Below are 57,671 nucleotides of genomic sequence, written 5' to 3' on the forward strand. Positions count from 1 at the left end.
AGAACCCAGTATATGATACTGGGTTCTTTGCTTTATACCTCACTAAAGCAGCCGAAAGGCTGCTTTAGTTATGGCTACTGCTACAGTGTGGCTTTTAGAGCAAACTTCTAAATCCCTGCTGTCGCAATATTATTCTCATGTCCTCTACAAACCCCTTTAAAAAATTTTAAATTCAAAATTTTAGCTGAACATTTGCTCAGATAGGCAGTATTAGTCAGGTATCGCTAAAGTCGGTATCGCTTTTACAGCCGGCAATTAGTTTCTATACAGATAAACATTCTCAACCTTATTTGTTGCCACTGGGGATGGAGGTAACTACCTTTGTTCTGTGAATGTGTGGTTTGGTCAATCAATTTCATGGGTTGCTGGTGGCTGCTGCTTTTTAGGTGGGCTCTTCAACTTTTCGTTCTGAGGCATCTCGGGTAGTGCGTAATACTAGAAGAGGGCGGTTTGCTTGGGCGCAATCAGCATTTTAAGTTGGCGGTAATTTAGGTTCGTCATGGGGATCATTGCTGATCAGTCTGATGGTACTGAAATATAGCCGGCAAAATCATATTCTTTGGTTTGTCGCGGTAGGTGTGCTGGCAATCATCCTTCTCAGCCGGATCAGTGCTGGGCGTGCCGATCATTTACGTGCCAATGCATATAAAATCAGCGCAGAGTCGTGCGCTGCTTTACGATAAGCGCAAGCCGGTGTGTGCGTTGTTGATATTGGCTGTGCTGAATTTATGTGGGTGGAATTTCCAAAAAGAAGAGATTTAATTCAAGATGATGGTTATTTTTGTTAGTTGTTGCGTTTGGCTATAAGAATGAATGGTTTAATAAGTTGATCGGCGGAAAGCTAGGTAAAATTCAAGTTAAGGTTGTAGATGATTTTTCTCTTTATTTAGGCTAGTTATGCTCAGACGTAGCTGATTTGATGGTTTTCTACTTCCTACAGCGTGTTAAGTATGATAAGTTTTGTTTATATATGCAGGTTTGGTGTTCTGATCAGTTGAATTTAAACTGGTCATGAGGGGCGCAATTATTTCTCTTTAGACGAAATTATTGAGTATACTTGATGCTGTAATAGTAATAGGTAATACAATGATTGGTTTGATGATTGTGACTCATGAAACGGTGGGTCAGGCAAATTTGCAATTAATTCAGCATATTTTTGGATCGATACCGGAAAAGATTGCGGTGGTGGGTGTCAGAAGTGATGATTCGGTTGAGCAGATTCATGCTGAAGTTGTTAAGAATTTAAGTTCGCTCAATTACGGTAACGGGGTATTGATTCTAACGGATATTTTCGGTGCTACTCCTTGTAATTTAGTACGCCAGTTGCTCAAGCAGGACAATATTATTTTATTGACAGGGTTAAATGCACCCATGTTGATCAAGGCATTGCAGAATTTTGCTAAGTTTGACGATGTGCGTGAGTTTGCTGAAGTAGTCAAACAAGCTGCCATTGCCGGTATTATGACTATTTCTAATCAGGATGAGCTGTGACATGTTAAAAAAAGAAATTAAAATAATCAATAAGCTGGGTTTGCATGCACGAGCTTCTAATAAGTTTACTCAGGTTGCTAGTCACTTTCAGTGTGAAGTATGGGTGACGCGCAAAGATAGAAGGGTAAATGGTAAAAGTATTATGGGATTGATGATGCTGGCTGCTGCTCAGGGAAGTGTCATTGAATTAGAAACGGATGGTGTAGACGAAACTCAGGCCATGCAAGCTCTTGAAGAGTTGATCAACAATTATTTTGGCGAAGAAGAATAATGTGTATTGTTCTACATGGAGTGGCAGTAGGAGCAGGTGTAGCGATAGGACGTGCCCATTTGGTAGTACGTGGCATGGACGATGTACCACATCGTGAATTATCTCTGGAAGAGTTGCCGGTTGAAGCTGACCGCTATGAGCAGGCAATAAAAACGACTCGTCGCCAACTGGAACAATTAAGATCAGAAATTCCGGAAAATGCGCCGTCTGAACTGGGGGCTTTTATTTCCTTACATCTGATGTTGCTGGGCGATGTTAGTCTATCGCGTGAACCCATTGATATTATTAAAGATAAGTGTATCAATGCCGAATGGGCATTAAAGCTGCAAACTGATAAGTTATCAGATCAGTTTGATTCGATTGAAGATAATTACTTACGTGCGCGTAAACAGGATATGTTGCAGGTAGTTGAACGAATCTTCAAAAATTTGATCGGATTGTCCACTGAAGTGGTTTCTGAAGCGGAAGATTTTGAAGAGGACACTATTTTGGTGGCTTATGATCTTTCCCCTGCAGATACCGTTTTTTTCAAGGACAGCCGCATTGCAGCTTTTGTGACTGATGCCGGGGGACCAACTAGTCATACTGCGATTCTTGGTCGTAGTCTAAACATTCCTTCAGTCATTGCTCTGGGTCATGCCAGGGAGTTGATTAATGAAGATGAGTTAATCATTGTTGACGGTAGTATGGGTGTGGTGATTATCGCGCCAGATAATGTGATTTTGAAAGAATATCGGCGTCGGTTACGTGAATTTCGCAGTTTGAAGCGACAGTTAAGTAAGCTTAAAAATACGATGGCAATAACTCAAGATGGGATTAATATTGAGTTGTTGGGCAATATCGAACGGGAAGAAGACATTAAACCTTTGCATCATTTAGGCGCGGATGGTGTTGGTTTATTACGAAGTGAATATTTTTATTTGAATCGTCATGTTTTACCGACTGAAGATGAGTTATATGATCATTATGTTGCGATAGTTAAGAAAATGAAGGGCAAGCAGATAACTATTCGCACTGTCGACTTGGGTGTAGATAAAAATCCGCGCTGGTTTGGACCAAGTCATAGTATGAATCCTGCTTTGGGACTCACAGGAGTTCGCTTGTGTTTGGCTGAGCCTGTCATGTTTCGCACGCAAATGCGTGCCATTATGCGCGCTGCTGTATATGGATCTGTACGCATGATGTGGCCGATGATTTCTTCGGTGAGTGAAGTGCAACAATGTCTGACACATCTCAATACGGCTAAGCAACAATTACGTGATCGATTTGAGGAGTTTGATGAAGCTATTCAGATCGGAGCGATGATTGAAATTCCGTCAGCTGCTTTGACTATTAATGCTATTTTGAAATGTATTGATTTTGTTTCTATTGGTAGTAATGATCTGATTCAGTATACATTAGCTGCTGACCGTGGCGATGAAAGTGTTAGTTATCTTTATCAACCCAGTCACCCTTCTGTATTGAAATTATTATTGCATATTATCCGTACGGCCAATCGGATGAATAAGCCTGTATGTGTTTGTGGTGAGATGGCTGGAGATGAGCAGTATACACGTCTGTTGCTCGGTATGGGATTACGTTGTTTCTCTATGAATGCGAATAATATTTTGCCTGTTAAAAATCAAATTATTCAAAGTGATGTTTTGATACTTGAAACGGAAGTGCAAAAAATATTGCGTAATGAGGATCCAGATAAAGCATTAAAATTACTAAGAAAATTGAATGCAACAAATGAATCATCGGAAATGGTAGATTAGTTGCAGTGACTATTTGTCGCATTGATGGTTACTGATGTATTTCGTCTATTATTCTATCTGATGTTTTTCTCTACTTTTTTGGCGCTGATCACTGTTGTTAAAGTGGGATTTCAGTATGCAATCAAATCTGTATGCTTTAAGGTTGTAGGGAACGATGTTAAGTCTATTGATGAAGTATTAAGGTGATTAGGTCGCTAATATATATTTCTAATAAACGATTTAAGCATTCTGGGGGAAATGTTGTGGCGAATTTGATCTAATGCTTTGAACTTAAAAAATTTTATAAGTGTTGAATAAAATGTCAATCCTGATCAAACGATAAAATTACTTTGGTTTATTATTGGTATTGGGTTGCGGATATTTAACTTATATATAGTGGTTAGAGTAAGCTGTTATAATACTGATCTATTTTTAAAGAAATTTGACTATTCATGATGCAAGAACATTATCATCCAGAAAAAATTGAACCTGCTGCGCAAGCCCGTTGGCAGGAATATCGTTTATTTAACGCTCAGGATTTCAGTAAGAAGCCTAAGTATTATTGTTTGTCTATGTTTCCGTATCCATCCGGAAAGCTACATATGGGACATGTGCGCAATTATACGATTGGTGATGTTCTAAGCCGCTATCGCTTACTCAATGGTTATAATGTGATGCAACCTATGGGCTGGGATGCGTTTGGTTTACCAGCTGAAAATGCAGCCATGAAAAATAAGGTTGCACCCGCGCAATGGACTTATGACAATATTGCTTATATGAAGAAGCAATTGCAAAGTTTGGGTTTTGCAATTGATTGGGATCGAGAAATTGCTACCTGTACGCCAGAATATTACCGCTGGGAACAATGGCTTTTTGTGCGACTGTTTCAAAAGGGAATTATTTATAAAAAGAATGGTACGGTAAATTGGGATCCAGTAGATCAAACTGTATTAGCCAATGAGCAAGTGGTTGATGGACGTGGCTGGCGTTCTGGCGCTATTGTAGAAAAACGCGAAATTCCGATGTATTACTTCAAGATCACGGATTATGCAGAGGAGTTGCTCAGTGGTTTGGATACGCTGGAACATTGGCCGGAACAGGTTAAGACGATGCAGCGTAACTGGATCGGCAAATCGCGCGGTATGCAGGTACGTTTTGCGTTGGCGGATGACAGTAAAGCGGGTTTGAGTGGTGAGTATGCAGATTATGTGCAGGTTTACACGACACGTCCTGATACGCTGATGGGTGCCACTTATGTGGCGGTAGCGGCGGAACACCCTTTAGCCACTGCTGCAGCCATGGATAATCCAAAGTTACAGCAGTTTATTGCTGAATGTAAGGCTGGTTCGGTGGCAGAAGCTGACATGGCTACGATGGAAAAGAAAGGGATGCCGACCGGACGCTATGCGGTTAATCCTCTGAACGGCGATGTTCTGCCGGTGTGGGTAGCCAATTATGTGCTGTGGGGTTACGGTGATGGTGCTGTAATGGCGGTTCCTGCTCATGATGAGCGTGACTTTGAATTTGCCACTAAGTATCAGTTGCCGATCAAGCAAGTTATTGCTTCTACTCAGGCCTCAGATGAGTTCAGTACGCAAGCGTGGCAGGAGTGGTATGGCAGTAAGGAGCAGACCCAGTGTATTAACAGTGGTGAGTTGGATGGTTTGGACTTTCAGGCAGCGTTTGACCGTATTGGTGAGATTTTGCAGGCAAAAAATGCCGGAGCACCGAAAACGCAATATCGTTTACGCGACTGGGGTATTTCTCGCCAGCGTTACTGGGGTTGTCCAATTCCGATCATTCATTGTGATGATTGTGGTGATGTCACTGTGCCGGAAGAGCAGTTACCGGTAGTATTGCCTGAAAATGTGGTACCGGACGGTGCAGGTTCGCCGTTAGCCAAAATGCCGGAATTCTATGAAACCAGCTGTCCATGCTGTGGAAAGCCAGCTCGGCGTGAGACGGATACAATGGATACGTTTGTCGAATCCAGCTGGTATGCGGTGCGTTATGCTTCACCGCATTGCGATACCGCTATGGTTGATAAAGAAGCAGCCAATTATTGGATGAATGCCGACCAATATATTGGCGGGATTGAACATGCGATTTTACATCTGTTATATGCGCGTTTCTTTACTAAGCTGATGCGGGATGAAGGTTTACTCAATGTGGATGAACCGTTTGCGCGTCTGCTGACGCAAGGTATGGTGGTATGTGAAACCTATTATCGTGAAGGTGCAAATGGTAGTAAGGAGTGGATTGCACCCCAGGATGTGGATTTGCAGCGTGATGACAAAGGCAGACCACTGACAGCCACTTTGAAAGCTGATGGACAGCCGGTATGTATTGGCGGCATCGAAAAGATGTCTAAATCGAAAAATAATGGTGTTGATCCGCAGGAATTGATTGATCGCTACGGAGCGGATACAGCGCGTTTGTTTATGATGTTTGCTGCTCCACCAGAACAATCTTTGGAATGGTCGGATGCGGGCGTAGATGGGGCACACCGTTTCTTGCGTCGTCTATGGCGTACGGTTTATGAGTTCTTACAGAAGGGAGACCGTGTTAGGGCATTTGCTGGTAGTCAGGATGGGTTATCTGCTGAACTTAAAGCGCTTCGCCTGAAGTTGCACGCTGCGATTGCCAAGGTAACTGATGATTATGCGCGTCGCCAGCAATTCAATACCGCGATTGCTGCAATGATGGAACTCTTAAATCAATACGATCGTACTGATTGCACTTCAGAGCAGGGACGAGCGGTGGCTCAGGAAGTGTTGGAAGCTGTATTGCGTTTGTTATGGCCAATCGTTCCACATATTTGTGAGGTTTTGTGGAATGAGTTGTCTGCACAGCAAACTTTATGGGATGCGGCCTGGCCTAAGGTTGATGAAGCTGCATTGGTGCAGGATGAGATCACGTTGATGGTTCAGGTTAATGGTAAGCTGCGTGGTCAAATTACGGTTGCAGCAGAGATCACTAATGAGGAAGTTGAGGTGATTGCATTGGCAGAACCTTCTGTGCAACGATTTGTTGAAGGCAAAGCGCCGAAAAAGGTGATTGTGGTCCCTAAACGGTTGGTTAACATTGTTGTCTGAAGATTGCAGACCGATTACAAAAGACATGTTATTAACATGTCTTTTTTTTATATTTCTCCAACGATATTTGTCTATTAATAATTTATATTGAATCGATTTTTTTATCGAAGCCATTCAATTGAACTTTCAATCTATTTTTTATCAGCTAGCCTTTTTTAATATTGGCTATTACTCATAAATTTAGATTTTTCCCAATGATGAATCCAGTTATCTGCAACCAGATGCAATAGTGAATCATTAGAGTTATTTTTTTAAAATTTCTCATGCTTCTGCCACATTTTCTGGTAACCACCCTCTACTATTTAATGTAAGCCAAGCTTCTTTTAACTTATTTTTTGACTTAAATTGCGCAAATAATTCTTTTTTAATATGGCGACTTTCTAACCATATAGGTAATTCTTGAATATTTGCTCATAATTTATGATCACTCATTTCAAATTCACAAGCATCATTAATGTCTGCTTGGTTTAACATGGTATGAGAGGAAGGAAAGTCTTCTTCATACAGTGAGATATCCTTGTTATAGTCAAGTGGCGTATGTTTATGATAGTAGATCAGATCATTAAAATGCTGGGGATTGTCTCCATATTGTTTGGAAAATTCATCCACTTCTTGTCATTTGGGGAAATTGATCTCATGGCTAAAGTTGATAATTTCATTGGATAGATCGTCTTTGGTAACGATCATTTTTAAAATGAGCAAGGTAGATAATTGATTTTTCATTTCTTGCTATTTCTGACAGGTACCCATTTCCCAAATAATAATCTACAAAGGTATTTTTCTATTACAAAAAAAGTGATGTACGATTCCTTGGTAGGAAGCCCCATTGCCTTGAAATAAAGGTATTAAACAGGGTGGATGTGGATAGCAATATTCAGATATGCAATTATATTTATTTAAAATCGGAATATGGATTGTATTTAAAATGAGTTGTTATTCCTAATTTTGAAATGATATTTTCACATATATGCATAAATCTTAAATACTATTTTTATATTCAATGTCAAATATGTAATTGATAAATAGGGGTCAATTTTAAGGAAGTCAACTAATTAAATATTTTAATTTATAGTCCCTTTTTGGGGTTCGGATAGAGTTAAGGTTGTTGGCTGATGAATTTGCGTGGCTCATGGTCTATCTATAGGTTCAGTAAGTTGATCGAGGCTTATGTTTTAATGAAGATATCCATCTAGGATAATTCCGATGCTGGATATCTCCATAACTTAATCTTTTAGCAAAAGCTTAAGGCAGGGTATAAGCGATCAGATAGTCGCCCATTTTGGTACCAAATGAACCATGACCACCGGCCATTTGTACCACATATTGTTTGCCATCAACCGCATAGGTCATGGGCGTAGCCTGACCGCCCGCGGGTAAACGCTCTTGCCATAATAGCTTCCCGTTGCTGGTGTCGTAGGCGCGCAAGTAGTTATCTTGGGTGGCACTGACAAACATGATGTTACCTGCTGTGGATATGGTACCGCCCAAGCCGGGAACGCCGATTTTTAATGGTGGCAACTGGAATAATTGCGGCAAGCTGTCACGGATGGTTCCGATGCGTTTTTTCCAGACAATTTGATTAGTCTGTAAATCTACACCAGCAACAAATCCCCATGCCGGTTGTTTACAGGGCAGACCTAAAGGCGACAAAAATGGTTTGATTTGCACGCTATAGGGGACGCCATACATGGGTTGCACGCCAGTTTCACCACCGGCACCGGGTTGTTGCTGGTTTCGGTTTGGGTCGGCCGGTATCAGGCGTGAAATGAAGGGCAGACCGATCGGGTTCATCAAAGCTATTTGCCTATCTTGGTTCACTGACATTCCACCCCATTCAAATACGCCAAGGTTGCCCGGAAAAACCAGCGTACCGTTTTCAGAAGGTGGGGTGTATATACCATCGTAATTAAGACGTTTAAATTGGATACGACATAAAAGCTGATCAAACATGGTGGCGCCCCACATGTCTTTATCGGTCAGTTTATGCTCAGGCATGAGACTTAAAGCAGAAAATGGCTGGGTAGCCGAGTAGTGTTCTCCCTGAGTAGGATGACCGTATTTGAAGGTTTGGGGGACGGGGTTTTCGCTGATGGGTACGATAGGTGCGCCAGTTTGCCGGTTCAGCACGAATATATTGCCGGTTTTAGTTAAGACATAAATTGCGGGAACTTTAGTTTCTGCGGTTAGGTTAAGATCCATCAATGATGGTTGTGCCGGTACGTCCATATCCCATAAATCATGATGAGTGGTCTGGAAATGCCAGATCAGTTTACCGGTAGACGCATTCAATGCCACTATGGAGTTTGCATAGCGTTCCTGCAGTTGATTACGGTGGCCTCCCCAAATATCGGGGGTGGCAACACCGGTAGGAATGTAAACGATGTTCAGTTGCTGGTCATAGGCCAGTGGTGCCCAGGCATTGGGTGAATTATGTACAAAGGTGGTATTTTCTCCCGGCATGGCATTCGGATTCTCCGCACCGGTATCAAATATCCATTTTAGCTGACCATTGTTGGCATCATATCCACGAATGACGCCTGAAGGCTCTTTGGTGGAGAGGTTATCGGTTACCGAACCGCCGATGATTATGGTGCTGGGGGTGACGACTGGTGGCGAGGTTGGATTATATCCACCCAGAAATGCATAAGGCATTTTGGCTTGCAGATTGATTTCTCCGTTCTGACCAAAATCGCTACATTTTTGTCCGTTATCAGCATTTACCGCAATCAACCGACCATCATTCACTGGTAACAGGATTTTTCGTGGGCATTCTGCCGAAGGGGTGGTTTCATTTTGGTTTGCTTTGGCGGCGTCGTAGTAACTGACTCCGCGACAAGTCAGGTGCTGAAAACTTTTATTGCTGCGCAACTGCGGATCAAAGCGCCATAGCCGTTGTCCACTTGTGGCATCAATGGCATCCAGAAATTGATGAGAGGTGCAGATATATAAGGTATGACCGATTTTAATTGGGGTGACTTCGTTCGTGGTTTCTGCCGAGTCATTGGCGGTTTTGAAATCCCCGGTGCGGTAGACCCAGGCTACTTTTAGTTGGTCAACATTGTGGTTATTGATCTGAGTTAGGGGTGAGTAACGTGTACCGCCTTGAGTACGACCATAAGCTGGCCAGTCTTCATTGGCAATACCATTAACATCTGCAGCAGGTGTAGGCTGGGCACGGGTGATGGTTCCATTGATTTGTTGTGGATCGTGGTTGATGCTGTAGAGCATGGTGGCCAGTATGACCAATAAGGCGATGCCAATGGCGATTTTACCGCGGCGAGGTGCTGCTATTTGGCGGGTTGCCCATGGTGTTAATAACCACAATCCCAGTAAGAACAATATGTCGAAACGTGGTGCCAATGCCCAGAAATCAGTACTGCACTCCCATAAGCCCCAAAACAGGGTACTGATCAATATGATTGCATACCACCATAAACTGATACTGTGACGTTGATAATAGAGGCAGGTAAAGATCGTTAATGCTACTGCAATGAAAGTATAAAACGCTGAGCCACCCAGCCAAATTAGCCAGATTCCACCTAAGAGCAGCACAAGGGCGCTAAGCCCAAATATGAGCAAAGTTGCTAATCTGGCCAAGGGGTTTGTTGATGTATGTGTTTTCATTTCGCCTCTATTAATTTGTTTTTAAATCTTTTTTACGCGTGTGGAGACAATTATAGTCAGCTATGTCGAATATGCAAAAAAGTGTGTCGATTCAATGATGAATTGATCTTTAGTGTTTGATGCTACTTTTGCTATTTTGCTGTTTTTTGTTATTTTTGGTTGCAAAGGTTAGGTTTTGTTGGTGATTTATTATGTGCAAGTTTTTCGTAGTTTGCGTGTGATCTGCTGGTTGCATATGAGTTGAGGCACAACCGCTCTGAGCTGAAATCAGAAAGTTTTTCAGATTGGTAAATTTGGTTTAGTTTATGTTTTCTTATATTAATGTGGCTATTTGGCAAATTGTGTTCTGATTTGGAGAATAAAAGTGATCTGTTTATCGAGGCACACGATAAATTTTTTGCAGATGAATGCTATTTCTGTTTTTCTGATTTTAAACGCGATGCAACAAGGATTTTATTGGCGTAGGCTCACTAATAAATCACGGAATACGTTGGGATCTTTGATAAAGGTGATTTCACCAACCTGTGGAAAGTGGTAATCAAGCAAGCGTGACACCCAGAAACGGATACAAGCTGCGCGTTGTGCAATCGGGAAATAGTCTTTTTCCTCTGTCGTCAATTCTCTTATGCTTGCATAACCGCGGATAAAAGCTTGAAGTAGGTTCTGGTCAAGAAGATTGTCTGCCCGTCTTGCCCAGTCGTTTACGGCTATAGCAAGGTCATACATAAAGTTACCATGACAGGCATAGTAGAAATCAATGAAACCGCTGACATGTTCGCCATCTAAGAGGACATTATCGCGGAATAAATCGGCATGGATGATACCAGCGGGTAGGTCGGTACGCTCATGTTGATCAAAATAGGCGATCTCTGCTTGCAATAGCTGCTGATCTTCGTTGTTTAAATAAGGTGACAATCGGCAACTGGCTTCATGCCACCAGCTGGTGTAGCGCGGGTTCGGCATGGTTTGTTCAAAACTGGTTCCAGCAAGATGCATTTTGGCCAGCATGGCACCGGTATGAAAGCATTGCTGTTCAGAAGGACTGCTGGTATCCCGACCAGACAGACAGGTGACCAGACATGCCGGTTTACCAGCCAAGGTGCTATCCAGTTGACCATCATTGCGACTGACTGGAGCAGGGCAGGCAACACCGTTTGCACTCAGATGCTGGGTCAATTTAAGAAAGAAAGGCAATTCTTGTTGGGTCATGGCTTCAAAAACGGTCAGCACATAACGCCCATGGGTGGTGGTCAAAAAGTAATTGCTGTTGGTGACGCCTTGTGCGATCCCCTGTAGTTTGATGAAACGACCCAATGGGTAATCGAGCAGGAAAGTGCGCATTTCATCGTCGCTGACGCTGGTGTAAACAGACATGTAAATTTACCCATATCGGAATTAAGGTTTGCTTATTATCTCATCAGTGCAGGCACTGTTTGATTGACCAGAGGCATGATAACAAAAAAGTGAAATAGGGATAAAATTTATCTTTAATATTCCTATTGCATATAACAAAAAGGAATAAAGGCATACTTAAGGGCTATTTCACAATAAGTGGTTTTTTGCGTATTCTTGTTGATGAGTTAAGAGGCAGACTTGGGTTTGCCAGAGCAGGAGCAGCAAATGAATTTACCGTTGATGATGAACCTGGTTGTGTTCGTTTTATTACTGTGGTTATTGGTTAGGGTACAGCGCAAACACTGGAGTTTATCCAAAAAAGTACTACTGGGTATGCTGTTGGGTATTGTATTTGGATTGGGATTACAGCTGATCTATGGTGTCGCTAATCCAGTGATGAAGGCATCGGTGCAGTGGTTTAATGTGGTGGGCAATGGCTATGTACAGTTATTGCAGATGGTGGTGATGCCGTTGGTATTTGCTTCTATTCTTAGTGCTGTGGCTAAGCTGCATGATGCTTCGCAGTTAGGTAAAATCAGTGTGATGACCATTGGGGTGCTGTTGTTGACCACGGCTATTGCAGCTTTGATCGGTACTTTATTAACCAGTGCTTTTGGGCTGACTGCCAGTGGATTGGTACAAGGTGTGGCGGAAACCGAGCGCTGGAATGCAATCCAGACAAATTATGTTGGCAAGGTGGCAGATCTGTCTGTACCGCAATTATTGTTATCGTTTATTCCGAAGAATCCCTTCGCTGATTTAACCGGGGCTAATCCCACCTCCATCATCAGTGTGGTTATTTTCGCTACTTTTTTGGGGATAGCTGCACTAAGGCTGTTGAAAGACGATGCACCTAAAGGTGAGCGCGTATTGCAGGCTATTGATACGCTGCAAAGCTGGGTAATGAAACTGGTACTGATTGTGATGCTGCTAACACCCTATGGGGTAATGGCTTTAATGACTAAGGTTGTGGCTGCGTCAGATGTGCAGAATGTTATTAAGTTAGGTAGTTTTGTATTGGTTTCGTATTTGGCACTGGCACTGATGTTTGTGGTGCATGGTTTGTTGTTGAGTCTATTTGGTATCAGTCCGATTAAATATTTTCACAAGGTTTGGCCGGTACTGACTTTTGCCTTCACCAGCCGCTCGAGTGCCGCTTCTATTCCGTTGAATGTGGAGGCGCAGACCCAACGGTTGGGTGTACCAAAATCGATTGCCAGTTTTGCTGCTTCTTTTGGTGCCACGATTGGTCAAAATGGATGTGCCGGACTTTATCCGGCGATGCTGGCGACGATGATCGCACCCACGGTAGGGATTAATCCTCTGGATCCATGGTGGATTGCGTCGTTGGTGGGCATGGTTACGGTGAGTTCCTTTGGTGTGGCAGGCGTGGGTGGCGGAGCAACTTTTGCGGCTTTGATTGTTTTGCCAGCAATGGGCTTGCCGGTGACTTTGGTGGCGTTGTTGATTTCAGTAGAGCCGTTGATTGATATGGGAAGAACCGCCTTAAATGTCAGTGGAGCAATGACAGCCGGCGTTTTGACCAGTCAGTGGCTGCGCCAAACGGATAAAACTATTCTGAATAGTGAAGAGAATTCGGAATTAGCGCACTAAAATTTGCAGTGAGAAAATTTTGGGAGGAAGGGTGTATATGATCGTTAATATACATCCTTTATTTGTTTAGCATTTAAGCAATTTCCCCGATTGTGTAACCAGACAGTAATACAAGAGTGTGGCGACAAAGATAAAAAAGGCGCAGCCACAGCTTTTGACCAAACCGGTCTTAAATAATCCTGCTATGGAAATAAATATAAAAAGATGATAAATGATGCCCAGAGTCAGGCTGATCGCTAAGGCACGATAGTTAGGATTGTCTCTAATAAAATTAATATAGTAGGTCCAGATGGAAATGGGCACCAATAGTAACAATGCTGTGAGCAAGCCGGGATTATATCGGCCGTAAAATAAAGCAGAATAGGTATGGGGAATAAAGTTAATCAACATGATGGCTACGGTGAAAGAAGCTAACATTTTGGAATGTTTTTTTTGACTGAAATAAGCAGCCAGGGGGCTAAGCATCCACAGTAGCGGGATGTTCACAGCAACATAGAGAATGTTTTCAGGTACAGATTGCCCTAGACCGGAAGAAATTGATTTGGGAAAACTGTAGCTGGTGCCTTTTAAATCAATACCATATTCTTCTACATTGTGGATAAGATAAGTGGCGGTACATAACCAAGCTAACCAGTATGGATCATACCAACGTTCTTTAAGCAAATTATCTCGTAGGAGGTTAGTGGTGAATAATAAACTTAAAATGATGATGGCGCCAATAAACCCGATCCATGGCCAAATTTGATAATACCAAGCAATATTATTGCTGAAAAACATTCTAAAACCCTTTAAACTGCTTTTTTGTGGTGGGTTTGGATTCTAGTGATGTTTGCATAATTGTATCAATAGACTTTACACCAAAAGTAAACTGAAATATATGTCATTGGGCTTTTATGACCATGCTGATGTCTGATTTGTAATGAAAAAATTATTTTTTTTGATTTTTATTTTTTTTGCTAGATTTCTAGATTTGGCTAAGTTATCGGCTAATTGCTTATCCATATGAAATGGATTATGGAAAAATGTTTTTTTGGCTAAGGGTTTTGATGGTTTCTGAGTAATAAAAAAGGTGGACTTAAATAAGTCCACCGCAATAGCTAAAATTAATAATTGAACGGCTGATTGACCGCTTTACAGTTGTTTTAACACAATTTGTAACATGCGACGAATCGGCTCAGCAGCACCCCACAGCAACTGATCTCCCACGGTAAAGGCACTGATGTATTCACCACCCATACCCATTTTACGGATACGACCGACAGGTACGGTTAGGGTACCGGTAACGGCAGCCGGCGTCAGTTCGTGCATCGAAGGTATTTTTTCATTGGGCACCACTTTTACCCAGTCGTTAGCAGCGGCAAGAATTTTTTCTATTTCTGCAACTGGTATATCCTGTTTCAATTTCAAGGTTAGTGCCTGACTGTGACAGCGCATGGCGCCAACGCGAACACACAAACCATCAATCACTATAGGTTGAGCACTGCGTCCTAAAATTTTATTGGTTTCAACGCCGCCTTTCCATTCTTCTTTAGACTGACCATTTCCGAGATCCGCATCAATCCATGGAATCAAGCTACCAGCCAGCGGGACGCCAAACTGTGCTTGTGGGTAGGCATCGCTGCGTAAGAAATTGGCTACTTTGCTATCAATGTCTAAAATGGCACTGGCTGGGTCAGAAAGTTCAGCAGTGACTTCTTGTTCAATCGCGCCCATGGCACTAATCAGCTCACGCATATTTTGCGCTCCAGCACCGGAGGCAGCCTGATAGGTCATACTGGTTGCCCATTCGACCAGATCCTGTTTGAACAATCCATCTAGCGCCATCAGCATTAAGGATACAGTGCAGTTGCCACCAATAAAATCTTTAATGCCATTGGTTAAAGCCTTATCGATCACGTCGCGGTTAACTGGATCGAGGACAATAACGGCTTGATCTTCCATCCGCAAGGTAGAGGCAGCATCAAGCCAATAACCATTCCAGCCTCGAGCCCGTAACGGCTGATGAACGGCTTTGGTATAGTCTCCGCCCTGACAAGTTACAATGACATCCATCTGTGCCAGCGCGTCTAAATCATGTGCATCCAACAAGGTTTTGGCAGATTGACCACAGTCGGGAGCTGGCTTACCTGCAGCCGAGGTTGAAAAAAAATGGGCATGATTAATGTGTTTGAAGTCTTGTTCTGCTTTCATTCGCTGCATTAAGACAGAACCGACCATACCGCGCCAACCAACAAAACCGACTTTCACAGGATGCTCCTTAAAATGGTTACAATGATTAAAATTTTCTGCTGTCAGAATTTTACATTGTCTTTTTACCCATAACCAAGGTCATTTGTAAACCCCTATTTTAGCTTTATGTGAAGATTTCTTTTTCAACGTGCTTTTAAACATGATGGGATAGGGCAGACAAAGATGAAATGCTCCTTCATCGTCAATTTTCCCTCTGCATAAAGGGTTAAAAATAAGCTATAACAGTCAGACACAGGATTAATGTTAAAAATCGCTCGGTATTATTTTGCTTCAGTCGACGATGAGATTTTTGAGAAGCCATAAATGAATTAAATAAGTTGTTGGCGAAAATGAATCTATTTTTTTTATGTAACATGGTGACTGCCCCCGAAAAGCTTCCAAGCAATTTGGCTATGGAGCAGCAAAGTAGGGCACGTATTGAGGAATTTTGAATAATATTGATAGATGTATTTGGTATCTATTCAGTTCTGAATATAGATGCTCAGTAGATATTTCAGTGTTGCAGGAGCTCATACCCGCAAAAATAAGCTGATGATGTATTTTAGATGAGATACAAAGTACGAATAACATGGAATAGAGCTGGTTCAAAAATGAAAAAAGTTACTTTGATGAAAATTATCCATTTATTTTACTTTGTCCACGAGTCAATAATTGGTTGAAGACTGGCGCAATAACTTCGTTGGCAAATGTGCTTGGCTAGTCTGAAATTTGGAATGGAACAATTAATTTTTGTAGGTGAGAGCCTAAAAAATTTTTAAGGGAATCAACTTATAAGAATTTTATAAAATGCCGAGTTGCACGAACAATTTCAATCTATATGTGGGCATTATAATAAAAATATAGTGCGGTGAATTAAACACAATTTATAAAAATAAAAGTATGAATTGCGGTTATATATCCATTCAGATGAGTCAAATGTTGAGATATTTTAAGCAGAAGAGTTGTACGAGATTGTTATATGGGTAATGTCAATGAGCACCAATACAGAGCTTTGTGTAATTGAGCAAACTTTTTTAGGTTGTGGATGGAGGTGATTTACTGAAAAAGGTTAGATTCTTTGAGGAGATAAACTATTTATCACAATTTGTAATTACCTGATCCGTTTCAATTTGCGCCTTGTCTGGATATAAAGAGCGGTTCGGGTGTACACTCGCGCCTTTGTTATTTGATTTGTTTAAGCGATGAATTTACTGCGCACTCTGGCTAAAGTCAGTAGCATGACCATGTTGTCACGCGTTCTTGGTTTTGTTCGTGACACGATTATTGCCCGCAGTTTTGGCGCGGGGATGGCAACCGATGCTTTTTTTGTGGCGTTTAAATTGCCAAATTTGTTACGACGTATTTTTGCAGAAGGGGCGTTTGCTCAGGCATTTGTACCCATTCTGGCTGAGTATAGAGAAACGAAGTCTCATGAAGCCACGAAGGCTTTTATTCAGCATATTGCAGGTCTGTTGTCGTTTGTACTGGTGATTGTGACGGCAATCGGCATATTGGCTGCTCCAGCCGTGATTTATATTTCGGCTCCAGGCTTTGAGAAAGATCCCGATAAGTTTGTTTTGTCAGTTCAATTGCTGCGCATTACTTTTCCGTATATTTTTCTGATTTCTTTATCTGCTCTGGTGGGCAGTATTTTAAATACGTTCCATAAATTCGTGATTCCGGCCTTTACGCCGACTTTTCTGAATTTGTCTTTTATTGTCTTTGCGTTGTGGCTGGCACCTTATTTTCATCCGCCAGTACTGGCTTTGGCGTGGGCTGTATTTGTTGGCGGTTTGTTGCAACTGGTATTTCAATTGCCATTTTTGTTCAAACTGGGCTTTCTTACATTGCCCAAAATAAAATTTAACGATAAAGCGGTGTTGCGTGTCTTGAAGCAGATGGCTCCGGCCATTTTGGGGGTATCAGTGGCGCAGATATCGTTGGTGATTAATACTATTTTTGCTTCTTATCTGCAATCAGGCTCAGTCTCATGGATGTATTATGCGGATCGGCTCATGGAGCTGCCTACCGGTGTGTTGGGCGTGGCATTGGGTACGATTCTGTTGCCTACCTTATCCAAGCATTCTGCCAATAATAATATTGACGGTTTTTCCGCTTTGTTGGATTGGGGATTGCGTCTGTGTATGTTGCTCACCCTACCGGCTGCAGTGGGCATGGCTGTTTTGTCTTTTCCATTGATTGCTACGTTGTTTATGTACCGACAGTTTAATGTTCACGATGCTGTGATGACGCAAGGCGCATTAATTGCTTATGCTGTCGGGCTGATTGGTTTGATTGTGATTAAGGTTCTTGCACCTGGGTTTTATGCCCGTCAGAATATCAAAACACCTGTCAAGATTGCTATTTTTACTTTGTGTATGACGCAGGTGATGAATTTGATGTTTATCTGGAAATTACAGCATGTTGGATTGGCGTTGGCGATTAGTTTAGGCGCCTGTCTGAATGCTTTGTTATTGTTTACGTTGTTGATGCGCCAAGGACTGTATCAACCTAAACCAGGCTGGCTAGGCTTTTTGTTGCGGCTGGTGATCGCTCTGCTGGTGATGGGCGGTGGTTTGTGGGTATTGCAACAATGCATTCCATTTAATTGGCATACCAGTGGTCTGCACAAAGTTGGTCAGTTAGCCGGTTTGATTGTTGCTGGTATGGTTTTGTATTTTGGTGCTCTTTATGCTCTTGGTTTCCGTTTGCGCGATTTTCGACGCTCTGAAGTATAGCAACAGAGACACATCTAAGGTGAGCATAGGCAGCTCAATGATTTGCAGGTGGTATATTGAGATGAGTCGGTTTTGGGTTTGAGGTTTATAGGATATCTTGCTAATTAGCTCAATTATGCCTAAATATGATGGTTAAACTAGGGTTTATAACGGTTTATTTCTCAGTTGCCAGGCTTAACCATGTAATCTGGTAATAAGTGGAATCGACAGCTGTCTACTGAAGAGGAACGCAAAAGGTTTTAATTTTTGCGTTCAAATTCTTTTTTTTCTTCTGAAATAAAATAGTTTACTAAATCTGCATACAGTTTTTTGATGACTTCGCCGTTCAAACCTTGCTCAAGCGCCCACTGCTCGCGCTGTTGAAGCATGCTATTCACCCGTTCTTTAGCCTGTATATCGGTAATATTGCTTTTGAATTGACTAGCAGCTTTGACGTAATCATATCGGCATGACAGTAATTGAATGACGGCGTAATCGATGTGATCAATTTCGCTGCGGATGTCATTCATGTCTCGGCAATCTTCCGGGCAATATTTTGGTTGATACATGCTTGTATCCTCGTGATTATCCAGTGGTTTACGTTGGATATTGTATAACAGAAAAATGTTTCAACATCAGCTAAAAATGGATTGCAGCTGAAATGATGGTAAACCAGGTTTATGGTGATTTTTTTATTAAATCTGTCATACCATGTCTGGCTCGCGATTGGTTGGTTTTACAGAAATCTTTAAAGCCATCAGCCGGAAGTTACGAATGGGGTAAATCTTTTAACGTTTTATCTCGTTTGAGGCACATAAAGAGCATAACAAAAGCGGTAATTTGTCAATCTTAATGATAATTATTATCATTATATTATTGAAAACATTATATTTTTATTAAATTACGTACTTTTAATAGTGATAAAAGTTAGTTACAATACAATAATTTTACCAATATTTGCATAAGGTTGGTGCAATGATGTTGGCGAATTATTTCCCCATCTTAATATTCATCCTTGTCGGCTTTGCTGCTGGTGTTCTCTTTATTTCTCTGGGGCTGTTATTGGGTCCCAATCGTCCGTACAAAATGAAACAGGAACCGTTTGAATGCGGTTTCGAGGCTTTTGAAAATGCGCGCATGAAATTTGATGTGCGCTACTACCTTATCGCTATTTTATTCATCCTGTTTGATCTAGAAGTGGCTTTTATGGTGCCGTGGGCCGTGGTATTTAAAGAGCTGGGTGCCTATGGTTTCTGGTCAATGATGGTGTTTTTGCTGATATTGATTATTGGCTTTGTTTATGAATGGAAAAAAGGCGCTCTGGAATGGGAATAGAAGGCGTTTTAAACAAGGGGTTTATTACCACCACGGCTGATACGGTATTGAATTATGTCCGCACGGGCTCTTTATGGCCAGCAACTTTTGGTTTGGCCTGTTGTGCGGTAGAGATGATGCAAGCTGGTGCCGCCCGTTACGACCTTGACCGCTTTGGAATTATTTTTCGCCCTTCACCGCGACAGGCCGATCTGATGATTGTGGCCGGTACTTTGTGCAATAAAATGGCACCGGCTTTGCGGCGGGTATACGATCAGATGGCCGAGCCACGTTGGGTATTGTCAATGGGTTCCTGTGCCAATGGCGGTGGTTACTATCATTATTCTTATTCAGTGGTGCGGGGTTGTGATCGCATTGTGCCGGTTGACGTATATGTACCCGGTTGCCCTCCCACCGCAGAAGCGCTGATTTATGGTTTGTTGCAGTTGCAGCTGAAAATTAAACGTACTTCCACTATTGCACGTGTTTAAGTGAGGGGAATATGGCTGATATAGCAAGACTCAAAGCTGTGTGCGAAACCACGTTTGGCGAACAAGTGCGTTACTGTAGTGATCGCGGTGAATTAACACTGGAATGTGCAGCGGCAGATTATCACCAGTTGATGCAGACTTTGCGTGATCATAGTGAACTGAAATTCGAAACCCTGATTGATTTGTGCGGTGTGGACTATCAGAGCTATAGAAATGAGCCATGGCAAGGCAAACGTTTTGCGGTAGTCAGTCATTTGCTGTCGGTAAGCAATAATTGGCGCATACGCGTGCGTGTGTGGGCTGATACTGAAGATTTTCCGACTATTGATTCGGTGGTGGATATTTACAATGGTGCCAACTGGTATGAACGCGAAGCGTTTGATATGTTCGGCATTTTGTTTAACAACCATCCTGATCTGCGCCGTATTTTGACTGACTATGGTTTTGTCGGTCATCCGTTTCGTAAAGATTTTCCTGTTTCCGGCTATGTCGAAATGCGCTATGACGAAGCGGAAGGGCGTGTGGTATATCAGCCGGTCACAATTGAACCGCGTGAAATAACACCGCGCGTGGTGAGAGAGGAGCAGTACGGTGGCTAAGTTACGCAATTACACCATCAATTTCGGACCGCAGCATCCGGCTGCACATGGCGTTTTACGCCTGATCCTGGAAATGGATGGGGAGAATATTGTTCGCGCCGATCCGCATATTGGCTTGTTACACCGTGGGACGGAAAAGCTAGCTGAATCGCGTACTTATCTGCAGGCGTTGCCATATATGGATCGTCTGGATTATGTATCCATGATGTGTAATGAACAAGCCTACTGCCTGTCTGTTGAACGTCTGTTGAATATTGATGTACCCATTCGCGCTCAGTATATCCGCGTGATGTTTGCTGAAATTACCCGTATTCTCAACCATCTGATGGGTATTGGCTCGCATGCGTTGGATATCGGTGCCATGACGGTGTTTTTGTATGCATTCCGCGAACGTGAAGACCTGATGGATATTTACGAAGCAGTATCTGGCGCGCGCATGCATGCAGCTTATTTCCGACCAGGTGGGGTTTACCGTGATTTGCCGGATTTCATGCCTAAGTATGAAGCCAGCAAATACCGTAATGCCAAAGTATTACAAAAACTCAACGCTAGCCGTGAAGGCACCTTGCTCGACTTCATTGAAGACTTTACTAATCGGTTCCCCGCCTGCGTGGATGAATATGAAAATCTGCTGACCGATAACCGTATTTGGAAACAGCGGACTGTTGGGATTGGTGTGGTTGCACCGGAGCGTGCTTTGCAAAAAGGTTTTACTGGCGTGATGCTCCGAGGTTCTGGCATAGAGTGGGATATTCGTAAGAAGCAGCCCTATGATGCTTATGCTGCCATGGATTTTGATATTCCAGTCGGCATCAATGGTGACTGCTATGACCGCTATCTGTGTCGCATTCAGGAAATGCGACAAGCTAACCGCATTATCCGCCAGTGCGTAGACTGGCTCAAAGCCAACCCTGGTGCGGTGATTACAGATGACCATACCGTGGCACCGCCACAGCGCACCGCCATGAAAGATGGCATGGAAGAACTGATTCACCATTTCAAGCTATTCACTGAAGGGATGCATGTACCAGAAGGTGAAGTCTATGTGCCGACTGAACACCCCAAAGGTGAATTCGGAGTCTACTTAATTTCAGATGGAGCCAATAAGCCTTACCGCATGAAAATACGGGCACCGGGCTTTGCCCATTTACAAGGGATGGATGAAATGGCGCGTGGTCATATGCTGGCCGATGTGGTCGCTATTATTGGTACACAGGATATTGTATTCGGGGAGGTGGATAGATAATGTTGTCCGCTGAGAGCTTAAAACAAATTGATGCAGAACTGGTCAAATATCCGGCCGACCAGCGGCGCAGTGCCATTATGTCGGCTCTGCGCATTGCTCAGACAGAGAAGGGCTGGCTGCAGCCTGAAACCATCGAGGAAGTAGCCAACTACATCGGCATCACGCCAGCACAAGCTTTGGAAGTGGCTACTTTTTACAATATGTACAATCTCCAGCCGGTAGGGAAATACAAGCTTACGGTGTGCACCAATCTACCCTGTGCTTTACGTGGCGGTGTTAATGCTGGCGAATATTTACAAAAACGCCTTGGCATTCGCTACGGTGAAACCACTGCTGACGGAATGTTTACTTTGCTAGAAGGTGAATGCATGGGTGCTTGTGGCGATGCGCCGGTGTTGTTAGTAAACAATCATAAAATGTGCAGCTTTATGAGCGAAGAAGCCATTGAAGCGAAACTGGCGGAGTTAAACTGATGGCAATGTATCAGAAGGGCGTGATTTTCAATCAGGTTGATACGACCGATCCGGATTGCTGGACGCTGGCAGCCTATGTCGCACGCGGTGGTTATCAGGCTCTGCAAAAAATCATTCATGACAAAATACCGCAGGACGATGTGATTGCCGAGCTGAAAACATCTGGCTTGCGTGGACGTGGCGGCGCCGGTTTTCCGACCGGACTAAAATGGAGCTTTATGCCACGTTCGTTTCCGGGCACAAAATATATCGTCTGCAATACCGATGAAGGTGAACCAGGTACGTTTAAAGACCGCGATATTGTTACTTACAATCCGCATGCGCTGATTGAAGGCATGATTATCGGTGGTTATGCCATGGGGGCGACTGCCGGATATAACTATATTCACGGCGAAATCTTCGAAAGCTATCTGCGCTTTGAAACTGCCTTGCAACAAGCGCGAGATGCCGGCTTTCTGGGGCAAAATATTCTCGGCAGTGAATTTAGTTTCGAGCTGCATGCTCATCACGGCTATGGTGCTTATGTCTGCGGGGAAGAAACGGCGCTATTGGAGTCGCTGGAGGGTAAAAAAGGGCAGCCACGCTTCAAGCCTCCCTTTCCGGCTTCCTATGGTTTATATGGTAAGCCTACAACTGTCAATAACACTGAAACTTTTTCGTCCGTACCGTTCATTCTGCGCGATGGCGGTCAACAGTTTGCGGATAAGGGCATTCCAAATAATGGCGGTACCAAACTATTTTCCGTTTCGGGTCATGTAGAACGCCCCGGTAACTATGAAATACCACTGGGCACACCGTTTAAAGATTTACTCAACATGTGCGGTGGTATGCGCCATGGCAAAAAGTTGAAGGCAGTGATCCCAGGAGGTTCTTCGGCGCCGGTGTTACCCGCCGACATCATGATGGAACTGACTATGGATTATGACGCCATCGCCAAAGCCGGTTCTATGCTCGGTTCTGGTGCGGTCATTGTCATGGATGAAGACGTGTGTATGGTCAAAGCACTGGAGCGACTAAGTTATTTTTATTATGAAGAGTCATGCGGTCAGTGTACTCCCTGTCGTGAAGGTACTGGATGGCTATACCGCATTATTCACCGTATTAGCTCGGGTAAAGGTCGACCGGAAGATCTGGATTTGCTGCAATCGATCGGTAGCAATATGTCAGGTCATACTATTTGTGCTCTGGCGGATGCAGCGGTGATGCCGGTTCAGGGTTTTTTAAAGCATTTCCGTTCCGAGTTTGAATATTACATTGAACACGGCAAACCCATGAAAGAACATCGCTGGTGCTAAGGCACTATCTGCTTAGTTAGGATTGCGAACCTATGCTACAAATTCAAATTGACGGTAAACAACTTTCGGTTGAGCAGGGCAGTACAGTGATGGAAGCTGCTCGTCAGGTTGGTACGTTCATTCCACACTTTTGTTATCACAAAAAATTGTCGATTGCCGCCAACTGTCGCATGTGTTTAGTAGAAGTGGAAAAATCACGTAAGCCTTTACCTGCCTGTGCCACACCGGTGACGGATGGTATGGTGGTGAAAACTGATTCTGCTCTGACCAAGAATGCCCAAAAAGGGGTAATGGAATTCTTGCTGATCAATCATCCGCTGGATTGCCCGATATGCGATCAGGGCGGAGAGTGCCTATTACAAGATTTATCCATGGGTTATGGTCAAGGTGCCAGCCGTTATACTGAAGCGAAACATGTTGTAGTCGGCAAAGAGATGGGGCCGCTGGTGTCGGCCGCCGAAATGAGCCGCTGTATTCATTGTACCCGCTGCATCCGTTTTACCGAAGAAATTGCCGGCAAACAGGAGCTGGCGATGAAGAATCGCGGTGAACATTCTGAAATTACTCCGTTCAACGGCAAAACACTGGAAACCGAACTTTCGGGCAATGTCATTGACTTATGCCCAGTTGGTGCTTTAACCAGCAAACCATTCCGTTATGACAGTCGTTCATGGGAGTTGAGCCGACGAAAATCCATTTCTGCGCATGATGCGCTGGGCAGTAATCTGATTGTACAGACTAAAGACCATACGGTACGTCGTGTATTGCCACTGGAAAACGAAGCGATCAACGAATGCTGGCTCAGTGACCGCGACCGCTTTGCCTATGCAGGTTTGTATCAGGAACGCTTAACCCAGCCGCAAATCAAACAAGATAATCAGTGGCATACCGTCGACTGGCAAACGGCGCTGGATTATGTGGCCAAAGGCTTACATGGCGTTAGCCATGATTTTGGCAGCGAAGCCATTGGTATGTGGGTCAATCCCGCCAATACCGTGGAAGAAATGCATCTGGCCGGCAAACTGGCTCAGGGTTTGGGTATCACCGCTGTTGACAGTCGTCTACGCGCGCTGGATGGTCGATTGGGCGCAGCTGCAAAAGGGGCGCAATGGCTGGGACAGTCCATTGAGCAACTGGCTGACAACGAGGTGATTTTGATCGTTGGAGCGCGTTTGCGGCAGGAACAACCATTGCTCACCGCCCGTATCCGGCAGGCCAGCCAAAACGGTGCACAGGTGGCGGTACTGGCGGCGGCGCAAGAAGAACTATTCATGCCTTTACTGGCTCAAATTAGCCTGCATCCTTATCAGTGGATAGACTGGCTGAACAATGCCCTGAAGAATGAAGTCGGGCAGGCGTTATTAAATGCAGAGAATACCAGCATTATTCTGGGCGCTGATGTCCTCCATCATCCTGATGCTGCCGCCGTTTATACCGCAGCTCAGGATCTGGCCGCGGCTACCGGCAGTATTCTCGGCGTCTTGCCGTCGGCAGCCAATAGTATTGGTGCCGAAGTAGTTGGCGTGGCCGCCAAAACAGCCGAACACAATATTGCTGCTCAGATTGCCCAGCCAAAACAAGCCGTGATGCTACTGAATGTAGAACCAGATATGGATGTGACCAATGGCGCCGCCGCTATTGCCGCACTGAAACAGGCTCAGACAGTGATGGCATTCACTGCCTATGATAGTGCCGTATTACGCGAAGTGGCCGATGTGATGCTGCCTATCACCCCATTTACCGAAACTTCCGGTAGCTTTATCAATATGGAAGGTCGGTTGCAATCGTTCCATGGTGTGGTACAGGCGTATGGTGAGGCCAGACCCTTGTGGAAAGTACTGCGGGTACTTGGCAACGTCCTTGAACTGGCGGGTTTTGAGTATGAAAACACGCAGCAGATTCTGGCTGATGCACTGGACAAAGACCAGTTACCCGCTTTGCTGAATAACCAGATTCAACCGGTTGCCAGCAGTGATCCTGCTATCAGTCTGGTAAGAGTAGGTGGTGTCAGCCTATATGCCACCGATGGCATGGTGCGTCGTTCCGCCCCTTTGCAAAACACGGTACACGCTGCTGTACCTATGGCGCAGGCACACAGCAATACGCTTAGTGCGCTGGGACTGGCCGATGGCGATGTTGCACGGGCGAAACAGAACAATGATGCGGTAGCGGTTAGCGTCTCTGTGGACGATACCCTGCCGGAAAACGTGTTGCTACTGCCATTACATCAAAGTAACTGGCATTTGGGTGCTTTATTGACCACTGTGGAATTGAGTAAAGGATAATCATGCAAGCGTGGTTTCAACAATTACTGGGCAACGACTTCGGTTTACTGGTGTCTGTAATCGTCAAGATTGTCATCATCATGTTGCCGCTGATTATTACCGTGGCCTACCTGACCTATTTTGAGCGTAAAGTTATCGGTTACATGCAGTTGCGCGTCGGTCCAAATGTGACCGGACCTTATGGTTTAATCCAGCCCTTTGCCGATGTATTAAAACTCTTATTTAAAGAAGTGACCCGCCCGTCACAGGCGAATAAAGCTTTGTTCTATATCGGCCCGATGATGTCGCTGATGCCGGCCTTTGCCGCTTGGGCAGTGATTCCGTTTAGTGAAACTTGGTTTCTGACCCGCATCAATGCCGGTCTGCTCTATATCCTGATGATTACTTCATTATCGGTATATGGTGTCATCATCGCTGGCTGGGCTTCTAACTCCAAATACGCCTTTCTCGGTGCCATGCGTGCTTCCGCGCAGACCATTTCCTATGAAATAGCCATGGGTTTTGCCCTGATTGGGGTGATTATGGTATCCGGCAGTATGGATTTTCACGATATTGTCATGGCACAAGCTAAAGGTATAGCTGGTGGTTCGATTTTCTCATGGAACTGGTTGCCGTTATTTCCGTTATTTGTGGTGTATCTAATTTCGGCCGTGGCCGAAACCAACCGCGCTCCGTTTGATGTGGCCGAAGGTGAATCTGAAATTGTTGCCGGTTTCCATGTTGAGTATTCCGGATTCGCTTTCGCCTTGTTCTTTCTGGCGGAATATATTTTCATGATTCTGGTGGCCGCGCTGACAGCCTTGCTGTTCTTTGGCGGCTGGTTATCACCCTTTCCGCAAAGCTGGGGCTGGATTGGTATACCGAGCGTACTGTGGATGTTCCTGAAAATGGCACTGGTATTGTATTTCTATCTGTGGATACGGGCTACATTTCCGCGTTATCGCTACGACCAAATAATGCGTCTGGGCTGGAAAGTACTGATTCCTGTCACCATCGTGACAGTGATTGTGTTGGGATTGTGGATGATTTCACCTCTGTCTTTATGGCATTAACGCAGAGGGAGGCACTGATATGGCAAATATTATTAAAACTTTTCTGATGACCGAGTTGCTTGCCGGCATGAAAGTGACTTTAAAGAACTTTTTTGCTCGTAAAGAAACCATCTATTTTCCGGAAGAAAAAACTCCGCAATCAGTTCGCTTTCGAGGGCTGCATGCACAACGACGCTATCCCAATGGAGAAGAACGCTGTATTGCTTGCAAGTTATGTGAAGCTGTCTGTCCAGCAATGGCAATTAATATTGAATCAGAAAAACGCGAGGATGGCACACGCCGTACCACCCGCTACGATATCGATCTGACCAAATGCATCTTCTGCGGTTTTTGTGAAGAAGCCTGTCCAGTAGACGCCATTGTTGAAACCAGAATATTTGAATATCACGGCGAAAACCGCGGTGATTTGTATTTGACTAAACCCATGTTGCTGGCCATTGGCGATCGCTATGAAGAAGACATCGCCAAATGCAAAGCCGCTGATGCACCCTATCGTTAAGAGGTGGTCATGAATTTACCGTTAATCCTGTTTTATGTCTTTGCAGCGGTCATACTGCTCGGCGCCATCAATACCGTGATTGCCAAAAATCCGGTGCATGCGGTTCTGTTTCTGGTGCTGACCTTCTGTGCCAGTGCCATGATGTGGATTCTGATGCAAGCCGAGTTTCTCGGTATCGTGCTGGTGGTGGTGTATGTAGGTGCGGTGATGGTGCTGTTCCTGTTTGTCATCATGATGCTCAACATCGATATCGAACAGATGCGCGCTGGCTTCTGGCGCCATGCACCGATTGCTGCGCTAGTTGGAATACTGACCGCCGCCTTACTCATTGTGATTTTGGTGAATCCGCAACTTGATTTGGCACATTTGGGTACGGACAATCCACTGCCTGCTGACTACAGCAATGTACGTGATTTGGGCATGCAGATATACACCACCTATCTGTTACCGTTTGAACTCGCCGCCGTATTGCTGGTGCTGGGCATGGTGGCTGCTATTGCTCTGGTGCACCGGCCAACCCACAACCCACGTCGTACCAATCCGGCCGAGCAGGTTAAGGTACAGGCCAAAGACCGCTTCCGGATGGTGAAAATGCAGCCTGAAATCACTGTATCCGCAGCCAATAACCAAGAAGAAGCCTCAGAAGGGGAGCAGAAAGCATGATTACCTTAACTCATTATTTGGTACTCAGCGCCATCTTATTTGCCATCTCGGCCATGGGCATTTTCATGAACCGCAAAAACACGCTGGTGCTGCTGATGTCCATCGAACTGATGCTGCTGGCGGTGAATTTTAACTTTGTCGCCTTTTCCCGTTATCTCGGCGATAGCGCCGGACAGATTTTCGTGTTTTTTATTCTGACTGTGGCCGCGGCTGAATCGGCTATCGGGCTGGCGATTATGGTGCTGATTTTCCGCAACCGCCAAAGCATTAACGTACAGGATCTGGACAGCCTCAAAGGATGAGGGTGGAGAGGAACGAGAGAAAATTATGTGTGTTTATCTAATTATTGCTTTGGCTCCGCTCATTGGTTCCCTACTGGCCGGATTGGGCGGTAAGCTGATAGGCCGAAAAGGGGCGCACAGTGTCACCATCGCCGGCGTTGCCCTATCTGCCGTATTGTCGGCGTGGGTACTCTATGGCTTTATGACTGGCAGTAGGCAGCCATTTGATGAAAATGTCTATACATGGTTGACCATGGGCGGGCTGGATTTCTCCGTGGGATTTCTCATTGATACCCTCACCGCTACCATGCTGGTCATCGTAACCAGTGTCTCCCTGATGGTGCATATTTATACCATCGGCTACATGAGTGACGACGATGGTTACCAGCGTTTCTTCAGCTATATTTCCCTGTTTACTTTCTCCATGCTGATGCTGGTGATGAGTAATAATTTCATCCAGTTATTTTTCGGCTGGGAAGCCGTAGGTCTGGTGTCTTATCTGCTGATTGGTTTTTATTACAAACGCGACAGTGCCATCTTTGCTAACCTGAAAGCCTTTCTGGTCAACCGTGTTGGTGACTTCGGCTTTGTGCTGGGTATTGGTCTGATTCTGGCTTATTTTGGCGGCAGTCTGCGCTATGCCGATGTATTCCAGCACATCGATCAAGTCAAAAACGCCACCATTGAACTGATTGCCGGCCATCCATGGTCACTGATTACCGTGACCTGTATTTTGCTGTTTGTCGGTGCCATGGGTAAATCAGCCCAGTTTCCATTACATGTATGGTTGCCGGACTCGATGGAAGGCCCGACACCAATTTCTGCTCTGATTCATGCCGCTACCATGGTGACCGCTGGTATCTTCATGGTAGCGCGCATGTCACCATTGTATGAATTATCTGATACTGCGCTTGGTGTCATCATGGTTTCCGGTACCATCACCGCACTATTTATGGGCTTTTTAGGCATGATTCAGCACGACATCAAACGTGTGATTGCTTATTCCACCCTGTCGCAGTTAGGCTATATGACCGTAGCACTGGGTGCCTCTGCCTACAATATTGCTGTCTTCCATGTGATGACCCATGCTTTCTTCAAAGCACTGTTATTTCTGGCAGCCGGTAGTGTGATTATGGGCATGCATCATGATCAAGATATGCGCCACATGGGTGGACTGCGTAAATACATGCCAGTAACGTGGATTTGCATGTTGATTGGTTCTTTGTCTCTGATTGGTACGCCATTCTTCTCCGGTTTTTATTCCAAAGATTCCATCATCGATGCGGTAAAAGCTTCAACACTGCCTTTTAGCAGCTTTGCTTATGTGGCACTGGTAGCCAGTGTATTTGTCACCGCTTTCTATTCCTTCCGCCTGTATTTTCTGGTGTTCCATGGTGAAGAAAAATGGCGTCAGGGCGGACAGGACGAACATCATCACGGTGAGGAGCACCATGGTCTGCGTCCACAGGATAATCCACATGAAAGCCCGCTGGTGGTGACTATTCCGCTGATTTTACTGGCGATCCCATCGGTGTTTGTCGGTATGTGGGCAATCAAACCGATGCTCTTCAGCGATTTTTACCATAATGTCATTTTCATCAACAGTGCTGCCCACCCTGCATTGGCCACCGTAACAGAAGAATACCACGGTATTTTTGCTATGGCTGTGCACAGCTTGACTACACCAGTGTTATGGCTGGTCATTGCCGGTGTGGTTCTGGCCTGGTTTTTCTACCTGAAAAAGCCACAGATTCCGGCGCGGATTGTGGCTTCCATCCGTCCGATATATACCTTGTTGGACAACAAATACTATTTGGATGCTCTTTACTACAACGTTTTTGCCAGAGGCAGCCGAGTGCTGGGAACGCTGTTCTGGAAAGTTGGTGATGTGCTCATCATCGATAAACTAATTGTTAACGGTGCTGCGCGTGTTGTGGCTACAGTGGCTGCACTGGTGCGGCGAATTCAAACCGGCTACCTCTATACCTATGCCACTGCCATGGTGCTGGGTGTATTTGTATTGGTGGCATGGACATTCTGGCCGTTGCTGAAATCCATGTTCGGCGGTTAATTCAAGGCATTCAACTTAGTATTTTTAGGCTATAGATATGTACGATTACTTACTCAGTTTAGCGATTTGGCTGCCTATAGTGGCAGGAATCGTAGTACTGGCTACCGGTTTAGACCGGCACGCTGGGATAGCCAGAGTGCTGGCCTTAATCGGTGCACTGGTGTCTTTCCTCATCACCATACCGCTGTTCTGTAATTTTGACCGCTCAAACGGGGGCTTTCAATTCACAGAATTTCATGTCTGGATCGATAGCCTCAACATCAACTATGCCTTGGGCGTGGATGGTCTGTCCGTACTGTTTGTGATACTGAATAGCTTCACCACCTTGTTGGTGGTGCTGGCTGGCTGGCAGGTGATTCAAAAACGACCGGCACAGTATATGGCGGCGTTCTTGATTATGTCTGGTCTAATCAATGGTGCGTTTGCAGCCATGGATGCCATTCTGTTTTATGTATTCTTCGAAGGCATGCTAATACCGATGTATCTGATTATCGGTATCTGGGGAGGTTCGCGACGCGTCTACGCTTCCATCAAATTCTTCCTCTATACCCTGATGGGTTCATTGCTCATGCTGGTGGGTTTTGTTTACCTGTCTAATCAGACTGGTGGCTTTGCTATCGAAAGCTGGCACAATATCAAACATCTGGCCATGACTGCACAGGTGCTGCTGTTTATCGGTTTTTTCCTGTCTTTTGCAGTGAAAGTACCCATGTGGCCGGTACATACATGGTTGCCGGATGCCCACGTCGAAGCACCAACTGGTGGTTCCATGGTGCTGGCGGCCATTACCCTAAAAATTGGTGGATATGGATTTCTGCGCTTTATGTTGCCGATTCTGCCGGATGCAGCACGCTATTTTGCCCCAGCAATTATTGTGCTGAGTCTGATTGCCGTGATTTATATTGGTATGGTGGCACTGGTACAAACCGATATGAAAAAACTGGTGGCATATTCTTCTATTAGCCACATGGGATTTGTAACCCTAGGTTTTTTCCTGTTTACCGGTGGTTATCTAAATGATTGGGCATTTAAAGGTGCCATCATGCAGATGCTGTCACATGGCTTTGTTTCAGCAGCCATGTTTATGAGCATTGGTGTCATGTATGACCGCATGCATACCCGTGATATCTCCGCTTATGGTGGCGTGGTTAACAGCATGCCAATATTTGCCTCCTTTATGCTGCTGTTTGCCATGGCCAATGCTGGTCTACCCGGTACTTCCGGCTTTGTGGGTGAATTCATGGTGATTGTCGGTGCGGTAAAAACCAATTTCTGGATTGGCGCACTAGCGGCACTGACCCTGATTTATGGTGCTGCCTATACTCTGTGGATGTTTAAACGGGTAATTTTTGGTGCCATCAAAAACCCTGAAGTGGCGCAATTAAAAGATGTGAATAAACGCGAACTGCTTATTCTGGTGATTTTGGCCGTAGCGGTACTTGGTTTTGGTCTATATCCCGAACCCTTCATCGCCGTCGTGCATCAGGCAGCTAATGATTTAATTGTCCAAGCGGCACAAAGCAAACTGTAAGGAAATGTGAATGAACTGGACAGATTTAACAATAATTCCCGCTGTACCGGAATTGGTGCTAACTGGCGTACTGTTTGCCGTACTGCTGGTAGATTTATGGCTGAACGACCGTCAACGCTGGATAACCTGTACCCTGTCTGTTATCGGCCTGATTTTGACCGCTGTAGTGCAGTGTCTGGTGTGGAAACAGCAGCCACAATATGCCTTCCACGACATGTTTGTGCTTGATGGCATGGCTCAATTGGCCAAATTATGTATGTATGGATTGGTGATAGCCGTTTTTATCTACAGTCAGGCTTATCTTCGTGCCAGAAATATTTATCAGGGTGAATTTTACACTTTGACCTTGTTTGCTCTGTTGGGCATGAACATCATGGTTTCTGCATGCCATTTCTTAACCTTGTATGTTGGGTTGGAATTATTGTCACTGGCGTTGTATGCCTTGATAGCTCTGCAACGCGATAGTGCTCAGGCGGCAGAAGCGGCGCTGAAATATTTTGTTCTCGGTGCATTGGCTTCCGGAATACTGCTGTATGGTATTTCTCTGGTCTATGGTGCAACGGGTACTTTGCAGTTGCAGCAAGTACTGGCTGCCAGTCAGGAAACCACCAATCCATGGTTACTAAAACTAGGCGTAGTATTTATTGTAGCCGGTATCGTATTTAAGCTGGGTGCTGTGCCTTTCCATATGTGGGTACCCGATGTGTATCAGGGCGCGCCAACTGCAGTGACTGCACTGGTCGGTACGGCGCCAAAAATCGCCGCCACCGTATTTGCATTCCGCATTCTGGTGTATGGTCTGCTGACGCAATGGGAAAGCTGGCGCGAATTGTTACTGCTGTTGGGTATAGCTTCATTGTTTATCGGTAATCTCGCCGCCATCATGCAAACCTGTATCAAGCGTATGCTCGGTTTCTCTACCGTGGCACATATGGGCTTTATCCTGCTGGCGCTGTTGGCTGGCGAAGTCGGCTGCACCGCTGCCATGTACTATGCCATTACCTACGCTTTAATGGCTTCTGTGGCCTTTGCCATTTTGATGCTGTTATCCACGAAAGATATCGAATGCCAGAACATCAGCGATCTGGCCGGTTTGAATCAGAAAAATGCCTGGTATGCGTTCTTAATGCTGTTGGCGATGTTCTCCATGGCCGGCATTCCACCCTTAATGGGCTTCTATGCCAAACTGGCGGTTATCAAAGCATTGCTTTCTAGTGGCTATGTATGGGTTTCAGTGTATGCAGTGGTGATGTCATTAATTGGTGCGTTTTACTATCTGCGTGTGGTGAAAACCATGTATTTCGACACCTCAGATAGCGTGGCTGCACCTAATTGCAACATGTCTTGGTTGGGAAAAGTGGTTTTATCCGTCAATGGTTTATTGCTGTTGATCTGGGGCATTGTACCGGATGGCGTGATGGCATGGTGTGTTCAGGCCTTAACCCAGAGTTAATGCCTGGCAGTACAAAAGTGATTAAGCTGCTAAGGCTAATTCAGTCTCGCTGCACAAATCGAACAGGTTGCATGGTAATATTAAAAAACAAAAATCATCTAAGCAGAGATTGTCAACTGCATGATTGTGATACTGCTTCAGTTTAATAAGATGACTTTTAGCCGCTAAAGTTTTGCTAAGTGAGTATGTTAAGCATTCCAGATAAAGAAAATCAAATACAAAAGCTATGCTAACAACTTAATTTTAAACGGCTTAATATCCTGATTGATTGTTGCAAAATAACGCTTACCAAATCTATACTTTGTAAACAGCTACAAATTAAAAAAGGAATTGAATATTACAATTGATTCAGATGAACAACAACAAATGGGCAAAGCACCATTTCACTAGTCATAAAAAAAGCTGTTGCTGTAAAAACTATGCCACATTGTTTATGAGCTGGTGCCACACCATCTGACTGCAGATAAATATAAATCAAATTTTAACCGCTTTTTTTCCATCGACATTGTGGGTTGAATCGTGACAAACTGAAGTCAAAATCATAAACTCGCTTTTGTTCATTAACTGGCTTATCAAACAAAATTGTAGCGAGTAAAATAACCAACTCAAAATAACACAGCAATGGCGTAACTACCGTGAAAACAGCAGAATATGATATTCGTCAGGCTAAAAGCGTGGTGATAAAAGTGGGTTCCAGTTTAGTGACCGATGGGGGACATGGAGTAGACCAAAAAGCGTTAGCCAATTGGGCTAAACAGATTGCTGAATTAAAAAAGCAGGGTATTAAAGTCGTTTTGGTTTCCAGTGGAGCCATCGCAGAAGGCATGAAACGACTTGGCTGGAAAGTACGTCCCAAAGCTTTAAATGAATTGCAAGCTGCGGCAGCTGTTGGACAAATGGGGTTGGCGCAAGCGTATGAAGTGGCTTTTGAAGCGCATCAGATCCAAACTGCACAGATTCTGCTAACCCATGATGATTTGAGCCATCGTACTCGCTATCTGAATTCTCGCAGCACCATTCGTACATTGCTAAATCAACATGTCGTTCCGATCATTAATGAAAATGATACTGTAACCATCGATGAAATCAAACTTGGCGATAACGATACCCTCGGCGCCTTAGTCACCAATCTGATTGAAGCTGATTTGCTCATCATACTGACAGATCAAAACGGATTGTATGACAGTGACCCACGTCATAATCCCAATGCGCAATTTATCGCGCAGATCGCGGCCAGTCATCCCGATTTAGAGTCCATGGCTGGCGGGGCTGGCAGCAGTGTGGGCACTGGTGGTATGTATACCAAAGTTTTGGCGGCTAGACGTGCTGCTTCAAGTGGTGCTGCTACCTATATAGCTAATGGACATGCAGAAAACGTGTTGTTGCGTTTACTGGCCGGAGAGCAACAAGGAACCCTATTCACTCCTGATGACAACAGATTGAGTGCCAGACAACAATGGTTGTCAGGGCAGTTACAACTTGCCGGAAAAGTGACTATTGATCAAGGAGCCGTACAAGCACTAATAGGGCAACATTCCAGTTTATTACCGGTTGGTTGTGTCGCTGTTAACGGGCATTTTGAACGCGGTGCTTTAGTCGCTGTGTGTGACTGCTCAGGTGCAGAAGTGGCCAGAGGTCTGATAAATTACAATGATCGTGAAATCACCAAATTATTACAGCAGCCATCGCAGGCAATTGAACAATTACTAGGATATGTGGCTGAAGAAGAGTTGATTCACCGTGACAATATGGTGCTGCAGCGCTAAAAGATCTTAGCAATTACGTTTCTGTTCACGAAGATGATTAGCAGATAGAATTCATATCGCCCAAACATGGGCGGTTTGCAAAAATTCCCCCTATCTAGGCAACAGAACTTGATCAAATTCATTGATGCTATTGTATTGTTGTAATTATTCGATAAATCTATCAAAATTAAAGTTAAGAAAATAACAATAGGTTGAATTGGTTAGTATAACAATTGGGTTGCTGAACGACAAAATTTCCATCCCCAAACCTACGCAAAGACTATTGAATTTCAGATCCATCATGATGATTGGTTTGATCACTGAAATACCAAAAAGTGAGATATAAAACCAATGATGCTAAAGGGATAATCAGTAAATCAACCCTTTTGAAGAAATTTTCGAGCGAAAAACATATCAATGTATTGGGAAACCAGCAGATCGTACCAATCACAATGATTATTTTCCACGAACGATCCGAAGGCAGATTGAATACCCATCCAATAATCATGACCAGAAAAATAATGGAGGAAAAAAACGCCATAACGCCTAAAGTAAAGGTGAAAATTTCATTAACAGTAATCCGTTCATGCAAAGTTAGAACGCGTAAAAACCGCAACAAAGGAAAATTTTCATTTTCTCCCACAATTCCATAAATAAAACAGGGTAAGCCCATAATGATGGCACTGATAGAACAGAGCAGTCGTCTTACCAGAATTTTACTAGAATATTCTTTTTCCATTTTTATTATTCTCGTTGCCACATGGTTTTGATTTAAAAACAATGAAAAAATCAAAAATTGACATCACTTTTAATATCACAGCAAATCAGATTTAACTACAAGATCAAAAGCATAATTACCAAATCATTCGATTGCTATATTCTAACTTACGTTAGCCTAAATTTACAATACTTTATTTTAAATCCCATCATAATATACAAAACCTTATCCGTTATATATTAAAATTGAATTTAAATATTTAATATTTAAAAGAAATATATTTTTATGGTATGTGCAAAAAAAAGACAAGTTTATTTTGAAACGTGTATCGTGTATTGATACTAAATTGCTCATATAGTAAAGATTCGATAAATATTTATGTAAAATTAATTCTATTATGTCAAATAAATTCTAATATTCGTGTTAATTCTGTATAAATCATGTTTCATGATCATAATGAGAAAAAAAAGATATCTTCCTTACGCAAATTTTATTCTTAAGCCAATTTAGTGTGGCCAATAAAGACCATGTCACTCTGAAATCAACTTAAATCCAACATAAGTTGAGTACAGAAACAGATAAAGAACTGAATTGATCGTTCGGCCTAACAAGCAACCAAATTGAGATAAATCCATGGGTAGTAGAGAAAAAGCACAGATATAGGTTTTAATAATACGTACCCATTCACTCTAGGTTTATCTAGAAGTAAAACCAAATAAAGTCATGGGTAATTTAATAAACAGAATAGAGGTATGAACTTTTGCTTGAGCAAACGTTGATCAATTGCATTAGATTTTAAGACGATTATCTATCGATAGACTTGAAACCAACATCCTTTTTGCCAGCCACCTCGAACTTATCTTGCCAAAACAAGAAAAGCCTAAATCTGGCAATTAACCCTATACTCTAAATCTTGTTTTGATTTTAGCCATTTAGATAAGGGTTAATCTGCTCGCTCAGATGACAACAATGGTAGATTTTTCCTTTTACTTACCCCTGTTGGTTAATTATCTACTACTCTCCGACGATTCTGGTAGAATAGGTCGATAATTTCGACGCGCGTAGCGAGAAGGCCAAATTTGTTCCGGTGGTACACCGATGACCTTAGCTATGATTTTTTCACCCTTTAAATAAGGCATTTGTAATGCCGTTTTTAAAGTGTTAGAACTTAGCCCAACCTCACGCGACAATGCAGCAATAGACCACCCCTTTTTTTTTAATGCTGCAACTATATCAGCACGATGCCAGTCTGCTGAATTTTTTTGCATCATGACTTACTCCATCGGTTAACATGATTTAATTAACTTTTGGATATATTACTAAACAAAAGTAAGCTGCACAACCTTTTGTTTAGTATTTTTTTTGTGTATCGATACAAATGTTTATAACTTTTTGTTTTGATTAAATTTAAATCTAACAAAAAAATAAACTTTTGTTAAGTTTTTTGTTTAGTCGCTTATTTCTAAACAAGAGGGTTTAGAATATGAATAATTCATTCAAGGACAGGCTTACTGTTTTATTTTCGAATGACACAATGACGACCATCGCGTCAAAAATTGGTATTTCACAAGTTGGATTGTTTAAAATTTTTAATAAAGGTACACTACCAAAAGCAGAAACATTATTAAAAATCAATGAAATAACTGGATGTGATTTAAATTGGCTAATGACCGGTGAAGGTTCGCCTTTCCTCAATGAAAATAACACTGACACATCAATCCAATCAAATAATATGCCCCATTCGGCGATATATGATGTTATTGGAAAACCTGTTGATATTGATGAATTTGTTTTTATACCTCGTTATAACATCGACGTTTCCGCAGGTCATGGAAGCATGCCTGACGATGAAGAATCTCACTTAGTAATAGCATTTAGAAAATACTGGATAATCAATTACCTCAACGCTAACCCTAAAGATTTGAGTGTTTTAAGAATTAAAGGTGATAGCATGCAGGGGGTGTTAAATAATGGCGATAACATACTGATTAATCGTAGAAAAAATAAACCCCAAGATGGCTTATATGTATTACGCATCGATGGTAGTTTATTTGCTAAACGCCTACAAATTTTGCCTGATAATAAACTACTGATCAAATCAGCCAATAAAGAGTATGAATCTTTTACCGTGGATCTGAAAACGCCGCCTGACGATTTCAAAATAATTGGATCGATTGAATGGTTTGGTCGTCAAATAAACAATTTTTAATTTTCATTTCAGCTTTTATATAAGCTTGGTGTACAACCAAATCTTAGAGTTGTACACCCATTCGTTTTTTATACCTAGTACAATGTATTGATCAGCATATTGACTACATGCCCAATATGTAGTTCTACAATTGGTTCCAAGATCTTAAAAATGCCCAATTTCTGTTTATTAGTACTTCTTGTTTTCTCCATTTTTATGCCTTGAAAAAGGCATAACATAATTTTTCCCCAATGCAAAAGACATCCATAATCATTTTATGGAAAATCACCGCGTTTAAAAATGCACCAATACATAGCCAGTTTGATTATTCATCAAACTATTCATAAACAAGAGTACAGATGTGTAATATTAATCTTCTTTGCTCTGGAAACTTTTTTATCAGAAACACTGCTGAAAAATGGGAATAAGTGTTGATTTGGTAACTGAATCTAATGAAGAGGATTGGCAATTCACGCAAAAATTTTTCCATACTGCGCAAAAGATTATTTATATGATTTGATCATCCTAACAATCGACATGGATAACCAAATCTTTTTCATGGTTAATAATCTGGTTGTCTTTAATACCAAAGTAATATTTGAATTTCAAAAATCCATACCAGTAGATCCTAGATATACTTGCCAATCTACACACCACAGGACATCAATTGGCAGCGAAATGGTTTCAATTCCGCAAACTCATAACAGAAATCTGTATTCATATTTAAAATGAACAAACTCCTATTCAAGCAAATTTCTACCTGCGCTTTTATCGCTATTCATTGGGTAGACATTAAAATTGGTACCTCTTCGGGAAGTCAGTAAGATTGAAAAAAATCTTAATTTACCGCTTAATTAAATGATTGTTAGAGCAAAGGTTGTCAATTCTGTTTTAATCCAGGTCAAAATATTTGATGTTAATCATGATTCTATTTATTCATGTAACTGGGTAATGATAGACAAATAAACGCTGTCATGATTTTGTTGGCAACGTGAGTGCTAGCTGTATCGAGCAGATAGGTGATGGTGATGATCCGAAATTTTGCTAGCGCTTGCCAACGTCAACCCAATACAGTTGAAACAGTGACCCTTCATTTCGTAATCCTTTTGTATTCAGTAACCATTCAATTTTCTATCTTATCATTTGTCATTCATCAAACCCATGAAGCGTTTGAACTGAAGCAGTCTTAACTCGATGATTTAGCACAATACCCAATAAAAAATACGGCACTTTTTTCGTCAAGGTGCCGTATCAATTAATAACCGGGTTTGCCAATAAATTTCAATTACCAGTTTATTTTTAAGCCAACCGAACCACTCACTGGTGCTTTCACTTTAGCCTTGCCGCTATTGGACCAGGTATGTCCGATTTCGCCATAAGCAGACACTTTATCACTGAGCCGATAGCTACCACCAATGGCCAATTCGGTACTGGTGTGTGTTGCACCAGCTGATAATGTAGTTGTCGCTGCCTCAGTCCTATAGGTGCTGCGATCAGCACCATTTGGTGAATAAAAAACATTCACACGTGCATAAGGATGCATGACTCCTTTACCTATGGCATAGGTACCTTGCATCCGCGCACCAAGGCGGAATAACCATTTATCATTATGGCTTTGTTTGACTGTTGTCTGTCCACTAATGTCTTGGTCATCCAGATTGAGCCACTGATGAACAATTTGTGCCTGTGGCTCTAATTGCCATTTACTGCTACCGAGAACAAATGGTTTACCTGCTTCAAGCGAGGCGGTTAAGCCATGTCCTTTGACCCGACTATCTGGGTTACCATTCGGTTTAATATCAACACGATGATGAGAACCTTGCAAAACAATATCAACGTAAGCTGCCTGATCATTGGTATAAGTACCATATAAACCAAGGAAATAGCTGTGAACGGTGTTTTTGCCTACATGGTCATTGACCCCGCTGGCAAAACCGTTGACTTTCACATCGCCATACACATAGCCAAGATAGCCACCTAAATGCCAGTTATGTTCATTCCATACATCACTACCCAATTGCAATCCGGTAAAATTGCCCTTACTGCGGATGCGAGCCTGACCATCTTGCTGAATGTCTGTTCGGGCTTCAATCACTCGTCCCCAACTCATTCGTTCAGTTACAGCAGGCGTAGCACCTATACGCTGATGCAAGTTAGAAAGTAACAGACTATCGGCCTGACGCAGCTGAGCAGCCACCGCACCGAATAATGGTACTTCTTTGCGATATAACGGTATTTTATTGGATGGATTAGTCGGGTTAGTTGGGTTAGTTGGGTTAGTTGGGTTAGTTGGGTTAGTTGGGTTAGTCGGGTTAGTCGGGTTAGTCGGGTTAGTCGGGTTAGTCGGGTTAGTCGGGTTAGTCGGGTTAGTCGGGTTAGTTGGGTTAGTTGGGTTAGTAGAATCTTTTTCAGAACGCAGATACCAATTGTTGCCTTGATTCTGTGCATCACCTTTAAATAAATGATATTCATATGCACCAGAATCAACATGTCCTTTAACCAGACTAAAAGCATTATCCGTACTTTGTCCTCCAACGTTGACCAGTTCGATGCCATTATCTTTCGTTGCGGCACCCAGTCCATTGATAGAAGAAAAATCTATAAATGTATGACCACTGGTGTTACCCGTCACAATCAACCTGTCAGCTATATCATTGCGATTATTGGTTTCCGTATTCAGGTTTAAATCTAATACTAATCTGCCATCCTGCCCTACGTAATGACCAATAATTTTCAAACTGTTATCAGGTTGATTATTACCTAAACTAATGCTTCCGGCATTATTAACATTACCGGTGATAGAGGCTTGATTGATGGTTGAAATAAGATTCACCATCGATCCTGCAGCGATAGAGAGTTGATTGGTATTGAGATCTCCACTCAAAGTGAGCGTACTTTGTTGATCGACATTGATATTTTCCCAATTGCGAATGGCAATGTCCCCAGCACGTCCATTATTGGGGGTATAATTATACGAAGTAGATCCAGTCAATGACTGATTAATATTTAGAGTATCGACCATGCCATCGTTAGGACTGGTATCGTCGCCACCATCTACCATCGTTAAAGCAGTAATATCCGCGCCGGGATTGATAGTCAGCGTATCACTGCCATTTCCAAGCAAAATCTGCCCACTTACCTTAGATCCATTATTCAAAACAACATTGGAATTATCATCATAATCCTGAATAGCCACATTTGAAGCCGCCGCTACATCCGAACCACGGTTTAAAATAATGTCGGAGTGAGCGCCATTTTTCCCATTGATCAAAATGCCGGCCTCACTACCACCATTCACCTTACCATTGACGGTGACATCAGTATTGCCTTGACCCTGATTAATGACGCTAATGCCGGTAATCGCGCCACTGATTGTCCCAGATGACTGCTTAATGATGGTATCTTTGCTCTGCTGACTACTTTCAGATCTGATGCCATAAGTATTTTTGCCCACAATATTGCCGGTGGTGGTAATAGAAGTTGAACCAGACCCATTATTAATGGCATAAATTCCATTTTGATTAGCGTTGATATGATGAGCACTAATCGTTAATCTTTCACTTTGCGTTAGATTTTGGGCGCTAATACCGCTGCCAGTATTTGCCGTTATATCGCCATCAACGTTAATGATGGTGTCTCCCAAACCGTTATTCGTACTGTAAATGCCATTGTTTTGACTATTAATCTGATGAGCATTCACAATGAGCCCGCTTGTACGACCCTCATTTTGCACATGAATCGCATCGCCATTAGTCGTTTCAACTAAACCAGTGGTTATAATCTTGGTCAGCCCCGATCCATTATTTAATGCATAAACGCCACTTGCAACACCATTGATATTTTGCGCTTGAATAGTGAGATTCGTGCCATGGTTAAACGCATAAATACCATTACCATTGTCCGCCACTGCATTTCCGGCAATGTGAATATCAGTGGCCCCACTGCCATTATTAATACTGTAAATGGCATTATTCTTACCCCGAACATCCTGAGTGTGTAAGTTCAAATCCGTGGTTGCTGCCTGATTTTCAGCATGAACTGCATCACCATTGATTGCCGTGATCTGTCCGTCTGCACTAATAGTTGTCGTGCCACTTCCATTATTTTGCGCATACACACCATTCTGACCCCCATTTACTTCTTTTGTGTGAATGGACAAACCAGTGGTCGTGCTTCCATTTTGCGCATAGATACCATTACCATTCTGTGCGGTTAATTGCTGTTGAGCGTCTATTTTAGTTAACCCATGACCATTGTTTTGGGCATAGATGGCATGTTGTTTAGCATTGATAGCTGCACTTTGAATGGTTAAGTCAGTCGTATCATTATTATTAACCGCGTAAATGCCTTCACCATTATAGGAAATAATTTCCCGATTAGCATTGATGACCGTTGCCCCGGATCCATTATTGACCGCATTTATGCCTTTACTATTACTGTGTATCGCTTGCGTGTTAATCTTCAGATTGGTGGCAGAATGATTATTGGTGATGGCGATACCAGTCCCGTCGGACGTGACCATATCCTCGTACAATTGAATATTGATGCCACCTTGACCTGAATTCGTAGCTGAAATATTTTTGATATTTTTATTTCTTACATTGAGCGTCAGATCCCCGGCATTAGCTTCATTGGTGACATTGAGCGTTCCATTGAGCTCATTTTCACTCGTTTGAATATCCACTGCATCGGTATTGCGGTTATCAACGTATCCATCCTGATTAATGGTGGTGCCACTGAAATGAGAAATATAAACTTGATTAATTCCGTCATCATGACATGCCGCATGAACAGATGCTGCTGTTGCGCACTGTGCTTGTACTCTGGCACTAGTGAAAACAGTGACGCCAATTAAACTAATCAGTTTAAATAAGATTTTTTTATTATGCCGCAATCTCGTACGAACAGGCATCAAGTCTGCTCGATAGCTAGCATGTTGCTGAAATTTATATTGTTTGTCCATTTATTTTACTTACAGATGTGAGTGTGAAGTGCCAAATTAAAACCTTGCTTAACGTAGTACCTGTATTAAAATGATTAATACATGTAGTTAGGCTTACATCTGCATTCGACTATAGTTGAAAGCGTATGTCAAAATATTAAATAATTGAATATATTAAATAATTTATAATTAATTTAATTTAAGTGTAGTCAGGTTTAAATTTGATACGTCTTTTTGGGCGTTATTAAAAAAACATGACCACAAACCTCGGTATGATCTTATTCGTACAAGCTAAGATATTGATTTATTCCAAAAAAATTGAAAAAAATTTGCTTGAAATTGCAATAAACAATAGACATTTTTGCAACTAAAAGAGTCGATTGTCTGCATAGATCTATGTATGCAATCATTCATTACCCTTTGTTGCACCTGTGATAGCTAAAAATTAATAGTTGTGTGTTTAATTTGCTGAGAAATGCAATCACTGTAGAGATTAAATCCAGATATTAATTCTAAAGTAAATAATCTTGTCGAATACCTATATGTGCAGGTACAAATCTATTTAGTATTTAGCGTAATTAGTAAACAAAGCCTCTTGACAACATTAAAGCTTATGTCTAAAATGCGCGCTCCTGTTGGGTCGTTAGCTCAGTCGGTAGAGCAGCGGACTTTTAATCCGTTGGTCGAGCGTTCGAATCGCTCACGACCCACCAGCATCACTCTATTTTCCTATTCAGTAATGCATTGCATTGACAAATCCCCAGCTTATATTTCTTTAGATTTTATATTATCTAGCACACATCAAAATTTTAATTGATCCATCATACAATAATGATCATTTAGCTGTAGATTTAGCTCATCTAAGCAAATACATCATTTTAGAATTTATACAACATCCGAGCTAAACGACAGAAAATATTTTTTTCAGTAGATTTAGCTTGAATGATACTCACGATCATTTTTGCGTTAATAACAATTTAAATAATATTTCATAACGGTTAATGAATAAAAAACTTTGTTAATCCTGCTATAAATGTTATTCTTATATCCACTGTTATTGTACAAATTTCTAACTTGGGAAAAATTATGGATTATCGTGAAGGCAATACCATTTCATTTAAGTTAACTGAAATATTAGAAAAAAAATTGAGGTTTATAGCGATCATGCAACAAATTTCCGGAGTGTTGCTGGTTATAGGTGGGGTATTATCCTGTATTGCCATATTCACTGCTATTTACGGGATTCCGATGGCTATTTCAGGATATAAAATGTTTCAAACAGGATCCTCTTTGAACATAGCTAGCAGAACCCAAAGTGGCGATGAATTGGTTGCAACGTTTGAGAATATGCATGGATATTGGAAATTCACATTAATCACATTTATCATGACTGTTTTATTTTACTTGGTTATCCTTATGTTTGGTATCTCTGCCGGTATCATGGCAGCAAAAGGTTTACATTAATAACTATTTTTACATTTACTCATCATAAACTGAAAAACCTCTACTCGATAGAGGTTTTTTTATTCAAAGTAAATAGATTATTAAAACCCGTTCAACTTTACAGCAAATTTTACACTATTGGGAAAATTATGGATTATCGTGAAGGTAATACCGTTTCAATTAAATTAACCGAAATATTACAAAAAAAGATGCGATTTATTGCCCTCATGCAACAAATCTACGGGGTTTTCATGATTATAGGTGGGGTATTAACTTGTTTGGGTATTATTACTGCCATTATCGGGGTGCCAGCGATCATTTCTGGAGTTAAATTGTTTCAATCAGGATCCTCTTTGAATATAGCTTGCCAAACTCAAAGTGGTGATGAAATGGTTGCTACGTTTGAGAATATGCATGAATATTGGAAATTCACATTAATCACAACTATTATTGTGCTGTGTTTATATGCGTTATTTTATGCGTTTATAATATTTGGATTAACTCTCGCTATTTTGGCCGCAAATGGTGGACAATGATCACCATATCCTTATTAATTGATGATAAGACTGAAAAAACCTTTATACGATAGAGTTTTTTTATTGAGATTAAATTGATTATTAAAACTCGTGTAACTTTAAAGCCAATCTTTCCACTATTAGAAAAATATGCATTAATATGCAGACAAGATCATTGCATTTACAATAACTGATACCTGCCAAAAAAGGTGAGATTTACTACGATTATGCAACAAATCTTCGGGCTTCTTATGGTTATCTGCGGGGTAATAACTTGTTTTGGCCTAATCACTGCGATTATCGGGGTAGCAGCGATCATGGCAGGAGTGAAGTTGTTTCAATTAGGATCTTGTTTAAATCTGGCATGCAGAAGCTAATGTGGTGACAACATGATTTCTACTTTTGTGAAAATGCATGAATTGTGGAAATTCACATTAATCACCGTTATTCTGTTAATTGGTTATTGTTCAATTGTCTTTAGGTTGCCAATAATTATGACGCTCTATTTCCTGATAATATTAGCAAGTTCGTTACGTTGATAAGCAGATTAATATTTATTAATGATTATAAAAACACGATAAATTAAACGTTTTTGTCTACGTAACCATTATCGGTGAGAAAAGTTATTGCTTTAGAGAATTTAGCGACAACAGAAGAGAGATGGTTTGATCAACTTAAAATATATCAATAAATAAAGATCTGATCATTGACTGGAAAGACGTCAGAGCGACAAGCATAGCCAATTACCAACCATTGATAACAACCTATCCTAATTACCTTTCTTGATAAATGAAACATTGTGTTATACTTTTTTAAGTTTAATGTATTCAACAGTATTTAATTTTTACAGATCTATATTATGGACATGGTAAAAATGAAGTTAGAGGAAATGCTATGAAAAAATTGATAAGTTTATTAACCACGCTGATGTTGATTTTTGTTATTACTGCCTGTAATAAGGGTTCCACTCCAGAATCAGTTGCAAAAGACTGGGTAGAAGCGATTTATTCAGGCAATGAAAAAACGGTAGTTTCATTAATTTATTTCAAAGAAGAGGAAAAAAAAGATAAAGAATTACAAAAAATATTTTCAGGTAAAATGAAAAAATTGGTTGAGCAAACGTCCAAGTTAGCCAAACAAAACGGCGGTATAAAAAAAATAGATGCTGAGAAAGCCAGGTTATCAAATGACAAACAATACGCAACTGTAAAAGTCAACGTGAGTTTTAACAATAGTCAGGAAATTGATAGCACGGATATAGAGTTAAAAAAGACCAAAACAGGATGGATGATTTATCTGGATAAGTGAACAATATTGATGTGCATAGCGAAAAAATGACAAAATAAAGTTATTGATCAATAATTCATTTTATTGGTCAATGATAGAAAATTAACCAGGGTTTATTTATTACAAGCTGTAAAAGTGCAGTATTGAATAATCAAAAGTGCTGATATGAAAGATTTGCTTTTTGGTTAATTCAAGCAGGTATGACGATAGCTAGGCGAGATGCAGCAAAAAGGTGCGGTAGCCGTGTTTTTGGCTGCTGAAGCGAAATACTCGGATGATTAACAATACGCTAAAGCGGTTGTTACAGTGAAATTCACAGATTCCGCCAACGCAAGTATGCGCAATAGACGATCAATTCAATCTAACGGTACTGGAAAATCCATGACATATCAACTTGTCAAGACTTGCTCATTGCAAGTTTTTTATTATGCGTAAACGTTTTTTAGTCTTGTTGTTGATTTCCTCCATGCTGCTGACAGGCGTGATTGTTACTGTATATGATCGCCATCAGCATTCTCAAATCAATGCATTATTACATTTACCTAAACTTGAGATTGGCGATTGGGTTGTTAGAATGGGGACAGTCAATGACAGTCGCTGGATCAGTTATTTGGGTAAAAGTGAATATTCCCATATTGGTATGATAATTGCCACTGAGCCTAATGTTAAAGTTATCCATGCTACCACCAATGATGAAGAAGAATATTCTGATCAAGTGATTATCTCTGATTTGGATCACTTTCTCAGCCCCCAACTGGCAACTAAAGGCGCGATTATTCGTCCGTTGTTTCTAACTTCACAGCAAAAACAGCAAATTGCTAATTTACTCTTAACTCAACGTGGTAAGCCATTTATTTTAGCTAGTCGGGACAAAAGTCACCTGTACTGCACCACTTTATTATTTGATTCTATCAGGCAAATTGAACCTTCATTCGATCCTAAATGGACGCTTATAAACTATCCTATCTTTGAAGGCGAATACCTGTTTCCGCAATCATTTATCAATTATCCGAATACACAGGTTATTTATGCAATCAAGCATGGATAATTGCAATTGAACGTTGCAAATAAATACAGATTAATCTTACTGAACTAAACAATAACACCCGGTTGCAGCTTAGTTGACACATTTTAGTTAAGACTTAAAAAATTGGATTTTTTCTTTTCTATAATTTTCAATGAATTTTAATACTAAATAGGCGTAATTGATCATCTAGCATATTTTGTGAAGTTTAATTCGTCATATTATGCTTATTAGATAATTGAATAATCAGTATAAAATAAAGTAATCAAGTTAGACCAAAAGCAGAATATTCCCAAAGAAAAATACGTAGGTTATTGATGCAAAGATTGAAGCTGGTAATTAAGCCAAGAAATTCGAATTTGAGCTAATAATGGTCGATATCGACATAAATTATGCCTAAAGCGAGCAAAATTATTTAACCTAAGCGATTGGGTCATTTTTATTCGGAAAAAGTAATAAGCCTGGTTGAAATAATTTGACGATCCAAAATTTCTGAAGAATTGGTCTTCAAATAAATCAGTAAATATATTGGCAATGCTTAGCAAATACAATCATGATCGTCTTAGTTGAGAAAAGGGGATAGATGTTAGATTTTTATCAGTATAGAAGCGAAAAGCTAACAATTCAATTATCTAATTAAGCCAGTAAATAGGGCCCCATCAAAAATTCAGCTGTTGCAAAGTCATCTTATTAACTTGTGTTACTAAACATACCAACCATGATGATTAAATTACCATGATCGTGCATATATGCCATTAAAATATTATTATTTATGCTTAAGTACCGGCACGATTAATGACGTAGTCACGTAATTAATTGATTGCTATCATACAAATATTAAAATAAATAAAATATATTTAACTAAAAATAACACATGTATTGTTAATTATGCTATTATTTTTTTATTATTATTTTAAATATTTGAAACTACGATGAAATCAAATTTTACTCAGACTAAAATTAACGCCATACTTTTAACACTATTTGGTTCTTTTTCTGCTTATAGCATGGCAAGTGGCGTATGTTCAAATCCTTCAGGGTGTCGGATTGGCAGTGGATCAAATTTGCATGGAACAGTTTTGATTTCTGGTCAAAACTATAAAAACTCAGTTCCTAATGTCAACGATTTCTTAAGTGGAGATCATTATAGCGTTGTTTTTGATACCGATGCTTATGGTGAAACTGAACCAATTCAGTTAATTTTTGATAAAAACGCCAATATTGTTTTAGACTCTTCATTTTTAAACGATCCTGCCTATGGTGATAAAAGAGACCACTTCCATCTTACCGGTGTAAATATTGAATCAGATAGCAGTTCGGCAATTATCCCCAAGGGTGTTCAATTTACTTTAAAAGGATATCCAAAACAATTTAATAATATTGGAATGACGGCTGTAGACGTGACTGCTGGTTACGTTGATTCGCAAGCGGATATGAATATTGATTCAGCTAATTCTGTAGCATATGAGGTGTACAGTAGTACGGGTAAAATAGATGCACACGATTCCACAATTAATTTAGGTGCAGATGCATATACTTCTTTCGCGGGTAGGAGTGAAGAAGATGGTCAGTTGAATTTTAAGCGCATCAAAATAAAAGGTAGTGGACAGTGGAATATGGGGGTGTCAGTTTTTGATAAAGGTAATGTTAATTTTATTGACAGTAGTATGAATTTTTCCAATCCTGAAAGTCTTGCATTTAATCTATCAAATGGTAGCAATGTTAATATTGAAAATAGTAGTATCGAAGCAGGTTATGGAATTTCTTTGCATACACGTCAATATACACCCAAGGAAAATAATTTTAATATTAAAAATAGTTCTTTTATGGCGAAAGATGCATTGCTAGGTATTAATGATCGTCGCTTATATTCAGAAGCAGATGAGGATGATGAAAAATTAGGAGATGAATCCATAGCTGCACAACAACCATTTACTTTAACGGCCGATCATTCAAAGTTGGCTGGACGAATTTTTATTGATTTGCGCCCATCGCCAAAAATAACTTTTAATCTTAAAAACGGATCCAGTTGGTTGATCACTGGCAATAGTGAAATGGATGAATTAAATATTCATGATTCAACGGTTTCATTTCGCCATGATGGTCATTCACGCGGTGTGAGTTCCAGAAGTAGCAATAATTTTAAAATATTGACAATTCACGGTGATCTCAACGGCAGTAATGGTGTATTCAATATGAATACAAATCTGGCTGATGGACAATCAGATAAGATCATTATTGAAGGACAGTTACATGGTCAGCATCAAATAAGTGTTGCTGATAGTCGTAAACGTCCGAAAACTGCCAATGGTCAGGTGACTTTAGTCGAGGTAAGAGGTGGAGGAGACGGTGCGTTTTCTATGATGCAAAATTATGTTGATGCCGGTCGCTATCGTTACTTTTTTCAACAAGATGGCAATCAATGGATTTTGAATAATGTTAATGGTGCATTGGCAACCGGAGGTGGTCAGCATGGTTCATATTATGAAATCAGTGATTATGCCAACTCTCTAATTGGCATGCGTCAGGCAGCCAATCAGTTTGTCTATCAATTACAGCAGCCACTCAATACGCGGTTCAATAATTTGAAAGATCATGCACGTACCAATAATTTGTGGTTGGACAGTAATTATGCCAATAATCATTTTGACAGTACACAGACCAGTTATGATTTGATGACCTCTGGATTCAAGCAAAAATCTTATAGTCTGCAATTGGGTTATGATCATATTTTACCTATTGGTAATGAAAATAATCAGCTTTATTTGGGTGCTTTTGTTGGTCGTGGTCATTCAAGTGTTGATTTTAACGGTGACTATAAAGACGGCAACATTAAGGTTTGGACGACTGGTATTTACGCTGGGTGGCAAAACATCAACGGTTGGTTTGGTGACGGATCTTATCGTTATAGTCATTTCAAAACTTCAGCGAATAAAATGGATGATACAAGCTGGAATGCACATAGTTTAGATGTGTTATTTGGTCGGGATATTCGCTTGGCCGATCAATGGGTGGTGACACCTAAGCTTGGTCTGACAGTCGGTCGTTTATCTGGGGATCAATATACGGAATCTACTCATTTTTATCGTAGTCAACTTGGCGGATCGATTAAAACCTCTGTTAATGTAAAACAAGTGAGTTTTACACCATATGTTGGTGCCTATTGGTTGCATGATAAAAATAGCTTAGGCAATGTTATTGTTGATGATGAATATTTGTCTATTAAGGGTGCGGGAAGTTCAGGTTTGTTTGAAGCTGGAGTCGGTGTGGATTTTGATCGCAATAATCATGCGGATTTCAAACTCAATTATGCAAACGGACAAAAAACGGAACAAAAATTCGGTGCCAGTCTGAATTACCGCTATTCATGGTAAAGATGATACAAATAATGGAAAAACGCCGCTTATAAGCGGCGTTTTCTTTATAGCGATTGATAAATTTCTAAATCTGGACGTTGCTGTAATACTGCCCGTATGGGCATATCGTTGCTATCGTTTCCATCTAAAGCTTGTTGAAAAACTTGATTTTGTTTTGCACCGGATAATTGTAAATACAAGTGTTGGCTAGCTACGATGACTGGTAATGTCAGTGAAATGCGATCGTGTGGTGCTGTAAGTGGTTTCATGTCTATAACCAGTTGGTTTGAATGCATATCTAACCCTTTGGCAAGATTAGCAGCATGCGGAAAAAGGGAAGCAGTGTGTCCATCGTTGCCCATGCCTAAGACCAGAACATCTATGGGCAGAGGGAGCTGTTGTTTCAGGCGTTGCCCAATTTCATCAACGCCGTCATAAGGATTTTCCGCTTCAGTAGTCATGCTGATAAAATGGGCTGATTTAGCCTGATTTTGCAGTAAATGTGTATGTATCAGTCTTTCATTGCTGTCTTCATGATGCCGATCAACCCAACGTTCATCAACCAATGTGATGTAGACTTGGCTCCAGGGTAATTGGGTATGACTTAGGATTTGAAATAGTTCAATGGTAATGGGGCCACCGGAAAGGGCAAGAGAAGCTTTACCACGCAGGTTGATGGCTTGCTGTAGATCTTCTCTAATGGCATTGGCCAAGGCTGAATTCATGGCGGTGTCGGTGTCATATTGATGAAGTTGATACATAGGCATCTCCTGTAGTTTGAGTTTGTCAGTTATGTTTGCTATATGGAAAAAAAATCAATTGTTTAGATGAAATCATTATTTGCGCAACTATGGTTAATGAGCTGATTTATATAGATAAATTATGTTAAATCAATTTGTTGATATTCATATTTATAAGCTTAATAAAATTTTGATTTGCTTCGCCGTCATTGACGGATATGCGCCGAAAATGAAAATAGGGTTTTGAAATGGGCGCGATTTGCTCAGGCATTGATTGAGTTGGTGATGGTTATCAATATCAGCCTACTGATTGATTAAACCTATGTAGGTTAATTTATCGCTGGTCAGGATATGCTGTTTGCAATGGCTTGATGTGATGTTGGCAACTAAAAATTAGGCTCTACGTAAGGGATAAATAGGCCATGAGTGGTGTAAATTACCCGTTTTGTTAGATTGTAGTGCAAGAAATGTGACAAAATCAGTTTTTTTATGTATGACACTGTATCGTGATGATAATCATTAAAAGATAAATGGGTGTTTTAGGTGTCAAAATGGCTGTTTTAGCTTAGAATAGACGGCTATTTTTGATTTCCAAAACTGGCATAATGTGCACATTGTGATTAGTTAAAGCGATCTGGTAACAACGGTTATCAGGTATGGTATAGGGATGCATATGAGTGAACAGCAAAATACGCCGGCAGCAGCCGAGCAGACAGAACAATTAGATGAAAATCAGATTATGGCACATCGTCGAGAAAAGCTGACAGCCATTCGTGCGAAAGGCATTGCTTTTCCAAATGATTTTAAACGTGATGCCTTTGCAAGTGATTTACACCAACAGTTTGAGCAGTTCGATAAGGATGCTTTAGCTGAAAAAGCCATACCTGTGAAGGTGGCTGGGCGGATTATGCTGAAGCGGCATATGGGTAAGGCTAGTTTTGCGACGATTCAAGATATGACTGGGCGCATCCAGTTGTATATCAATAATCAGGGTGTGGGTGAAGTTCTGCATGATGAATTCAAGCACTGGGATTTAGGCGATATTGTCGGTGCTGAAGGTGAGTTGATGAAAACCAATCATGGTGAATTGACCGTTCGAGTATCTGCATTACGTTTGCTGACTAAGTCTTTGCGTCCATTACCGGATAAATTTCATGGATTGGCCGATCAGGAACTCAAATATCGTCAACGTTATGTTGATCTGATTACGAATGAGCAGTCTCGTAAAACGTTTATTCAGCGTAGTCAGATTATTCAGGCAATTCGCAATGTGATGGTGGATGAACGTTATCTTGAAGTCGAAACACCAATGATGCATCCTATCCCTGGCGGAGCAACGGCAAAACCGTTTATCACCCATCATAATTCGCTTGATATGGATCTTTATTTGCGGGTAGCTCCAGAATTGTATTTAAAACGTTTGGTTGTGGGTGGTTTGGAACGGGTATTTGAGATCAATCGCAATTTCCGTAATGAAGGCATGAGTACGCGCCATAATCCTGAATTTACTATGATGGAATTTTATGAGGCTTATGCTAATTATCAGCGCATGATGGAGATGACGGAAAAGGTTATCCGTGCTGCGGCGATTGCTGCTACAGGTAGTGCAGTGGTTATGTACAATGGTAAGGAAGTGGATCTGAGTAAGCCTTTTGCTCGCATGACCATTGTAGAAGCTATACGCCATTTTAATCCGCATTATACTGAGGAACAATTGGGTGATGAAGCTTGGTTGCAAGCTGAAATCAAAAAATTGGGTGGCAGTATACCGATGGCACAGGGGCTAGGAAGTTTGCAGCTGGCTTTGTTTGAAGAATGTGCAGAAGGTCAGTTATGGCAACCTACCTTTATTGTCGACTATCCGGTAGAAGTTTCTCCATTAGCGCGGGGTTCGGACACTAAACCAGGTTTAACTGAACGATTTGAGCTGTTTGTGGTTGGTCGGGAGTTGGCAAACGGGTATTCAGAGTTGAATGATCCGGAAGATCAGGCTGCACGGTTTAAAGCGCAGGTGGCACAGTTGGATGCCGGTGATGATGAAGCTATGCATTATGACGCCGACTATATTCGGGCAATGGAATATGGTTTGCCACCTACAGGTGGTTGTGGTATTGGCATGGATAGGCTGGTGATGTTGTTGACTGATGCGCAAACTATTCGTGATGTGATTCTTTTCCCGCAAATGCGAATGGAATAGTCAGGCTTGAAATGGAAGCCGTCCAGATATTACTGGACGGTTTTTTATTTAGGCGGAAGCTGATCAGAGTGTTGCTGAGTTGAGGGTTCCTGATTGGATGAATCGACAGTAAATTCACCTTCGATAATATCATCGTTATTTGCCGAAAATTGGCTGTAAAAAGGGTTGCTGGAGTCCTTGGTCAGAGGTTTTCCTTTTATTGGTAAAAGTAAGATGGCAGCAATGAGGTCAGAAAAGAAACCAGGACTGATTAACAATAAAGCAGCAAAGATAAATCGGAAAGGCCACAATAGTTGATATAGGGAGATTTTGCTACCGGAATTGATGGTGGCTAGCGCGACGAATAATCCTGATATGCCCGTGTTACGCAACATGGACAGACCGAAAAATACGGAAACTACCATTAAGAACAATGTCCATCCGCCACCAATGTAATGGCTCACTATTATAATGGATATGACTTCTAATATTGCTACGATTAAAAATAGCCACCGGATATAACGCATTCTGTGTTTACCTGCTAAGTGTAATGTATTTTAAATGGATGCAGCCGCATATAATTCAATATGCTGGTTATGGAAACTGCTTATTTTCTTGGGTTGATTTTTTTCAGCATGATGTAACGCGGTTGCAAAATGTATCAATGATAGAAACAAAATTTTTGTTTTCAGTGATATAACGATTCTGTTATCCAAGCTATGTTAATATGGCTGCAATGATTGGTTGGTTTATTCTAACAGGGGATAAACGTTCAGGGGCAAAAATTTGATGAAGTTAATCTGGAAAACCGATTGTATGTCAATAAGATATGTTTTGGTGTGCTTCTTTGTCAGTTGCGCGTTCATGGTAGGTGGTTGCTCTAGCAGTCATTATGCTCCAAGCGCACCTGTCGCTAAGGGAAATGAGCATAACGGATATTATAGGGTGCAACGTGGTGATACCTTGTATCGTATTGGCTTACGCTTTAATCAAAGTGTGGGTACTTTGGTGCGTTGGAATAATTTACCGGATGCCAATTCGATTAAGGTTGGACAGTTAATTCGGGTGCGCAAACCGGCTTCTACTGCTTCTGTGCCATCTAAACCCAAAAATCCCCCAGCTAAGCCCCGTGATAGAAATGTGCCTAAGCAAAGTGGTGGCGGTGGTGGACAAACGCCAAATATTAAACTTCAGTGGCCTGTACGTGGAACGGTAATCAGTAGTTTTAACGGTCAAACCCAGAAAGGTATTGATATCGCCGGTGTGCGTGGTATGCCGGTCAAAGCTGCAGCAAGCGGTACTGTTCAATATGCCGGAGAAGAATTACGTGGCTATGGAAAGCTGATTTTGATTAAGCATAGCAATTCTACTATTACTGCTTATGCGCATAATGAAACGCTTAAAGTACGTAACGGTCAGACAGTGCAGGCTGGTCAGGTCATAGCGACGATGGGGGACAGTGGTACGACGGGAGTCAAGCTGCATTTTGAGGTACGGGTGAATAGTCAGGCAGTTAACCCAATGCGTTATTTGCCAAATTGATCGATCAGGCTGTCCGATCTTTCAATTGAATGTGTTTGAAGGTGCAAATCAATGGAAGAATATGATTGTTCGCGGCATGACTGTTTTATAATAGGGCATCTTTGAAGGAATGTATATGAAAGAACATCGCGCCCGTAAACGTTTTGGCCAAAATTTTTTACAAGATAAAGCAGTCATACAAGACATTGTGCGTGCAGTGCGCCCGCAATTTGAAGATACTGTGATTGAAATTGGTCCAGGATTAGCAGCGATTACAGAGCCCTTGGCTGCGTCGGTTAAGCAATTGCATGTGATAGAAATTGATCGTGATATTGTAGCGAGATTACGCCATCTCCCTTTTGCTAGTAAGTTGGTGATTCATGAAGGGGATGTATTGCAATTTGATTTTAATTCAATTGCTGGACGAAAAAAAATCGTCGGCAATTTACCTTATAATATTTCTACGCCTTTGCTTTTTCGCTTTGGTGAATATGTAGATGATATTATCGATATGCATTTTATGTTGCAAAAAGAGGTGGTGGAACGTATGGTTGCAGCAACGGGCACAAATGATTATGGACGCCTGAGTATCATGCTGCAATATTTTTTTGATATGGAATGTTTAATTGATGTCCCCCCTGAATCGTTTAAGCCGGCACCTAAGGTTGATTCTGCGGTGGTACGAATGATTCCACAAAAAGGTAGAATCGGTATTGCTCGTGATTTTGCTCATTTTGCTGCATTGGTAAAGCAGGCGTTTCAACAGCGTCGTAAAACGATTCATAATAATTTGAAGGATTGGGCAGATGATGCGGTTATGATTGAAGTCGGAATTGATCCGGGTGACAGACCAGAGCGGATCGCTCCTGAAATGTATGTGACTTTGAGTAATCATCTGTTAGATGTTGCAGCATCGGCCTAAGCTATTTGTGGCTGGTTGCTTTATGGTACTGAGGAATACATGATTGAATTTAAAAATGTGCATAAATGGTTTCGCGATTTACACGTCATAAATGGAGTAGATCTGAAAGTTGAACAGGGTGAAGTGGTGGTGGTATGCGGACCATCTGGTAGTGGCAAGTCAACGCTGATCCGCACTGTTAATCAGTTGGAAAAAATTCAGCAAGGTGAAATTTGGGTGGATGGAATAAATGTGGCCGCTCCGAATGCTGATCTCAATAAAATTCGAACTGAAGTTGGTTTTGTGTTTCAGCATTTTAATTTATATCCACACTTATCTGTTCTGGAAAATATTGTGCTTTCGCCGATGAAAGTGAAAAAACAAAGTCGTGCTGATGCTGAAAAAAAAGCGAGAGAATTATTAAATATTGTAGGTTTGGATCATAAAGCAGATGCTTTCCCACAGCAATTATCAGGTGGTCAACAACAACGGGTTGCCATTGCCCGCGGACTGGCTATGGAACCTCGGATAATGCTGTTTGATGAACCCACTTCTGCTCTCGATCCTGAAATGATTGGTGAAGTACTCAAAGTGATGAAGGATTTGGCTTTGAGTGGTATGACGATGATGGTGGTCACTCACGAGATGGGCTTTGCCAGAGAAGTTGCGGATAGAGTCGTTTTTGTGGATCACGGAAAAATCGTGGAAGAAGCGCCACCGGAAGAGTTTTTTGCTCATCCGAAACATGAGCGAGCGCAGCAATTTTTAAACCAGTTGCTAACACATTAAAGAGTATTATCTTTGCAATAAGATTTATTTAATATACGAAATCAGTGTCAACAAGGAATAGTTTATTTCGGTTGGCACTTTTTTTATATCTTCAAAAAAAGGTTTGGGCGGTTTTTAATTCTGACGAACTTCAAAAATAAGTGATTAGATTTATTCAAAAGCTTATTTTTACTCGCGACTAATTCATTATATAAACGATATTTAGTTTCAACGACCATCATCTGTAAACAGAAATTTTACCCGCTACATAATGTTGAAGAATAGATCCATTTTCGGTTGCCGAATAATCCAGTTTCAAACTGTTGGTTTTTTATGGCAAAAATAAAATGTATGATATTATTCAATGGGTTAAATGATCAATATGCCTGAAGTGGTAATATATGATTATGACATAGTCTAAATTTGAGGAGAATATGATGGATGATAAAGGTTTTACAATAAAAGATTTTTTCTTTTTTAAGAAGATGTATACCCCGGTTTTCATTACTTTATTTTATTGGTTGTGTTTGTTTTGTATCGTACTGGTTGGTATAGGGATTCTATTCTCCAGTTTTCAATCATTCGAAATGAGTTTTGGCGCTGGATTATTTGGTATTTTTTCAGGAATCATTTTTATTCTAACAAATATCATTTTAGCGCGTTTGGGATTTGAATTAATCAGTATTTTATTCAAAATAAATAGTAATCTGGAAAAGCTGGTATCAAGTCATTCAAGCATAAGTAGTTTAGATAATAAAACCGATCAAGATTCAGTATAGTTATTTGTATTTGATGATGTTTATAAAAAAATCGATATGGGTACTACTTTAATCTGTTTACCTGATCTAGTTTCAATTGCTAATTTTTAGGTGAACGGCATTTAATCATAGTTGGTTGTTAGACAGGTCAGAGCAATAACTGC

At 41.6% G+C, this 57,671-nt stretch carries 45 protein-coding genes and 1 tRNA gene; 35 read left to right on the forward strand and 11 right to left on the reverse strand.

Annotation, left to right across the window (positions count from 1 at the left end; all coding sequences use genetic code 11):
- Positions 1-524 precede the first annotated feature (524 nt).
- The 5 genes from J3U68_RS09285 to leuS all read left to right on the forward strand — a co-directional run bounded on the left by J3U68_RS09285 (position 525) and on the right by leuS (position 6,593).
- Positions 525-683 (forward strand): hypothetical protein, encoded by a 159-nt coding sequence (locus tag J3U68_RS09285; protein WP_267376358.1) that lies wholly within the window; start codon positions 525-527, stop codon positions 681-683.
- Between the two features lie 403 nt (positions 684-1,086).
- Positions 1,087-1,491, forward strand: coding sequence for a PTS sugar transporter subunit IIA (locus J3U68_RS09290; protein ID WP_267376359.1), 405 nt, complete (start codon positions 1,087-1,089; stop codon positions 1,489-1,491).
- Position 1,492: 1 nt separating this feature from the next.
- Positions 1,493-1,762 carry an HPr family phosphocarrier protein gene (locus tag J3U68_RS09295; protein ID WP_267376360.1) on the forward strand — a complete coding sequence of 90 codons (270 nt, stop codon included), beginning with the start codon at positions 1,493-1,495 and terminating at the stop codon, positions 1,760-1,762.
- On the forward strand, positions 1,762-3,519 hold the full coding sequence (gene ptsP / locus J3U68_RS09300; protein WP_267376361.1) for a phosphoenolpyruvate--protein phosphotransferase: 1,758 nt from the start codon (positions 1,762-1,764) through the stop codon (positions 3,517-3,519). Before J3U68_RS09295 ends, ptsP begins: the two co-directional genes overlap by 1 nt.
- A gap of 434 nt (positions 3,520-3,953) precedes the next feature.
- The gene (gene leuS, locus J3U68_RS09305; RefSeq protein ID WP_267376430.1) at positions 3,954-6,593 is read left to right on the forward strand and encodes a leucine--tRNA ligase; all 2,640 of its coding nucleotides are present in this window, start codon (positions 3,954-3,956) and stop codon (positions 6,591-6,593) included.
- A gap of 411 nt (positions 6,594-7,004) precedes the next feature.
- On the opposite strand, the gene J3U68_RS09310 is transcribed toward leuS, so the two are convergent.
- The 3 genes from J3U68_RS09310 to thrB form a co-directional block, all read right to left on the reverse strand.
- The gene (locus J3U68_RS09310) at positions 7,005-7,202 is read right to left on the reverse strand and encodes a hypothetical protein (RefSeq protein WP_267376363.1); all 198 of its coding nucleotides are present in this window, start codon (positions 7,200-7,202) and stop codon (positions 7,005-7,007) included.
- Positions 7,203-7,835: 633 nt separating this feature from the next.
- The gene (locus tag J3U68_RS09315) at positions 7,836-10,217 is read right to left on the reverse strand and encodes a glucose/quinate/shikimate family membrane-bound PQQ-dependent dehydrogenase (RefSeq protein ID WP_267376364.1); all 2,382 of its coding nucleotides are present in this window, start codon (positions 10,215-10,217) and stop codon (positions 7,836-7,838) included.
- 453 nt (positions 10,218-10,670) lie between these two features.
- The gene (thrB, locus tag J3U68_RS09320) at positions 10,671-11,591 is read right to left on the reverse strand and encodes a homoserine kinase (RefSeq protein ID WP_267376366.1); all 921 of its coding nucleotides are present in this window, start codon (positions 11,589-11,591) and stop codon (positions 10,671-10,673) included.
- A 246-nt stretch (positions 11,592-11,837) separates the two neighbouring features.
- Between thrB and J3U68_RS09325 the strand changes: the two genes are divergently transcribed.
- Positions 11,838-13,226: an L-cystine transporter gene (locus tag J3U68_RS09325; protein ID WP_267376368.1), complete on the forward strand. Its 1,389-nt coding sequence runs from the start codon at positions 11,838-11,840 to the stop codon at positions 13,224-13,226.
- A gap of 66 nt (positions 13,227-13,292) precedes the next feature.
- Here the strand turns inward: J3U68_RS09325 and J3U68_RS09330 are convergent, their stop codons facing one another.
- Positions 13,293-14,003 carry an HXXEE domain-containing protein gene (locus J3U68_RS09330; RefSeq protein ID WP_267376369.1) on the reverse strand — a complete coding sequence of 237 codons (711 nt, stop codon included), beginning with the start codon at positions 14,001-14,003 and terminating at the stop codon, positions 13,293-13,295.
- A 354-nt stretch (positions 14,004-14,357) separates the two neighbouring features.
- Positions 14,358-15,473, reverse strand: a complete 1,116-nt coding sequence (gene asd, locus J3U68_RS09335; RefSeq protein ID WP_267376370.1) for an aspartate-semialdehyde dehydrogenase — start codon at positions 15,471-15,473, stop codon at positions 14,358-14,360.
- 1,184 nt (positions 15,474-16,657) lie between these two features.
- On the opposite strand from asd, the gene murJ reads away from it, so the two are divergent.
- Positions 16,658-18,193, forward strand: a complete 1,536-nt coding sequence (gene murJ / locus J3U68_RS09340; protein WP_267376371.1) for a murein biosynthesis integral membrane protein MurJ — start codon at positions 16,658-16,660, stop codon at positions 18,191-18,193.
- A 239-nt stretch (positions 18,194-18,432) separates the two neighbouring features.
- Here murJ and J3U68_RS09345 read toward each other — a convergent pair whose 3' ends face one another.
- The gene (locus J3U68_RS09345) at positions 18,433-18,741 is read right to left on the reverse strand and encodes a chorismate mutase (RefSeq protein WP_267376372.1); all 309 of its coding nucleotides are present in this window, start codon (positions 18,739-18,741) and stop codon (positions 18,433-18,435) included.
- Positions 18,742-19,150: 409 nt separating this feature from the next.
- Here J3U68_RS09345 and J3U68_RS09350 point away from each other — a divergent pair, with 409 nt between their 5' ends.
- From J3U68_RS09350 to proB, 15 genes are all read left to right on the forward strand, one after another.
- Positions 19,151-19,507 carry an NADH-quinone oxidoreductase subunit A gene (locus J3U68_RS09350; RefSeq protein WP_267376431.1) on the forward strand — a complete coding sequence of 119 codons (357 nt, stop codon included), beginning with the start codon at positions 19,151-19,153 and terminating at the stop codon, positions 19,505-19,507.
- Positions 19,498-19,977, forward strand: coding sequence for a NuoB/complex I 20 kDa subunit family protein (locus tag J3U68_RS09355; RefSeq protein ID WP_267376432.1), 480 nt, complete (start codon positions 19,498-19,500; stop codon positions 19,975-19,977). The genes J3U68_RS09350 and J3U68_RS09355 overlap by 10 nt, the downstream gene beginning before the upstream one ends.
- Positions 19,978-19,988: 11 nt before the next feature.
- Complete coding sequence (locus J3U68_RS09360) at positions 19,989-20,576, forward strand: NADH-quinone oxidoreductase subunit C (protein ID WP_267376373.1); 588 nt, start codon at positions 19,989-19,991, stop codon at positions 20,574-20,576.
- Complete coding sequence (locus tag J3U68_RS09365; protein WP_267376374.1) at positions 20,569-21,822, forward strand: NADH-quinone oxidoreductase subunit D; 1,254 nt, start codon at positions 20,569-20,571, stop codon at positions 21,820-21,822. Before J3U68_RS09360 ends, J3U68_RS09365 begins: the two co-directional genes overlap by 8 nt.
- Positions 21,822-22,295, forward strand: a complete 474-nt coding sequence (gene nuoE / locus J3U68_RS09370) for an NADH-quinone oxidoreductase subunit NuoE (protein ID WP_267376375.1) — start codon at positions 21,822-21,824, stop codon at positions 22,293-22,295. The genes J3U68_RS09365 and nuoE overlap by 1 nt, the downstream gene beginning before the upstream one ends.
- Positions 22,295-23,590 (forward strand): NADH-quinone oxidoreductase subunit NuoF, encoded by a 1,296-nt coding sequence (gene nuoF / locus J3U68_RS09375; protein ID WP_267376376.1) that lies wholly within the window; start codon positions 22,295-22,297, stop codon positions 23,588-23,590. Before nuoE ends, nuoF begins: the two co-directional genes overlap by 1 nt.
- A 32-nt stretch (positions 23,591-23,622) precedes the next feature.
- Positions 23,623-25,875, forward strand: coding sequence for an NADH-quinone oxidoreductase subunit NuoG (gene nuoG, locus J3U68_RS09380; protein ID WP_267376377.1), 2,253 nt, complete (start codon positions 23,623-23,625; stop codon positions 25,873-25,875).
- Between the two features lie 2 nt (positions 25,876-25,877).
- A complete protein-coding gene (gene nuoH, locus J3U68_RS09385; RefSeq protein ID WP_267376378.1) occupies positions 25,878-26,927 on the forward strand; it encodes an NADH-quinone oxidoreductase subunit NuoH in 1,050 nt (349 codons plus the stop codon).
- A 19-nt stretch (positions 26,928-26,946) separates the two neighbouring features.
- A complete protein-coding gene (nuoI, locus tag J3U68_RS09390; protein ID WP_267376379.1) occupies positions 26,947-27,426 on the forward strand; it encodes an NADH-quinone oxidoreductase subunit NuoI in 480 nt (159 codons plus the stop codon).
- Positions 27,427-27,435: 9 nt separating this feature from the next.
- On the forward strand, positions 27,436-28,089 hold the full coding sequence (locus J3U68_RS09395) for an NADH-quinone oxidoreductase subunit J (RefSeq protein WP_267376380.1): 654 nt from the start codon (positions 27,436-27,438) through the stop codon (positions 28,087-28,089).
- Positions 28,086-28,391, forward strand: a complete 306-nt coding sequence (nuoK, locus tag J3U68_RS09400; protein WP_267376381.1) for an NADH-quinone oxidoreductase subunit NuoK — start codon at positions 28,086-28,088, stop codon at positions 28,389-28,391. Before J3U68_RS09395 ends, nuoK begins: the two co-directional genes overlap by 4 nt.
- Positions 28,392-28,416: 25 nt before the next feature.
- Complete coding sequence (gene nuoL / locus J3U68_RS09405; protein ID WP_267376382.1) at positions 28,417-30,441, forward strand: NADH-quinone oxidoreductase subunit L; 2,025 nt, start codon at positions 28,417-28,419, stop codon at positions 30,439-30,441.
- Between the two features lie 37 nt (positions 30,442-30,478).
- Positions 30,479-31,972, forward strand: coding sequence for an NADH-quinone oxidoreductase subunit M (locus J3U68_RS09410; RefSeq protein ID WP_267376383.1), 1,494 nt, complete (start codon positions 30,479-30,481; stop codon positions 31,970-31,972).
- A gap of 10 nt (positions 31,973-31,982) precedes the next feature.
- A complete protein-coding gene (gene nuoN, locus J3U68_RS09415) occupies positions 31,983-33,425 on the forward strand; it encodes an NADH-quinone oxidoreductase subunit NuoN (protein WP_267376384.1) in 1,443 nt (480 codons plus the stop codon).
- Between the two features lie 635 nt (positions 33,426-34,060).
- Positions 34,061-35,191, forward strand: coding sequence for a glutamate 5-kinase (gene proB, locus J3U68_RS09420; RefSeq protein ID WP_267376385.1), 1,131 nt, complete (start codon positions 34,061-34,063; stop codon positions 35,189-35,191).
- A 259-nt stretch (positions 35,192-35,450) separates the two neighbouring features.
- Here proB and J3U68_RS09425 read toward each other — a convergent pair whose 3' ends face one another.
- Positions 35,451-35,909, reverse strand: coding sequence for a hypothetical protein (locus J3U68_RS09425; protein WP_267376386.1), 459 nt, complete (start codon positions 35,907-35,909; stop codon positions 35,451-35,453).
- A 986-nt stretch (positions 35,910-36,895) separates the two neighbouring features.
- A complete protein-coding gene (locus J3U68_RS09430) occupies positions 36,896-37,156 on the reverse strand; it encodes a helix-turn-helix domain-containing protein (protein WP_267376433.1) in 261 nt (86 codons plus the stop codon).
- Positions 37,157-37,371: 215 nt separating this feature from the next.
- Here J3U68_RS09430 and J3U68_RS09435 point away from each other — a divergent pair, with 215 nt between their 5' ends.
- Positions 37,372-38,097, forward strand: a complete 726-nt coding sequence (locus J3U68_RS09435) for a helix-turn-helix transcriptional regulator (protein WP_267376387.1) — start codon at positions 37,372-37,374, stop codon at positions 38,095-38,097.
- Positions 38,098-39,361: 1,264 nt separating this feature from the next.
- On the opposite strand, the gene J3U68_RS09440 is transcribed toward J3U68_RS09435, so the two are convergent.
- Positions 39,362-43,039, reverse strand: a complete 3,678-nt coding sequence (locus J3U68_RS09440) for an autotransporter outer membrane beta-barrel domain-containing protein (RefSeq protein ID WP_267376388.1) — start codon at positions 43,037-43,039, stop codon at positions 39,362-39,364.
- Positions 43,040-43,655: 616 nt separating this feature from the next.
- On the opposite strand from J3U68_RS09440, the gene J3U68_RS09445 reads away from it, so the two are divergent.
- The 7 genes from J3U68_RS09445 (at position 43,656) to J3U68_RS09470 (ending at position 50,661) form a co-directional block, all read left to right on the forward strand.
- A tRNA-Lys gene (locus J3U68_RS09445) sits at positions 43,656-43,731 on the forward strand.
- A 373-nt stretch (positions 43,732-44,104) separates the two neighbouring features.
- The gene (locus J3U68_RS09450) at positions 44,105-44,482 is read left to right on the forward strand and encodes a DUF5362 family protein (RefSeq protein ID WP_267376389.1); all 378 of its coding nucleotides are present in this window, start codon (positions 44,105-44,107) and stop codon (positions 44,480-44,482) included.
- Positions 44,483-44,610: 128 nt separating this feature from the next.
- On the forward strand, positions 44,611-44,997 hold the full coding sequence (locus J3U68_RS09455) for a DUF5362 family protein (RefSeq protein WP_267376390.1): 387 nt from the start codon (positions 44,611-44,613) through the stop codon (positions 44,995-44,997).
- 206 nt (positions 44,998-45,203) lie between these two features.
- Entirely contained in the window at positions 45,204-45,353 is a 150-nt protein-coding gene (locus J3U68_RS10725) for a DUF5362 family protein (RefSeq protein ID WP_416384664.1), read from the forward strand.
- Between the two features lie 517 nt (positions 45,354-45,870).
- The gene (locus J3U68_RS09460) at positions 45,871-46,284 is read left to right on the forward strand and encodes a DUF4878 domain-containing protein (protein WP_267376391.1); all 414 of its coding nucleotides are present in this window, start codon (positions 45,871-45,873) and stop codon (positions 46,282-46,284) included.
- Positions 46,285-46,690: 406 nt separating this feature from the next.
- Positions 46,691-47,311, forward strand: a complete 621-nt coding sequence (locus J3U68_RS09465) for a YiiX/YebB-like N1pC/P60 family cysteine hydrolase (protein WP_267376393.1) — start codon at positions 46,691-46,693, stop codon at positions 47,309-47,311.
- 908 nt (positions 47,312-48,219) lie between these two features.
- Positions 48,220-50,661: an autotransporter outer membrane beta-barrel domain-containing protein gene (locus tag J3U68_RS09470; protein WP_267376394.1), complete on the forward strand. Its 2,442-nt coding sequence runs from the start codon at positions 48,220-48,222 to the stop codon at positions 50,659-50,661.
- A 47-nt stretch (positions 50,662-50,708) separates the two neighbouring features.
- Here J3U68_RS09470 and pgl read toward each other — a convergent pair whose 3' ends face one another.
- Complete coding sequence (gene pgl, locus J3U68_RS09475; RefSeq protein WP_267376396.1) at positions 50,709-51,404, reverse strand: 6-phosphogluconolactonase; 696 nt, start codon at positions 51,402-51,404, stop codon at positions 50,709-50,711.
- A 652-nt stretch (positions 51,405-52,056) separates the two neighbouring features.
- Here pgl and lysS point away from each other — a divergent pair.
- Positions 52,057-53,580, forward strand: a complete 1,524-nt coding sequence (gene lysS, locus J3U68_RS09480) for a lysine--tRNA ligase (RefSeq protein ID WP_267376397.1) — start codon at positions 52,057-52,059, stop codon at positions 53,578-53,580.
- 44 nt (positions 53,581-53,624) lie between these two features.
- Here the strand turns inward: lysS and J3U68_RS09485 are convergent, their stop codons facing one another.
- Entirely contained in the window at positions 53,625-54,086 is a 462-nt protein-coding gene (locus J3U68_RS09485) for an FxsA family protein (RefSeq protein ID WP_267376398.1), read from the reverse strand.
- Positions 54,087-54,375: 289 nt separating this feature from the next.
- On the opposite strand from J3U68_RS09485, the gene J3U68_RS09490 reads away from it, so the two are divergent.
- The 4 genes from J3U68_RS09490 to J3U68_RS09505 all read left to right on the forward strand — a co-directional run bounded on the left by J3U68_RS09490 (position 54,376) and on the right by J3U68_RS09505 (position 57,528).
- Entirely contained in the window at positions 54,376-55,101 is a 726-nt protein-coding gene (locus J3U68_RS09490) for a peptidoglycan DD-metalloendopeptidase family protein (protein ID WP_267376400.1), read from the forward strand.
- Positions 55,102-55,216: 115 nt separating this feature from the next.
- Positions 55,217-56,002, forward strand: a complete 786-nt coding sequence (gene rsmA, locus J3U68_RS09495) for a 16S rRNA (adenine(1518)-N(6)/adenine(1519)-N(6))-dimethyltransferase RsmA (RefSeq protein ID WP_267376401.1) — start codon at positions 55,217-55,219, stop codon at positions 56,000-56,002.
- A gap of 39 nt (positions 56,003-56,041) precedes the next feature.
- On the forward strand, positions 56,042-56,770 hold the full coding sequence (locus J3U68_RS09500; RefSeq protein ID WP_267376402.1) for an amino acid ABC transporter ATP-binding protein: 729 nt from the start codon (positions 56,042-56,044) through the stop codon (positions 56,768-56,770).
- A gap of 416 nt (positions 56,771-57,186) precedes the next feature.
- A complete protein-coding gene (locus tag J3U68_RS09505) occupies positions 57,187-57,528 on the forward strand; it encodes a DUF4282 domain-containing protein (RefSeq protein ID WP_267376403.1) in 342 nt (113 codons plus the stop codon).
- Positions 57,529-57,671 lie beyond the last annotated feature (143 nt).

The sequence above is a fragment of the Snodgrassella sp. B3882 genome (genome assembly GCF_026535915.1).
GTDB lineage: Bacteria > Pseudomonadota > Gammaproteobacteria > Burkholderiales > Neisseriaceae > Snodgrassella.

Excerpts from the sequence above, each read along its gene's own strand:
- J3U68_RS09285 (WP_267376358.1), top strand. The coding sequence starts at position 525 with ATGGTACTGAAATATAGCCGGCAAAATCATATTCTTTGGTTTGTCGCG.
- J3U68_RS09290 (WP_267376359.1), top strand. The coding sequence starts at position 1,087 with ATGATTGGTTTGATGATTGTGACTCATGAAACGGTGGGTCAGGCAAAT.
- J3U68_RS09295 (WP_267376360.1), top strand. The coding sequence starts at position 1,493 with ATGTTAAAAAAAGAAATTAAAATAATCAATAAGCTGGGTTTGCATGCA.
- ptsP (WP_267376361.1), top strand. The coding sequence starts at position 1,762 with ATGTGTATTGTTCTACATGGAGTGGCAGTAGGAGCAGGTGTAGCGATA.
- leuS (WP_267376430.1), top strand. The coding sequence starts at position 3,954 with ATGCAAGAACATTATCATCCAGAAAAAATTGAACCTGCTGCGCAAGCC.
- J3U68_RS09315 (WP_267376364.1), bottom strand. The coding sequence starts at position 10,217 with ATGAAAACACATACATCAACAAACCCCTTGGCCAGATTAGCAACTTTG.
- thrB (WP_267376366.1), bottom strand. The coding sequence starts at position 11,591 with ATGTCTGTTTACACCAGCGTCAGCGACGATGAAATGCGCACTTTCCTG.
- J3U68_RS09325 (WP_267376368.1), top strand. The coding sequence starts at position 11,838 with ATGAATTTACCGTTGATGATGAACCTGGTTGTGTTCGTTTTATTACTG.
- J3U68_RS09330 (WP_267376369.1), bottom strand. The coding sequence starts at position 14,003 with ATGTTTTTCAGCAATAATATTGCTTGGTATTATCAAATTTGGCCATGG.
- murJ (WP_267376371.1), top strand. The coding sequence starts at position 16,658 with ATGAATTTACTGCGCACTCTGGCTAAAGTCAGTAGCATGACCATGTTG.
- J3U68_RS09345 (WP_267376372.1), bottom strand. The coding sequence starts at position 18,741 with ATGTATCAACCAAAATATTGCCCGGAAGATTGCCGAGACATGAATGAC.
- J3U68_RS09350 (WP_267376431.1), top strand. The coding sequence starts at position 19,151 with ATGTTGGCGAATTATTTCCCCATCTTAATATTCATCCTTGTCGGCTTT.
- J3U68_RS09355 (WP_267376432.1), top strand. The coding sequence starts at position 19,498 with ATGGGAATAGAAGGCGTTTTAAACAAGGGGTTTATTACCACCACGGCT.
- J3U68_RS09360 (WP_267376373.1), top strand. The coding sequence starts at position 19,989 with ATGGCTGATATAGCAAGACTCAAAGCTGTGTGCGAAACCACGTTTGGC.
- nuoE (WP_267376375.1), top strand. The coding sequence starts at position 21,822 with ATGTTGTCCGCTGAGAGCTTAAAACAAATTGATGCAGAACTGGTCAAA.
- nuoF (WP_267376376.1), top strand. The coding sequence starts at position 22,295 with ATGGCAATGTATCAGAAGGGCGTGATTTTCAATCAGGTTGATACGACC.
- nuoG (WP_267376377.1), top strand. The coding sequence starts at position 23,623 with ATGCTACAAATTCAAATTGACGGTAAACAACTTTCGGTTGAGCAGGGC.
- nuoH (WP_267376378.1), top strand. The coding sequence starts at position 25,878 with ATGCAAGCGTGGTTTCAACAATTACTGGGCAACGACTTCGGTTTACTG.
- nuoI (WP_267376379.1), top strand. The coding sequence starts at position 26,947 with ATGGCAAATATTATTAAAACTTTTCTGATGACCGAGTTGCTTGCCGGC.
- J3U68_RS09395 (WP_267376380.1), top strand. The coding sequence starts at position 27,436 with ATGAATTTACCGTTAATCCTGTTTTATGTCTTTGCAGCGGTCATACTG.
- nuoK (WP_267376381.1), top strand. The coding sequence starts at position 28,086 with ATGATTACCTTAACTCATTATTTGGTACTCAGCGCCATCTTATTTGCC.
- nuoL (WP_267376382.1), top strand. The coding sequence starts at position 28,417 with ATGTGTGTTTATCTAATTATTGCTTTGGCTCCGCTCATTGGTTCCCTA.
- J3U68_RS09410 (WP_267376383.1), top strand. The coding sequence starts at position 30,479 with ATGTACGATTACTTACTCAGTTTAGCGATTTGGCTGCCTATAGTGGCA.
- nuoN (WP_267376384.1), top strand. The coding sequence starts at position 31,983 with ATGAACTGGACAGATTTAACAATAATTCCCGCTGTACCGGAATTGGTG.
- J3U68_RS09425 (WP_267376386.1), bottom strand. The coding sequence starts at position 35,909 with ATGGAAAAAGAATATTCTAGTAAAATTCTGGTAAGACGACTGCTCTGT.
- J3U68_RS09430 (WP_267376433.1), bottom strand. The coding sequence starts at position 37,156 with ATGCAAAAAAATTCAGCAGACTGGCATCGTGCTGATATAGTTGCAGCA.
- J3U68_RS09435 (WP_267376387.1), top strand. The coding sequence starts at position 37,372 with ATGAATAATTCATTCAAGGACAGGCTTACTGTTTTATTTTCGAATGAC.
- J3U68_RS09440 (WP_267376388.1), bottom strand. The coding sequence starts at position 43,039 with ATGGACAAACAATATAAATTTCAGCAACATGCTAGCTATCGAGCAGAC.
- J3U68_RS09450 (WP_267376389.1), top strand. The coding sequence starts at position 44,105 with ATGGATTATCGTGAAGGCAATACCATTTCATTTAAGTTAACTGAAATA.
- J3U68_RS09455 (WP_267376390.1), top strand. The coding sequence starts at position 44,611 with ATGGATTATCGTGAAGGTAATACCGTTTCAATTAAATTAACCGAAATA.
- J3U68_RS10725 (WP_416384664.1), top strand. The coding sequence starts at position 45,204 with ATGCAACAAATCTTCGGGCTTCTTATGGTTATCTGCGGGGTAATAACT.
- J3U68_RS09460 (WP_267376391.1), top strand. The coding sequence starts at position 45,871 with ATGAAAAAATTGATAAGTTTATTAACCACGCTGATGTTGATTTTTGTT.
- J3U68_RS09465 (WP_267376393.1), top strand. The coding sequence starts at position 46,691 with ATGCGTAAACGTTTTTTAGTCTTGTTGTTGATTTCCTCCATGCTGCTG.
- J3U68_RS09470 (WP_267376394.1), top strand. The coding sequence starts at position 48,220 with ATGAAATCAAATTTTACTCAGACTAAAATTAACGCCATACTTTTAACA.
- pgl (WP_267376396.1), bottom strand. The coding sequence starts at position 51,404 with ATGTATCAACTTCATCAATATGACACCGACACCGCCATGAATTCAGCC.
- lysS (WP_267376397.1), top strand. The coding sequence starts at position 52,057 with ATGAGTGAACAGCAAAATACGCCGGCAGCAGCCGAGCAGACAGAACAA.
- J3U68_RS09485 (WP_267376398.1), bottom strand. The coding sequence starts at position 54,086 with ATGCGTTATATCCGGTGGCTATTTTTAATCGTAGCAATATTAGAAGTC.
- J3U68_RS09490 (WP_267376400.1), top strand. The coding sequence starts at position 54,376 with ATGTCAATAAGATATGTTTTGGTGTGCTTCTTTGTCAGTTGCGCGTTC.
- rsmA (WP_267376401.1), top strand. The coding sequence starts at position 55,217 with ATGAAAGAACATCGCGCCCGTAAACGTTTTGGCCAAAATTTTTTACAA.
- J3U68_RS09500 (WP_267376402.1), top strand. The coding sequence starts at position 56,042 with ATGATTGAATTTAAAAATGTGCATAAATGGTTTCGCGATTTACACGTC.
- J3U68_RS09505 (WP_267376403.1), top strand. The coding sequence starts at position 57,187 with ATGGATGATAAAGGTTTTACAATAAAAGATTTTTTCTTTTTTAAGAAG.